The sequence below is a fragment of the Solemya pervernicosa gill symbiont genome (genome assembly GCF_002020875.1).
Classification (GTDB): domain Bacteria; phylum Pseudomonadota; class Gammaproteobacteria.
On record NZ_MPRL01000006.1, the window covers coordinates 1 to 57671 of the forward strand.

Here is a 57671-nt window from a genome sequence, read left to right on the forward strand (position 1 = left end):
GTCGTTCGCTCGCGCTCTCAACTACGAATATGCAGACGGCGTCGACTATCGCGGACTAACCGCCTTCGCTTCGCTATCCATGGCGGTCAGCGAAGGTGTTCACACTCTCACCTTGAGGCATTGGGCCGAAAGCAACGATCTACTGTGCTAAAGTACGGTGATAGTTAACATCCACACTGAAGTAGAAACAGACAAATATACAGTCAGGAATTTCCGATAAGATGCCGACCATCACCATAGATCAGCTCTCTGTACTCCTCGTCGAACCCTCTGGTACGCAGGAGAGAATTATTCGCGGCCACCTTAACGATTTCGGGATTCCACTCGAACGGATACAGACCGCTCAGAATGGTAGTAGTGCACTGCAGATGATGCGTGGCTCTCGCCCCGATCTCGCTATTAGCGCTATGTACCTGCCCGATATGACCGGCACCGATCTGGTCGAGGCGATTCACACCAGTGACGACCTGCATGAGATCGGCTACATCCTGATCTCCAGCGAGACCAATATCCGCGTACTGGAGCCGATTCGACAGGCCGGTGCCATCGCCATCCTACCCAAGCCCTATGTACCCGAGCAGCTGAAGACCGCGCTCTATACCACTCTCGACGTGCTCGAGCCCGAGCCACTCGATCTTGATGATCAGCAGCTGACCATTCTACTGGTTGACGACAGCCTCACCTCACGTCGACATATTCGTCGCATGCTCGAGGGACTGGGAGTGGATGTCATCGTCGAAGCAGAGAATGGTAATGAGGCGATGGGAATGATCAATGAGCAGTTCTTCGATGCGATTGTGACCGACTACAATATGCCTGAGATGGATGGCAAGGAGCTGATCGACCATATTCGTAACAGTAGCAGTCAACCCGGGGTACCGATCCTGATGATCACCAGCGAACAGGACAACAGTCGTCTCGCTGCTGTTGAGCAGGCAGGCGTCTCGGCCATCTGCGACAAACCCTTCGATCCAGAAACGATCAGAAGCTATCTGAAGAATGCGTTGATCTGATCTAACCGATCACACAACAAAAAAGGGGCCGCTAAGCGGCCCCTTTTTTATGCTGCTGAGATAGCCCGTTATTACTAGGCTTCAACTGCCTTCATGCTGAGACGGATACGGCCCTGCTTGTCGACCTCGAGGACCTTAACCTTGATCACATCACCCTCGGTGAGTTTGTCGCTAACCTTCTCGACACGCTCATTGGAGATCTGTGAGATGTGTACCAGTCCATCCTTACCAGGAAGGATGGTGACAAAGGCACCAAAATCCATCAGCTTGGCGACCTTACCCTCGTAGACCACACCGACTTCAACATCAGCGGTGAGCTGCTCGATGCGGCGACGCGCCTCTTTGGCGGCGTTGTTGTCACTCGAGGCAACCTTAACGGTGCCATCATCACTGAGATCGATAGAGGCACCGGTCTCTTCGGTCAGGGCGCGGATGGTTGCACCACCCTTACCGATAACGTCACGAATCTTGTCAGGGTTGATCTTGAAGGTGAGGTAGCGTGGTGCAAAGTCAGACATCTCTTCGCGAGCTGAACTGATCGCCTTGTTCATCTCGCCGAGGATATGGAGACGACCATCCTTCGCCTGTGCCAGCGCCTGCTCCATGATCTCCTGGGTGATACCCTCAATCTTGATATCCATCTGCAGCGCGGTAACACCGTCATTGGTTCCGGCCACCTTAAAATCCATATCGCCGAGGTGATCTTCGTCGCCAAGGATATCGGTCAGAACTGCAAAACCGTTCTCCTCTTTGATCAGACCCATCGCAACACCTGCAACCGGCGCCTTGAGCGGTACACCCGCATCCATCATCGCCAGTGAGCTACCACAGACACTTGCCATGGAGCTGGAGCCGTTCGACTCGGTGATCTCTGAGACAACACGTACGGTGTAGGGAAAGTCCTCAACCGAAGGCATCGCTGCCGCTACACCACGCTTGGCCAGACGACCGTGACCAATCTCACGACGCTTGGGGCTACCAACGCGACCGGTCTCACCGACTGAGTAGGGAGGGAAGTTGTAGTGTAGCAGGAAGTGCTCCTTACGCTCACCTTCGAGTGCATCGATGATCTGTGCATCGCGCTGGGTACCAAGGGTGGTCACAACCAGTGCCTGGGTCTCACCACGGGTGAAGAGTGCAGAACCGTGGGTACGCGGCAGTACACCGGTACGGATGGTGATCGGACGAACGGTCTTGGTATCACGACCATCGATACGCGGCTCACCTGCAATAACACGGCTTCGAACAATGCGCTTCTCGAGCTTACCAACCGCACCGCCAACCTCATCACTGCTGAAGTTTGCATCGTCACCAGCGCTCAGCTTCTCGGTGATCTCGCCGCGGATCTGGGTCAGACGATCGTAACGATCCATCTTCTCACTGATCTGGTAGGCCTCGGTCAGAGCCGCTTCACCCTCGGCAGCAACGGCATCAGCCAGAGTGCTATCGACCTCAGGTGCCTGCCACTCCCATGCGGGGGCATTTACCTCAGCGGCCATCTCCTTGATCGCTGCGATCACGCTCTGAGACTGCTCGTGGCCGTAGATGACCGAACCAAGCATGACGTCCTCAGGAAGCTCCTTCGCCTCAGACTCAACCATCAGCACAGCACTCTCGGTACCGGCAACGATCAGATCGAGCTGCGACTCAGCCAGCTCGCTCATATCAGGGTTAAGTACGTACTCACTGTTGATATAACCAACGCGGGCTGCACCAACAGGACCATTGAAAGGCATGCCCGAGATAGCCAGCGCGGCAGACGAACCGATCAGCGCTGGAATATCGGGATTGATCTCAGGGTCGAGAGAGATAACGGTCAAAATCACCTGAACTTCGTTAGTGAAGCCCTTAGGGAAGAGCGGGCGCAATGGACGGTCAATCAGTCGTGCAGTGAGCGTCTCGTTCTCGCTCGGGCGTCCTTCACGACGGAAGAAGCCACCTGGGATCTTACCCGCAGCGTAGGTCTTCTCCTGATAGTCGACGGTAAGCGGGAAGAAGTCGCGTCCCTCAATCGCCTTGCGCATGCCAACGGCGGTTGCTAGCACGACGGTATCGCCCATGCTAACCATAACCGCGCCACTTGCCTGACGTGCAATCTCGCCGGTTTCCAGAGTTACGCTGTGCTTACCGTACTGAAAGACTTTTTTGATTGAGGCCACAATCGCTCCCTATTTAAGGTTTGATGATTATTGTGATTATTGTCGACGCTTAGCGACGCAGACCGAGGCGACCGATCAGACTCTGATAACGCGACTGATCCTTACCCTTCACATAGTCGAGCAGTTTGCGGCGCTGGTTAACCAGACGCAGCAGACCCTGACGTGAGTGGTGGTCGTGCTTATGAGTGCTGAAGTGCTCGGTCAGGTAGTCGATGCGGGCCGAAATCAGTGCAACCTGCACTTCTGGCGAGCCGGTATCCGTTGGGGAGAGCTGATACTCCTTAACGATCTCGCTCTTCTGTTCAGCATTAATGGTCATCTATCTAAAACTCCTGAATCGATCAAAACAAAATATTTGAAAAAAGTTCGCGTATTCTACACGTTACATACCACCCCAAACAAGCAGGGCGGTGCATTTCTATGCCTGAATCAGCCTTTTGGGGGCGACTCGGCCATCATCCATCATCTCCCCGACACCGAGGAAGGTATTTTTACTGTTGTAGAGCCGTACACAACCGTCGCGAGGCGCCTTCGGCATCATCACCGGCTGCCCCTGCTTGATGTAGTAGGCAGCATCATCGTTGAGCATCAGGTCCGGCCAGTCGGCGATGGCACTCTCAATCGGCAGCAGCAGTTCATCGAGCACATGGTTACCCTGCTCGGCGGCTGCTTCAATCTGCTCCAGCGTCACCATCGAAACATCTTTGTAAGGCCCCACTTCAAGTCGTCTCAGCTCACTGACGTGGGCACCACAGCCGAGCACCTCTCCGATATCCTCAGCCAGAGTGCGCACATAGGTCCCCTTCGAGCAGCGCACATCGAGACGTAGTCGATCACCCTCAATCGAGAGAAAGGTCAGCTCATGAATGGTGACTGGGCGCGGCTCACGCTCCACCTCGATTCCCTCACGCGCAAGCTCATAGAGGCGTTTCCCCTGGTGTTTGAGGGCCGAAAACATCGGCGGCAACTGCATAATCTCGCCGCGGAACTGGCTCAGCACCGCCTCGATCTGCGGCTCATCGAGCTCAGGCACGGGGCGCGAATCAATAATCTCCCCCTCGCTATCGCCGGTTGAGCTCTTCTCACCCAATTTACACTCGACACGATAGAACTTGTCGGCATCGAGCAGGAAAGCGGAAAATTTTGTCGCCTCTCCCATGCAGAGCGGTAGCATGCCGCTGGCCAGTGGATCGAGACTACCGGTATGGCCCGCTTTGCGTGCTTTGAACAGACGCTTTACACGCTGCAGCGCATCATTGGAGGTAATACCCAGCGGCTTATCCAGCAGCAGCACACCATCTACTCTTCTGCCGAAATTACGTCGACGACCCATCTTGACCTCTGAAAGAATTAATTGAAGCTTGACTGTTAGCAGCTACGACTGGCCCGACTCATCTTCGTCGTCACCATCCTGCCGATCCGATGCACAGGCATCCTCAATCAGCTTGGAGAGGTGCATACCGCGCTCTACCGACTCGTCATAGATAAAGTGGAGCTGTGGCACGCTGCGCATCGCCATTTCCTGGCCGAGCGCATGACGCAGAAAACCTGCGGCACGATCGAGTGCTTTTTGCGTATCGGTAGCGGACTGCTGATCACCGAGTACGGTGAAGTAGACCTTGGCATGACCCAGATCGCGCGTCACTCGTACCGCCTGAATGGTGACCATTCCGACACGCGGATCCTTGACCTCATTGCGAATCAGCTCGGCCAGCTCACGCTGGATCTGTTCGCCAACGCGACGAGTTCTGGAAAACTCCTTGGGCATAGTAACGCTACTCAGTGAGTGGACAGGCAGCTGCGATAACAGCTGCTTGTCATGTACGACAGACTACAGGGTACGTGCAACTTCGGTCCGCTCGTAGCACTCGATCTGGTCACCCGCCTTGACGTCGTTGTAGTTCTTGACGCCGATACCACACTCGGTACCCGCTTTGACCTCATTCGCCTCATCCTTGAAACGACGCAGTGACTCAAGCTCACCTTCGTAGATAACCACGTTATCACGCAGTACACGGATAGGATTGCTGCGACGGACGGTGCCATCAACCACCAGACAACCGGCGATTGCACCCAGACTGGAAGAGCGGAACACATCCTTAACCTCAGCCAGACCGATAATCTCCTCTCTCACCTCAGGTGAAAGCATACCGCTCAGTGCACCCTTAACCTCATCAATCACATCGTAAATGACGCTGTAGTAGTGCAGATCGAGACCGGCATCACCAATGATTTGGCGTGCAGTGGCATCGGCGCGGACATTAAATCCGACGATGACCGCACTGGAGGCAACCGCCAGATTGGCATCCGATTCGGTAATACCACCGACACCGCTGGCGACGATCGAGACCTTCACCTCATCGGTGGAGAGCTTGAGCAGTGACTCACGCAGTGCCTCGACACTACCCTGTACATCGGCTTTGAGTACCAGATTGAGGCTATCGACCGTGCCCTCCTCCATCTGGGTAAACATATTCTCCAGCTTGGCCGCCTGCTGGCGTGCCAGACGCATATCACGCGTCTTGCCGTGACGGAACTCAGCCACCTCACGTGCCTTACGCTCATCAGGCAACACCTGCACATCGTCACCCGCATTCGGTGCACCGGAGAGGCCCAGAACCACGACAGGCATCGAAGGTCCCGCCTCTTCGATTTGATCACCATTCTCATCGAACATGGCACGTACACGACCGAACTCATGACCGGAGAGGATAATATCGCCACGTTTGAGCACACCCTCTTGCACCAGCAGCGTAGCCACCGGACCGCGCCCCTTATCAAGACTCGACTCAACCACAATGCCACGAGCTGGGCCTTCAGCAACTGCCTTCAGCTCCAGTACTTCGGCCTGCAATGAGATGGCATCGAGCAGTGCATCGACACCTTCACCGGTCTTGGCTGAAACGTGGGCGAACATGGTGTCACCACCCCAATCCTCGGGAATAACATCGTGCTGGGAAAGCTCGTTCTTGACCTTGTCCGGATCAGCCTCAGGTTTATCGATCTTGTTGACAGCGATAATCATCGGCACACCGGCTGCCTTTGAGTGCTGAATAGCCTCAATGGTCTGCGGCATCACACCATCGTCGGCACCAACTACCAGGATGACGATATCGGTAACCTTGGCACCACGGGCACGCATTGCGGTAAAGGCAGCGTGTCCTGGAGTATCGAGGAAGGAGATAACACCCTTGTCGGTCTCTACATGGTAGGCACCAATATGCTGGGTAATACCGCCCGCCTCTCCAGCCGTCACCTTAGTACGGCGGATATAGTCGAGCAGCGAGGTCTTACCATGGTCAACGTGACCCATAATGGTCACTACCGGCGGACGCTGCACCAGCTCACCCTCGTTCTGCGCCAGCTCGACCAGATTATCTTCAAGCGCATCGGCGTTAATCATGACCGGCGTATGACCCATCTCCTCGACAACAATCGTGGCGGTCTCCTGATCGAGAGGCTGATTGATGGTCACCATACTGCCCATCTTCATCATTACCTTGATCACTTCAGCGGCCTTAATCGACATCTTCTGTGCCAGTTCGGCAACAGTGAGCATCTCGGGGATCGCTATCTCACGCACTACCGGCGCGGTTGGCTTAGCGAACCCATGCTTGTCGGAAGACTCGATGGTGACCTGACGCTCACCGCGTTTCTTCTTGCGACGCCCCTGCTTACCAGCAGCAACGTGAATCTCTTTTCGACCATAACGAGTTGAGGCGTCTTTGGAGGGTGCAGCACGTTCACGACGTGGACGCTTATCATCCTTGGCCTTCTTCTCTTCAACCGGCGCAGCAGCCTTGCTCTTCTCCTGCTCTTTTTCAGCCGTGACTCGTGCTTCTTCTTCAGCCTTGGCGCGTACAGCCGCTTCTACGGCCTTCTTCGCTGCCTCCTCTTCAACACGACGCGCTTCCTCGGCCGCCAGACGTGCAGCCTCTTCAGCCTGCACGCGAGCCTCTTCTTGCTCGCGGGCCTTATCGGTCTCAGCGACATCGTCCACAGCACGATCTTCATCGTCGGCAGCCACTTCAGCACGTTTGACGTAGGTACGTTTCTTGCGAACCTCGACGGTAACCGTTGAGCCCTTGCTACCCTGTTTCAGCGCGCTGGTTGAGCGGCGTTTGAGTGTGATCTTGCTGGGACCACCCTCTTTACCCTTTGCGGAGACTGAACCGTGTTTGCCGCGCAGATAGACCAGCAGTTGGGATTTCTCCTCATCACTGATCGTCGCATCAGGATCGGTAATTGCGATCCCTGCCTCCTTGAGCTGTTCAAGAAGACGTTCAACAGGTGTGCCTACGACTTGTGCAAACTGTTTAACAGATACACTCGACATCGTTACTCCCCCGGGCCTCAGCCCTTCTGCTCGTCCGCAAACCAGGGTTCACGTGCTGTCATAATCAATTGCGCGGCTCGCTCTTCGTCGATATCTTCGATCTCTGCAAGCTCGTCGACAGACTGCTCAGCAAGGTCTTCCATGCTAATAATGCCGTGGCTTGCCAGTACGAAGGCGAGGTGCTGATCCATACCATCCATCTCGAGCAGATCCTGTGCCGGTTCGGCAGTATCGAGCTGCTCTTCACTAGAGATCGCGAGGGTGAGCAGCACATCACGGGCGCGGTTACGCAACTCCTTGACGATATCCTCATCAAACTCTTCAATCTCCATCAACTCACTGTCGGGAACGTAGGCGATCTCCTCAATGGTGGAGAAACCCTCCTGAGCGAGGATAGCTGCAACATCTTCATCAACATCGAGCTGCTCCATAAACTGCTGGACCAGTGCAACCACCTCAGACTCGCTCTTCTCTTCGGCCTGCTGCTCAGACATCACATTAAGATTCCAACCCGTCAACTCACTGGCGAGACGAACATTCTGACCCGCACGGCCAATCGCCTGTGAGAGCTGCTCCTCAGCTACTGCCACATCCATGCTGTGCGAATCTTCATCAACGACGATCGATACAACATCGGCTGGCGCCATCGCGTTGATCACAAATTGCGCTGCATTGTCGTTCCAGAGGATGATGTCGACACGCTCACCAGATAGTTCATTGGAGACAGCCTGCACACGTGAACCGCGCATGCCGACACAGGCTCCAACCGGATCGATACGCTGGTCGTAGGACTTAACCGCAATCTTGGCGCGCTGGCCTGGGTCACGGGCGGCACTATTGATCTCTATCGTGCCCTGCCCAACCTCCGGCACCTCAAGCTTAAACAGCTCAACAAGAAACTCAGGCATGGTGCGGGAGATAAAGAGCTGCGGACCACGCAACTCGCTACTGATCTCGTAGAAGTAACCGCGCAGACGATCACCGGGGCGAATTACCTCACGTGGAATGGTCTGCTCACGCGGGATGAAGGCTTCAACGTTGCCACCCAGATCGAGATAGACGTTGCCGCGCTCAACACGCTTGACGACACCATTGATCAGCTCGCCGATGCGATCCTGATAGGCCTCAACCACCTGTGCACGCTCAGCCTCACGAACCTTCTGTACGATGACCTGCTTGGCAGTCTGGGCACCGATACGCCCAAAGGGCACTGACTCCATCGGCTCTTCGATGTAGGCACCAATCTCGATACCGGGCTGTAGATCCTGGGCACGTGTGTAGAGCACCTGATGATCGGGAGACTCAAACTCTTCGGACTCATCGTCCATCACCTGCCAGCGACGGAAGGTCTCGTAGTCACCCGTTTCACGATCAATAACAACGTGCACATCGATGTTGCCACCGTGACGCTTCTTTGCCGCAGTCGCCAGGGCCACCTCAACAGCACCGAAAATGATGTCCTTCTCGACACCCTTCTCGTTTGATACAACATCAACAACCAGCAGTATCTCTTTGCTCATACCAAACTCCCGCCTCTACAGCGATTACAGTTTCGGCACTAAACGTGCCTGATCAATATCCGTGAACAACAGACTCACTTCCGTTCCACTCTCAAGTTTTAGAACAACCCCACCCTCACAGAGCTCTTTGAGATGCCCCTTGAAGTTTTTCTGGCCACCCATCGGCGCCGCCATGCGGATCTTCGCCTGATGGCCGAGGTATTTCTCAAAGTGCTGCTCTCTAAATAGAGGGCGATCCAGACCTGGCGATGAGACCTCGAGTGAATACTTACCTGGAACCGGATCCTCTACATCGAGTACACCGCTGACCTGATGACTCACCGCTGAGCAGTCATCGAGGTTGATACCGCCCTCTTTATCTATATATAGGCGCAGCACTCCGTGTACTCCACGCCCCTGAAACTCAATACCCAGCAGCTCATAGCCCATGGCTTCCACCACCGGATCGAGTAACGCCTGCAAATTCCACGGATCTTGGTTCATTCTGTTCCAGAAATAAAAAATGGGCCCAAGGCCCACCATAAAAAACTTAAATAGAGACAACACATTACAGCTTGTCATCTACAGGATGAACAATCTCACCCTTCTCATCACCCCGCCTGAATCACGGGTATAAAAAAGCCCCGAAATCGGGGCTATTGCATCTTGGTAGCTAGGACAGGTTGCGTGAAGATTTTAATCACACATCCTACTCGTCGGCCCAGCTTATGCTACCAAGGTGCTATCACAGCGGTCTGGCATCCGCATGTAAATTTAATGTGGTAGCGGGGGTAGGATTTGAACCTACGACCTTCGGGTTATGAGCCCGACGAGCTGCCAGACTGCTCCACCCCGCAACAGCGAAGCGAGAGTTTACATAGGCTCAGGTATCAATGCAAGAGGCTTATCGGGTTAATCTAAAAAAACTATACGATTCGACTAAACAAAGGCTGCGACACAGATTGCCATCAGCGCACCTGGGAAGATGCCCAGTCCCAGCACAGCAAGGCCGTTGATCGTCATCGCCACCTGAGTATCAGCAGGAGTGGTAATCGCCTGCTCATCTGTGGGCTTATCGAAGTAGATCAACTTAACGATGCGGATATAGTAGAAGGCACCGATAATAGAGAAGAAGACGGCAACACCGGCCAGCCAGACCATATCCTGGCGCACAATCGCATCAAGCACGGCCAGCTTGGCGTAGAAACCGACGGTTGGGGGTACGCCCGCCATAGAGAACATCAGGATCATCGCCATTAGCGCCAACCAGGGACTACGATCATTCAGCCCCTTAAAGTCTTCCAGGTTCTCCGCCTCAAAGCCCTTACGACTCAGCAGAATGATCATACCGAAACCACCCAACGCCATTAGTGCATAGGTGATCGCGTAGAACATCGATGCCGAGTAACCGGCTGCGGTACCGGCCAGCACACCTAGCAGGACAAAGCCTGCATGGGAGATTGCCGAGTAGGCGAGCATGCGTTTGATGTTGCTCTGGGCAATGGCAACCACATTACCCACGGCCAGTGAGAGCACGGCTAGAACAGTGAGCATATCGCCCCACTCCGCCTGCAGCCCACCCGAGGCCTCAGCCAGAAGACGAATAAACATGGCGAAGGCTGCCACCTTGGGCGCAGTACTGATATAGAGGGTAATTGCTGTTGGTGCGCCCTGATAGACATCGGGCAGCCACATATGGAATGGCACCGCACCGAGCTTGAAGGCTAGACCCACAACCACAAAGACCAGACCGAAGACCAGAATCATATCCTCGGACGACTGCCACGTTGCGTAGGCCGCAACCTCATTGATCTGCAGCGAACCTGAGGCACCGTAGAGCATTGAGATACCGTAGAGCAACATGCCGGATGCCAGCGCACCCAGCACAAAGTACTTCATCGCCGCCTCAGAGGCCTGCTTCGAGTCACGATCGAGGGCGACCATGGCGTAGAGCGACAGCGATAGTAGCTCCAGGCCAAGGTAGAGCGTCAGCATGCTGGCAGAAGAGATCATGATCATCATACCGAGCACACCAAACAGCCCAAGCACAAAGAACTCACCCTTGAGCAGATTACGCTGGCGCAGATAGTCACGCGAATAGAGGAAGACGCCGGCACTGACCAGCGCCACCGTCACCTTCAGTACATCGCTCATCGCATCACTGACCACACTGCCGTACATCGCCAGCGGTGCGCCCTTGCCGTGCATCAGATAGACCAGGATCGCACTGCCAACCAGTGTGGCCTGGCTGAGCAGATAGGTGATATCGCGCTGCTTATCGCTAAGAAATAGATCGACGATCAGGATCAGACAGGTCATGCCGAGTAGAAACATCTCGGGCATTACGGCCTGATAGTCTGCCAGCGTCAATGCGGATTGGATATTCATTACTCTCGATCCCGTCAGAATTTGCTAATGGTGATGTGCTGCAGCAGATTGTCGATGGTGGCGTGCATCACCTCGGTGACCGGTGCAGGCCACAGACCAAGCACCAGTACCGGTATCGCCAGCAGGGTCAACATTACGAACTCGCGTCGATTGATATCGGTCAGCTCAGCAACACCGTCACTCACCACCTCACCAAAGACCACTCGTTTTATCATCCACAGTGAGTAGGCGGCACCGAGAATCAGAGTGGTCGCCGCGATCACTGCGTACCAGAAGTTAGCCTTGATGCTGGCGAGGATAACCATGAACTCACCGACAAAACCCGATGTACCCGGCAGACCGGAGTTGGCCATAGCGAAAAAGACCATAAAGGCAGCAAATATCGGCATGGTATGGACCACACCACCGTAGTCCTTAATCTGCCGACTGTGCAAACGGTCGTACATTACACCGACACAGAGGAACAGCGCCCCGGAGATGAATCCATGCGAGATCATCTGCACCATGCCGCCTTCCATACCGAGTGCCGCACCCTGCAGGCTGCCACTCTTCTGCACAATGGCGAAGACGATAAAGAATCCGAGCGTGACAAAACCCATGTGTGCGATTGAGGAGTATGCGATCAGCTTCTTCATATCCTCCTGAACCAGTGCGACGAAGCCGATGTAGGCCACTGCCACCAGAGACATCAGGATAATCAACCAGTCGAGTTCACTACTCGCATCGGGAGTAATCGGCAATGAGAAGCGCAGAAAGCCGTAACCACCGATCTTAAGCATGATCGCCGCCAGGATCACCGAACCGCCAGTGGGCGCCTCAACGTGTGCATCCGGAAGCCAGGTGTGGACCGGCCACATTGGCACCTTCACTGCAAAGGCGAGCAGGAAGGCGATAAAGATCAGGATCTGCTCGGTTAGGCCGAGACGCAGGGTATGGAAATCGAGGATCTCGAAGCTGCCCGACAGGTAGTACATGTAGATCAAAGCGACCAGCATGAAGACCGAACCGAAGAAGGTATAGAGGAAGAACTTGATGGTGGCGTAGACACGACGCGGCCCACCCCAGACACCGATAATCAGGAACATCGGTACCAGCATCGCCTCCCAGAAGACGTAGAAGAGCACCGCGTCGAGTGCCGCGAAGACGCCGATCATCAAACCTTCCATAATCAGGAAAGCAGCCAAGTACTGGGCACGCTTGTACTCAATCACCTCCCAGGAGGCGATCACTACCAGAATAGTGATAAAGGTAGTGAGCAGAATCAGCGGCATCGAGATGCCATCAACACCCAGGTGGTAGTGGACGTTGAAGGCCGGAATCCACGACGACATCTCACTGAACTGCATCAGATGGGTCGAGCTGTCGAATCCGGTGTATAGCGGAATGCTGAGCAAGAAGGTCACCAGCGAGGTGATCAGCGCGATCGGGCGCGCTCCCCACGGATCGTTATCTCCCACAGCCAACACCAACAGACCACCCACGATGGGGGCCCAGATCAGCAGGCTAAGCAGCGGTAAATCAGCAAACATTCAGGCCTATCCTTATTCTTTAGCGAATCACAATCCAGGTCAGCAGGCCGAGGAAGCCGATGACCATGACAAATGCGTAGTGGTGTAGATAACCGGTCTGTACATGGCGAACCACGCCGGAGACCCAGCCTACCAATTTGGCAGAACCGTTCACGATCAGACCGTCGATCAGGGTTACATCACCCAGTTTCCAGAACAGCTTACCGATTCCTCGCGAACCACCGGCGAAGACCACCTCGTTGATACGATCGGCGTAGTACTTGTTATCGAGAATGGTGTAGAGCGGCTCAAAGCGTGCCTTGATCGCAGCTGGAATATCGGGGCGTTTCATGTAGAGGAACCATGCGGTTACCACACCACTCAATGCCAGCCAGAAGGCGGGACCCGAGAGGCCGTGAACAATGAAGCCCATTACGCCGTGGTAGTTGGCGCCCAACTGAGCCAAGACGTCGTGCTCAGCGGCCACCGTGATCGAGTCTTTGAAGAAGTCACCAAACAGCATCGGCCCGATAAAGATCGCACCGGCAACCACCGAGGGTATCGCCAGCAGGATCAACGGTACCGTGACCACCTTGGGCGTCTCATGCAGGTGGGCACGGGTGTGCTCATCCATACGCTCCTTGCCATGAAAGACCAGGAAGTACATACGGAAGCTGTAGAGCGCGGTGACAAAGACTCCGATCAGAACCGCCCAGTAGGCAAAGTCGGAGCCCGCAATCTCAGAGGCGTGTACCGCTTCGATAATCGCATCCTTGGAGAAGAATCCGGCAAAGCCCGGTGTACCGATCAAGGCCAGCGAACCGATCAAAGAGGTGATCCAGGTAATTGGCATGTACTTACGCAATCCACCCATCTGGCGCATATCCTGAACATGATGCATGGCGATAATAACCGAACCGGCACCGAGGAAGAGCAGCGCCTTGAAGAAGGCGTGAGTCATCAGATGAAAAACACCCGCAGCATAGGCCGAGGCACCGAGCGCTACAGTCATATAACCGAGCTGCGAGAGGGTTGAGTAGGCCACGACACGCTTGATGTCATTCTGTACCAGACCGAGGAAGCCCATAAACAGCGCGGTGATTGCACCAATCACCAGCACCACACTCAGTGCCGTCTCTGAGAGCTCATAGAGCGGTGACATACGCGCCACCATGAAGATACCGGCGGTAACCATGGTGGCGGCGTGGATCAGTGCGGAGATCGGGGTTGGACCCTCCATCGAATCGGGCAGCCAAACATGCAGTGGAACCTGTGCCGATTTACCCATCGCACCGATGAAGAGCAGGATGCAGATTACGGTCATCAACGACCAGCTGTTCTCCCCTATCAGACTCACCGTCATATCGGAGAGAGCTGGGGCTGCTGCAAACACCTCGGCGTAGTCGAGCGTATTGAAGAAGGCGAGCACCATACCGATACCGAGCAGGAAGCCGAAGTCACCGACGCGGTTGACCAGGAACGCCTTCAGGTTGGCATAGATCGCAGTCTCACGCACCGACCAGAAACCGATCAGCAGATAGGAGACCAGACCAACCGCCTCCCAACCGAAAAAGAGCTGCATGAAATTGTTCGCCATCACCAGCATCAGCATCGAGAAGGTGAAGAGCGAGATGTAGCTGAAGAAACGCTGATAGCTGTTGGTACCGGCGAGGCTGCCCTTCGGCCAGTTCTCCTCATCGTGACTCATATAGCCGATGGTGTAGATATGGACCATCAATGAGACGAAGGTGACTACGGTCATCATCATCGCGGTGAGGTGATCGATCAGGAAACCGACCTCAAAACGAATACCGTCACTCACCATCCAGGTATAGATAGACTCGTTGAAGACCGGCGCGCCATCAAAAACAACATCTTTAAAGACAATGACCGAAAGCAGGAATGAGACCGCCACACCACCACTGGTGGCCCAGTGGGCACCGGCACGCCCCACCTGTTTGGCGAAGAAACCGGCAATGATGGCACCGATCAGCGGTGCCAGCGGGATAGCTAGATAGAGCGCTTTCATTCCACTACCCCTTCAGCGAATCGATATCTTCGACATCGATACTTTGTCTGTTGCGGAACAGCAGCACCAGAATGGCCAGACCGATCGCGGCCTCGGCGGCTGCCACGGTAAGAATAAAGAAGACAAACACCTGACCGGCGAGTGTGTTCTCAGCACCTGCGGGATTGAAGTGCGAGAAGGCGATAAAGTTGATATTAACCGCCAACAGCATCAGTTCGATCGCCATCAGCAGCACAATCACATTCTTGCGATTGAGGAAGATACCGGCCACGCTGATCGAGAAGAGCACAGCGGCCAAAAGAAGGTAGTCAGACAGAGCAATCATAATCTTGTTGACGTTATCCCGTTAAAATTCCGTAGAGTTCCACATCGCGCCTTACTGGCGCTTCTCGGCCTGCATGCTGACCAGACGAACACGATCTTCACGCTTGACCATTACCTGCTCGGTGATGTTTTGATGTTTGGTACCAGGCCGACGACGCATGGTCAGTGCAATTGCAGCAACGATTGCCACCAGCAGCACGACCGCCGCAATCTCGAAGGCGTAGACGTATTGGGTATAGAGCAGTTCACCCAGCGCGTGGGTGTTGCTGTACTCAGCATCATGACGTACCGGTGGAGCCACACGATCACTACCAAAGCGGTAGTAAATCATCATGCTCATCTCTGCCAGCACCAGTAGCGCTACAACTGCACCCACCGGTAGATAGGCAGCAAACTGGGTACGTGACTCGGCCACATTGATATCGAGCATCATCACCACAAACAGAAATAGCACCATCACCGCGCCGACATAGACCAGCACCAGCGTGATCGCCAGAAACTCCGCCTCCAGCATCATCCACAGTGCCGAGCTTGAGAAGAAGGCAAGCACCAGATAGAGCGCCGCGTGAACCGGATTACGTGAGGTGACAACACGGATCGCCGCCATCAGCAGAACGGCCGCGAAGGTGTAGAACAAGAATTGTTCGAAACTCATAACTTTTCCCGTTACCTGTAGGGTGCGTCGGCCGCCTTGCAGGCCGCGATCTCATCTTCATGTTTATCACCAACCGCGAGCAGCTTATCCTTGGTCATAATCTGCTCACCGCGCTCCTCGAAGTGATATTCGAAGATATTGGTCTCAACAATTGCATCGACCGGACACGCCTCTTCACAGAAACCGCAGTAGATGCATTTAAACAGATCGATGTCGTAGCGACTGGTACGGCGTGAACCGTCCTCACGCTGCTCCGATTCGATGGTGATTGCCAGCGCCGGACAGACCGCCTCGCAGAGTTTGCAGGCGATGCAGCGCTCTTCGCCGTTGGCGTAGCGACGCTGGGCGTGCAGACCACGGAAACGGGGTGACATCGGGGTCTTCTCTTCGGGATAACGAATCGTGATCTTGCGAGCAAAGAAGTAACGCCCGGTCAGCACCAGCCCCTTCAGCAGCTCCCAGAGAAAGAGTCGATTTACATGGCTAAGCATTCTCATCACGCAATCCCCAGATCGAACCAGGGTCCGATATTAAAGGCGATGGCAGCACCCTCAACGAAGAGCCAGATAATGGTCAGCGGAATAAACACCTTCCAGCCGAGACGCATGATCTGGTCGTAGCGATAGCGCGGGAAGGTGGCGCGGAACCAGAGGAAGATGAACATAAAAATCGCCATCTTGGCGACAAACCAGTGAATACCGTGTCCCAGCAACAGACCGATGACCGGAATCGAAAAGGCCGACTCGGGCAGGATACCCTGCAACGGAGAGAGCCAGCCACCGAGGAACATGACCGCGGTTAGTGCTGCGATCAGAATCATGTTGGCATACTCAGCGAGGAAGAAGACCGCAAAGGCCATACCGGAGTACTCAACGTGGAAACCAGCCACGATCTCAGACTCACCCTCAGCCACGTCAAACGGTGCTCGGTTGGTCTCAGCCACACCGGCGATAAAGTAGATCACCATCAGCGGCATCAGCGGTAGCCAGTACCAGTGGAAGATACTGCCCTGCTGTGCCAGCACGATATCATTCAGATTAAGGCTACCGGCTGGCATCAACACACCGACCAGAGCAAAACCCATCGCGATCTCGTAGGCGACAATCTGCGCTGCTGTGCGCATGGTGCCGAGCAGTGCATATTTGGAGTTGGAGGCCCAGCCGGCAATGATGACGCCATAGACACCCACCGAGGTAAGTGCCAATACATAGAGCAGACCGGCATCAATATCAGCCAGCAGCATACCGTTATCAAATGGAATAACCGCCCACGCCGCCAGTGCCGGGGTAATCGAGAGTACCGGTGCCAGCAGGAAGAGGAAGCGATTCGACTTGGTCGGCAGGATGATCTCTTTGAACATCAGCTTTAGTGCATCGGCGATCGGCTGACCCCAGCCCCCCAGATAACCGAAGAAACCGACACGGTTGGGGCCCATACGTACCTGCATGTAGCTGATGACCTTACGCTCTGCCAGGGTGTAGTAGGCAACAAGCGCCATCAGTGGCAGCACAATGGCGACAATTTTCGCCAGAATCACGATCACGGTCTGCAGGTCTACGGGTACCGCCGACCAGATGCTCTGAAACATCTCCATTACGCCACCGCCCTGTTTGTTTGGTTCTTCAAAGGCGTCATAGCCGCTCCAGCTCTACCCGCCCCATCAGCGGTCCCAGTTTCTCACTGCCATCGACACCCGCCGGAATCCAGGCGGCTCCATCGGCGACACGATCACAAATCTCAAAGGCCATCTCTGCTGAGTACTCACCTTGCACAATCTTAACCCGCTCAGAACCATCCAGGCCCAGACGCGACGCCTCGTCGCTATTGATCTGTACCGCCAGATCACTTCCACTGGCAGTCTGCTGCAGTGCGATCGAACGACGCACCGTACTATCAATGGCGTAGATGGGCACCTCACCGACACGTACAAGACCACTACCAGCAAAGGCAGCATCGGCGGCGACCGGCTGCGTTAGTGCGTTGTCTGCAGTCACGCCGTTAACCTCGCCACCGAGCTGTTCACACACCTCGCTCGAGGAGATAAATTCAAAACCTTCAACGCCGATTAGGTTGCCAAGCACACGCAGCACCTTCCAGCCGGGACGTGCCTCGCCCGCCGGGGCGGTGACACCTTCAAAACTCTGCCAACGCCCTTCCGCGTTGACGTAGGTACCCGAGGTCTCGGCGAAGGATGCAATCGGCAGCAGCACATCGGCCACCGCCTTCAGCTCATCACTCGCAAAAGGCGTTGCGGCAACCACACACTCTGCCGCGTCGGTCGCTGCCAGCGCATCGGCACCACTCCAGCAGTCACGACCCGGCTCGACATTAAAGAGCAGATAACCCTTACGGGGCGACTCAATAACAGCACGGGCATCGAGACCTGTGGCCTCAACCACCTGACCACCTGCGGTGCGATGCGGTACGGCTCCAGCGAGCCAGCCACCAACACTGTTACCCGCCTCCGGAAGATAACCAAGCTTGGCACCGCTCTGCTCGGCAATTACTGCAGCCAGTGCACGCAGGGTTGAGAATTCGGGGTGCGCGGTCGCCAGATTACCGAGCAGCACTGTCGCCGACTCGGCCGCTTTAAGCTGTTTGGCAATCGCACGCTGCTCATCAGAGACGTTTGCTGAGGCGATCAGCTCTTTAACTGCTGCCGAGCCAGTCGCCTCCAGCGCCTTGGCAATACCAGCCAGTGCGGCAACCATCGAAGCGGGTTCGACAACAACCTTGGCACTGAGGTCAAAATTGAAATCGAAGTCGACCGGATTGACTGTACTCACATCTGCACCGGCCAGAGTCGCCTTACGCAGTCGGTGCGAGAAGATCGGCTGCTCCTTGCGGATGTTGCTGCCGATCAGCAGCGCCGCATTGAGCTGCTCAAGCTCTGCGATCGACTGACCCAACCAGGGGTAGACCGGTGCGGAGTTCTGATCACTAAAATCGCCCTGACGCAGACGGTGATCGATATTATTTGAACCGAGAGCGCGAGTAAGGCTAGCCGCCAGATAGAGCTCCTCAAGGGTCGCCATTGGAGAGATCAGAGTGGCAAACTGCTCACCTCCATCGCTCTCAACAACGTCCTTCAGACCCTTGGCGGCACGCTCTAGTGCGGTTTCCCAATCGCACTCGCGCCACTCGCCGCGCTCTTTGACCATCGGCTGTTTGAGGCGTTCTTCGCTGTTCACACCCTGGTAGCTGAAGCGATCACGATCGGAGATCCAGGTCTCATTGATCTCTTCGTTATCACAGGGAACAGCGCGCATCACACTTCCGTTGCGGGTATGGATATGGAGGTTGGAACCGGCGCTATCGTGCGGCGCAACGGTGGTGAACTGGCGCAGCTCCCAGGGGCGCGCCGTATAGCGTGATGGCTTGGCAGTCAGGGCGCCAACCGGACAGAGGTCGATGATATTGCCTGAGAGCTCAGAGGTCAGACTCTTCTCGATGTAGGTACCGATCTCGCTGAAATCACCACGACCCGTCATACCCATTTCGCGCACACCGGCAATCTCTGCGCCAAAGCGCACACAGCGGGTACAGTGGATGCAGCGGGTCATATCGGTCGCGATCAGTGGACCGATGTCTTTTTCAATAACAACACGCTTTGCTTCGCTGTAGCGCGCCACATCACCACCAAAACCAACGGCAACATCCTGCAGCTCACACTCACCACCCTGATCACAGATCGGGCAGTCGAGTGGATGGTTAATCAACAGGAACTCCATCGTCCCCTTCTGCGCCGAGAGTGCCTTGGGTGAGTGGGTGAAGACCTTCATCCCTTCCATTACCGGTGTGGCGCAGGCGGGCAGCGGCTTGGGCGCCTTCTCCACCTCGACCAGACACATACGGCAGTTGGCCGAAACCGACAATTTCTTGTGGTAACAGAAACGCGGTACGGTAATACCCGCCGCATCGGTAGCCTCGATCAGCACCGCACCCTTACGGGCCTGCAACGGCTGACCGTTAACCTCGATTGTGACCTGTTCTTCGCTCATCGCTCTCAGCTATCTCTCAAGCCCCACCGACCATGCACTTCTTATGGTCGATGTGGTACTGGAATTCGTCACGGTAGTGTTCAATAAAGCTCTCTACCGGCATCGCTGCGGCATCGCCCAGCGCACAGATGGTGTGTCCCTTGATCCGACCGGCCACATCTACCAGCATGTCGAGATCCTCGTTACGCCCCTGCCCCTGCTCGATACGGTGAATCACGCGCGATAACCAACCGGTGCCCTCACGACAGGGGGTACACTGACCGCACGATTCGTGGTGGTAGAAGTGGGAGAGATTCTCCAGCACCCTCACCATACAGGTGGTCTCATCCATCACGATCACCGCACCAGAGCCGAGCATCGAACCGACACGGGTGATGTCGTCGTAGTCCATGGTGACATCCATCATAATGTCACCCGGCACTACTGGTACCGATGAACCGCCTGGGATAACGGCCTTTAGTTTGTGACCGTTACGAACACCACCGGCCATCTCAAGCAACTCGGCAAACGGGGTGCCCATCGGCACCTCAAAGTTGCCGGGGTTGTTGACGTGTCCGCTGACGGAGAAGAGCTTCGAGCCGCCATTATTCGGTTTACCGATCTCAAGGAACCACTTACCGCCGTTACGCAGGATATCGGGTACCGAAGCGAGTGATTCAGTGTTGTTAATAGTGGTGGGTTTGCCAAACAGACCGAAGTTAGCCGGGAACGGCGGCTTAAAACGTGGCTGCCCCTTCTTACCCTCGATCGATTCGATCAGCGCGGTCTCTTCACCACAGATGTAGGCACCAGCGCCAAGATGCGAGTGGACCTGCATATCGACACCGGAGCCGAGGATATTCTCGCCCAGCAGACCGGCGGCACGCGCCTCTTCGATAGCCGCCTCGAAGCGCTCATAGGGCTCCCAGAATTCACCGCGAATATAGTTGTAACCAACGGTGGCTCCGATCACGTAACCGGCAATTGCCATACCTTCAATAACCGCATGGGGGTTATAGCGCAGGATATCGCGATCCTTACAGGTACCCGGCTCACCCTCATCGGAGTTACAGATGATGTACTTCTGACCTGGCGCTGAGCGGGGCATAAAGCTCCACTTCAGACCGGTCGGGAAACCCGCACCGCCACGACCACGCAGAGCCGACTGCTTCAGCTCCTCGATAATCTCTTCAGCGGGGGTTTTCTCTTCAAGAATCTTTTTATAGACCTCGTAACCGCCAGCGCTCTGATACGCCTCAAGTGTCCACGACTTGTCGAGATCTAGCGTTCGAAAACAGACTTCATTAGCCATAGCGCTACTCCAGTCCGTCCACGATCTGATCGAGCTTCTGCTCGGTCAGATTTTCATGGTAATCGGTTCCGATCTGCACAACTGGTGCGTTGGCACAGGCACCAAGACACTCAACCTCTTTGATCGAATATTTTCCATCGCCAGTCACTTCGCCGAGATCGATGCCAAACTTCGTCTTCAGACTCTCGATCAGCGCTTCCGAACCATTCAGCATGCAGGAGATGCTGTTACAGACGCAGATTTTGTGCTGGCCGACCGGCTTCATCTCATACATAGAGAAGAAGGTCGCCACCTCATAGACGGCAATCGCCGGCATACCAAGGTAGTCGGCGACGGCATCCATCAGTTCGGTGGTCAATGAACCGTCATTCTGATCCTGCACGATTCGCAGCGCAGCCATCACTGCAGCCTGACGCTGTTCGGCTGGATACTTGGCGATCCAGCGGTCGATATCGGCCACCGACTCGGCGCTCAGCAGATCACTGGCCTGTTGTTGGGCTTGCTGGCTCATCAGCGGTCAACCTCACCAAATACGATATCCTGGGTACCGATGATCGAAACGACATCGGAGAGCATGTGCCCCTTGACCATCTCATCGAGTGCTGAGAGGTGGGCAAAGCCCGGCGCACGAATCTTCAGACGGTAGGGTTTGTTGGCACCATCGGAGACGATGTAGACACCAAACTCACCCTTGGGATGCTCGACCGCGCCGTAACCTTCGCCTTCAGGCAGGGTGAAACCCTCAGTAAAGAGCTTGAAGTGGTGAATCAGTGCTTCCATATCACCCTTCATCGCCTCACGGCTTGGCGGTGCGATCTTATTATCCTGGGCAATAACCGGGCCCGGATTCTCACGCAACCAGCGCACACACTGACGAATAATGCGATTACTCTGACGCATCTCCTCGACGCGGACCAGATAACGGTCGTAGGTATCACCGGTGACACCGACGGGAATATCAAAATCGACCCGGTCATAGGCTGCGTAGGGCTGCTTCTTGCGCAGATCCCACTCGAAACCAGAACCTCGCAACATCGGGCCGGTAAAGCCTAGCTGCAACGCGCGCTCGGGCGAGACCACACCAATACCAACGGTGCGCTGTTTCCAGATACGGTTGTCAGTTAGCAGCGTCTCATACTCATCGACACAGCCGGGGAAGCGATTGGCAAAATCCTCGATAAAGTCGAGCAACGTGCCTTCACGAGCCTCGTTGAGACGCTTGGTATCGGCGTCGGTCCGTTTGCCCTGGGTAGAGTACTTCGGCATCGAATCGGGAAGGTCACGATAGACACCACCAGGACGATAGTAGGTCGCGTGCAGACGTGCGCCCGATACCGTCTCATAGACATCCATCAGATCCTCACGCTCACGGAAGGCGTAGAGAAACATCGTCATCGCACCGATATCGAGCGAGTGACCACCGATCCAGAGCAGATGATTAAGAATTCGGGTGATCTCATCAAACATGGTGCGAATGTAGAGGGCTCGCTCTGGCACCTCGATGCCGAGCAGCTTCTCCAACGCCAGCACGTAGCCATGTTCGTTACACATCATTGAGACGTAGTCGAGACGATCCATATAACCGATGCTCTGGTTATAGGGCTTGCTCTCGGCAAGCTTCTCGGTACCGCGATGCAGCAGGCCGATATGCGGGTCGGCACGCTCGATCACCTCACCATTCATCTCCAGCACCAGACGCAACACACCGTGCGCTGCAGGGTGCTGCGGACCAAAGTTGAGGGTAAAGTTATTAATTTCGGGCATAACTCTCTACTCGTCCCCGTCGCTCTGCGCTTCTTCCGCAACAACCTCTTCCACACCGTAGCGGTGGTCGTCACGAATCACACGTGGCACCAGCACTCGTGGCTCGATCGAGACCGGCTCGTAGATCACACGCTGCTGCTCAGGGTCGTAACGCATCTCGACATTGCCGGTCAACGGGAAGTCCTTGCGGAACGGGTGTCCGACAAAACCGTAATCGGTAAGCAGACGTCGCAGATCGGGATGGCCTTCAAAGATAATGCCATAGAGATCAAACGCCTCACGCTCAAACCAGCTAAGACCGTTCCAGACATCAACCAACGAATCGATCACCGGGAAGTCGCTGCTCTCGGCAAAGGCCCTGACACGCAGACGCCGATTGGTTGAGATAGAGAGCAGATGGAGCACTACGGCGTAACGCTGCGCGACCTCCTGATCGGGACCAAGCGACTCGACGCCACGACTAAAGCCGGCCTCACTGGCCGCCTCGCCCTGCCACTCATCCTGGCCGTAGGTGCTGTAGTCAACACCACAGAGATCGATAGCGATATCGAATTTAAGTTCAGCATGGTCGCGCAGGGTGCGGCAGCTCTCCTGCCAGTCGGCAGCGGCCACCTCGATGGTCACCTCACCAACATCGATCTTGCAATCGAGCAGCTTGTCGCCAAAACACGACTGCAGCGTCTCTACCAGATTGTCCAGGGATTCAGACATTCAATCGTCCTAACGTGCGATGGTATTGGTTCGTTTAATCTTGTTCTGCAGCTGAATAAAGCCGTAGAGCAGCGCTTCGGCGGTCGGTGGGCAACCGGGCACATAGATATCAACCGGTACGATTCGGTCACAGCCACGCACGACCGAGTAGGCGTAATGGTAATAACCGCCACCGTTGGCACAGGAGCCCATCGAGATCACCCAACGTGGCTCCGGCATCTGGTCGTAGACCTTACGCAGTGCAGGCGCCATCTTATTGGTCAGGGTACCGGCGACGATCATCAGATCGGACTGACGCGGGGTAGCGCGGAATATACCCGCACCAAAACGGTCGATGTCATAACGCGAAGCGGCGGCATGCATCATCTCTACCGCGCAACAAGCTAGACCGAAGGTCATCGGCCACATCGAACCGGTACGCGCCCAGTTGATCACCTTATCCGCGTTGGTGGTGATGAAACCCTTCTCGAGAATGCCTTCTACTCCCACTCCAGCGCTCCCTTTTTCCACTCATAGATAAAGCCGATCACCAGCACCAGCAGGAAGATCGCCATCGCCAACAGACCAAAGATACCGATCGAATCGATTGCGATCGCCCACGGAAAGAGGAAGGCGATCTCAAGATCGAAAATGATAAAGAGGATGGCAACCAGGTAGTAACGAACGTCAAACTTCATGCGCGAATCTTCAAACGCCTCGAAGCCACACTCATAGGGTGAATTTTTTGCGCTATCGGGACGGCGTGGGCCGAGAAGGAAACCGATGGCAATAGGTCCAACGCCGACGAGCATGCCGACGGCAAGGAAGATCAGGACTGGGAGATAGTTCTCCAGCATAAATTCCTCTACTCCACCAATGCTATTCTTATTAATACCACCTCACACAACTCTGCGGTGTCGTGTGGGTGCGCGATAAAGCGAACACGAAGTTTAGGACAGAATAGCGAGAGCTGTCAACTCAGTCCAGTTTTATTTGTTCTTAAATATCAACGAGATACATTACTTCTTAGGGTATAAAAAAACGGTATACCCATAAGGTGTACCGTTTTTATAAAGGTGGTGCGGATGGCCGGAGTCGAACCGGCACAGCTTGCGCTACTGCCCCCTCAAGACAGCGTGTCTACCAATTTCACCACATCCGCAATTTTGACTATCGATCCTGACAATCAGAGCTTCGGAACATCCGAAGCAGGTGCATCCTGCTGAGGAACTGCCGGCATATCGGCAGGTAGATCACTCTCACCTGACATCGTCTCACCAGAAACTGGCGCTACAACCTCAGTGACACTCTTTGGCTGCTCTCTATTTGCCGACATAATTGCCAAGGTAAGGCTAGCGGCAAAAAAGAGTGTTGCTAAAACGGCAGTCGCGCGGGTCAGGAAGTTACCCGATCCCTGCGAGCCAAATACCGTTGCCGATGCGCCACTACCAAATGCAGCACCGGCATCGGCGCCCTTGCCGTGCTGGATCAGGACCAGAACAACTAGGCCGATTGCGATCGCCACATGTGCCATAAGTAGTATTGTTTGCATCGGACTCTTCGCTCAGCTAACCGTTAACCGGCTGCTCGACAGATAGTAAGGAAATCTTCGGCCTTCAATGAAGCACCGCCAATCAGGCCGCCATCAATATCGGCCATAGAAAGTAGCTCCGCAGCATTACCTGCATTCATGCTACCACCGTAGAGAATCTGTACCTTCTCAGCCACATCCGCACTCTTCTCGGCGATGCGCTGACGGATAAAGGCGTGAACCTCCTGCGCCTGCTCCGGTGATGCGGTCTTACCGGTACCAATAGCCCAAACCGGCTCGTAGGCAACAACCGAATCGGCCAACGCCTCAATGCCTTCAAGCTCAACCACGGCATCAATCTGACGCGCAACCACATCATTGGTAATACCCTGCTCACGCTCTTCCAGGGTCTCACCAATACAGAAGATCGGCTTCAGGCCTGATGCACGTGCAGCGGCAAACTTCTTCGCGACCATCGCATCATCCTCACCGAAGAGGGTGCGACGCTCGGAGTGACCAACCGCCACGTAGGCACAGTTAAAATCGTTAATCATCGCAGCAGAGATCTCGCCGGTGAAGGCACCAGATGCTTCATTGCTCAGGTTCTGCGCACCCCACATGATCGGGCTGCCAGTGAGCTGCGACTCAACCTCGGCGATGTAGATAGCGGGTACGCAAACTGCAACCTCAGCCTCTTTCACATCGCCCATACCGGCCTTGATTCCATCCAGCAGAGCTTTGATGCTCTCTTTAGAACCATTCATCTTCCAGTTACCGGCAACCAGGGGTCGACGCATCGTATTCTCCAAAACAGTGCGAAAAATCAGGCGGCAATATTAGCGGCACCCGCCCGATAAATCAATTTCAATTATTAATCGTTATCAGGAGGCGGCTGCCTGCTCCACAACGGCCGCCAGACGACGTGCCAGACGCTCCACTTCGACAGCATCAACCCCTTCGACCATCACCCGCACCAGCGGCTCGGTCCCCGACGGACGCAGCAGCACCCTGCCCCGCTCCGCCAGCTCACTCTCAACTGCAGCGACCTCCTGCTGAACCGCTGTCGAGGCGCTGATATCGCCACCACCCTTAGTAGCCACATTGATCATGGTCTGCGGGTACTTGGTCATACGGCGTTTCAGCGCATGCAGCGTGGCATCGCTTGAGATCATTGCGGCAACTACCTGGAGTGCTGAGACGATACCATCCCCGGTGGTGGTGCGATCGAGACAGATGATGTGCCCTGAGGACTCGCCACCCAGACGCCACCCTTTATTGTTCAGCTGCTCGATCACATAACGATCACCCACCTTGGCACGCTCAAATCCGATACCGATCTCGAGAATTGCATGCTCAAGACCAAGGTTACTCATCAAGGTGCCAACCACCCCGCCCTGCAGACAGCCGGCACTCTCTTTGGAGGTTGCGATGACAAACAACAGCTCATCTCCATCAACCACCTCACCCATGTGATCAACCATCATCACCCGATCACCATCACCATCGAGCGCCACACCAATATCGGCCTTGTGCTCCAACACACTGGCGCGAAGCGCCTCCAGATCGGTCGCACCACATCCCTCGTTAATATTAAGCCCATTGGGTTCCGCACCAATCACCACCACCTCAGCACCCAGCTCATCAAAGACACTCGGGGCGATGTGATAGGTCGCACCGTGGGCACAGTCGACCACCACCTTGACCCCCTTCAGATTCATCTCTGCGGGCAGGGTGCTTTTACAGAACTCGATATAACGCCCCGCCGCATCGACCACCCGCTCCGCCTTACCGAGCTGTGCCGGTTCGGCCATGGTGATCTCACTCTCCAGCTCACGCTCAATCGCAAGCTCTACATCATCAGGCAGCTTGGTTCCGTTGGCAGAGAAAAACTTGATGCCGTTATCGTGATAGGGGTTATGCGAAGCGCTAATCACCACGCCTGCATCGGCGTGCAGAGTACGGGTCAGATAGGCAATCGCAGGGGTCGGCATCGGGCCGAGCAGACGGATATCGACACCCGCAGCAGAGAAACCCGCCTCCAGAGCCGACTCAAACATATAACCCGAGATACGGGTATCTTTCCCGATCAGCACCCGACCGTGACCACCCTCGGAGAGCACTCGGCCAGCTGCCCAGCCGAGCTTGAGTACAAACTCGGGAGTGATTGGAAACTCACCCACTCTTCCACGAATACCATCAGTGCCAAAAAATTTACGACTCAAAATTACTCACCCTTAAGGAGTATCTGTTATCAAACAGCGTTGACCACGGCCTCAGCCATACGCACTGCATCCACCGTTTCGCGAACATCGTGCACACGAAGAATCGAAGCGCCCTGCCAGGTCGCCAGGGTTGCCAACGCTACACTGCCAAACAGGCGATCATCGACGGGCTGATCAAGCACCGCCGCGATCATCGACTTGCGCGACATACCAGCCAGCAGCGGCACACCCAGCTCACACAGCTGTTTGAGCTGTTTAAGTAGACTCAAATTGTGCTCAAGCTTCTTGCCAAAACCAAAACCGGGATCGATTACGATCTTATCCTTACCGATACCCGCTAGCTGACAGGAGGCGATGCGCTTAGCAAGAAACGAGGCGACCTCTGTCACCACATCGTCATAACTCGGCTCATCTTGCATGGTGCGCGGCTCGCCCTGCATATGCATCAGACAGACCGGTACATTTAGATCAGCCGCCGTCTCAAGCGCACCGGGCCGACGCAGCGCATAGACATCATTGATCATACCCGCACCCGCGGCCACAGCAGCCCGCATCACCTCTGGCTTGCTGGTATCGACCGAGATCGGCACATCGACTGATACAGAGAGCACCTCGATCACCGGAATAACGCGAGCCAGCTCCTCTTCGAGCGTGACGTCAGGTGCACCGGGACGGGTCGACTCTCCGCCCACATCGATAATCGCCGCACCCTCTTCAACCATCTCCTGTGCATGAGTTATGGCACTTTCAGCAGCCAGAAAATCACCCCCGTCCGAGAAAGAGTCGGGTGTGACATTGAGAATACCCATCACCTGTGGACGATTGAGATTAAGCGGCTTTCCAGCGCAGTCGAGAATCATTTGGGGAGTATAAAGTGATCAGCTAACGGGAGACAGGTTTCAGGCTCAAAGAGGGCCTGTTACCTGCAACCTGTTACCCAAGAAAAAACCCGCAATCGCGGGTTTTTTCTCTAGTGCTGTCCGGCTGGACCACCGATCGGGTCGTTGCCTGATTTAGACGAATCGGTCTTTTCAGCCGGTCCACCCTCATCCGAATCTGACTCATCACTTGAGTCCCAATCCTGAGGGGGACGAGGATCTTTACCGTCCATGATGTCATCGATCTGATCTGAATCAATGGTCTCGTATTTAATCAACGCCTTGGCCATCACATGGAGCTTATCCATGTTCTCGTTGAGCATGGTATTTGCGCGCGCATAGTTATCATCAATGATGGAGTGAATCTCCTCATCAATCACATGTGCCGTCTCATCAGAGATGCTCTTGTGTTGAGTCACTGAGTGGCCGAGGAAGACTTCACCCTCATCTTCAGAGTAGGCAAGCGGTCCAAGTCGGTCAGAGAGGCCCCACTGGGTAACCATGTTGCGAGCGATCTCAGTGGCACGTTTGATATCGTTCTGCGCACCGGTGGTGACGTTCTCCTCACCGAAGATCAGCTCCTCGGCGATACGTCCACCGTAGAGCGTAGAGATCTGACTCTCAAGTCGCTCCTTACTGGCGCTATAACGATCCGCCTCAGGCAGAAACATCGTCACACCGAGGGCGCGGCCACGTGGAATAATCGTCACCTTGTAGACCGGATCGTGTGAGGGGACCAGACGACCAACGATGGCGTGACCCGCCTCGTGATAAGCAGTGAGATTCTTCTCCTCCTCGCTCATCACCATGGAGCGGCGTTCCGCACCCATCATGATCTTATCCTTGGCACGCTCGAAATCGTCCATTTCGACCAGACGCTTGTTGGCACGCGCGGCAAACAGTGCCGCTTCATTGGCTAGATTAGCGAGATCGGCACCGGAGAATCCAGGGGTACCACGAGCGATAATCGCAGGTTTAACGTTATCGTCGACCGGCAACTTGCGCATATGCACGCGCAGAATCTGTTCACGACCACGCACATCGGGCAGCGGTACCACCACCTGACGATCGAAACGGCCGGGACGCAGCAGCGCAGGATCGAGTACGTCGGGACGGTTGGTTGCAGCAATGACGATCACGCCCTCGTTGCCCTCAAAGCCATCCATCTCAACCAGCAGCTGGTTCAGGGTCTGCTCACGCTCATCGTGTCCACCACCGAGACCGGCACCGCGATGGCGACCGACCGCGTCGATCTCATCGATAAAGATAATGCAGGGGGCGTGTTTCTTCGCCTGCTCGAACATGTCGCGGACACGCGAGGCGCCGACACCGACAAACATCTCAACAAAATCGGAACCTGAAATGGTAAAAAACGGCACCTTTGCTTCACCAGCGATCGCCTTGGCCAGCAGTGTCTTACCGGTACCGGGGGAGCCAACCATCAATACGCCACGAGGAATCTTGCCACCGAGCTTCTGGAACTTACCGGGATCACGCAGGAATTCGACCAGCTCGCCGACCTCCTCCTTCGCCTCCTCAACGCCGGCCACATCACCGAAGTTAACCTTGACCTGATCCTCACCCAGCATGCGTGCCTTGCTCTTACCAAAGGACATTGCACCGCGACCACCGCCACCGCCCTGCATCTGGCGCATGAAGAAGATCCAGACACCGATCAGTAGCAGCATCGGGAACCAGGAGATAAAGATCTGCATCAGTACCGACTGCTGCTCGGGTGGCTGCGCCTCGATCATGACGTTATTGGCGAGCAAATCGCCGATCAGAGAACGGTTATCGGTCTCGGGACTGTAGGTCTTGATCCGCTCACCACCGATTGAACTACCCGTAATGGTGCGGCCTTCGATCAATACACTCTGGATACGCCCATCTTTCACATCATTAATAAATTGCGAATAGGGCAGCGGCTGTGCGTGCTGCTGAGTGGTGCTGAAATTATTAAACACCGACATCAGGATGATTGCGATAACCACCCAAAGGAGCACATTTTTTGCCATGTCGTTCAAACCTGTTTACCTCAGATATGATAGGGGTTTTATTACTGATCAGCGTGAAGCGCTTGATTGAATTAGAGTATAGGTCACTGGATTGGTTCTACCCTACTACAGTTTAAAGTTACGGGCCAAGGCGTAGACCTCACGCGAACGTGGGCGTGAAGCCTTCGGTTTACGCATCGTCACCTTGCCGAAAGCCGAACGAAGCGCCTTGAGATACTCATCAAAACCTTCACCCTGAAAAACCTTCACCAACATGGCCCCACCGGGAGATAACGTCTCTTTTGCCAATTCCAGAGTCAGCTCAGCCAGATACATCGCTCGCGGCTGATCAACCGCACTCATACCGCTGATATTGGGGGCCATATCTGACATTACAAGGTCAGCCTGCCCACCATCGAGTAGATCGATCAGCTGCTGGTGCGGCTCATCCTCGCGGAAGTCACCCTGTATAAAGGTAACATCGGCGAGCGAGTCCATCGGCAGAATATCGAGTGCAATCACCCGCCCCGTGTCTCCCAATATGCTGGCGGCGTACTGTGACCAGCCACCGGGAGCCGCGCCGAGATCGATCACCGTCATCCCCTGCTTCAGAATACGATCCTTCTCCTGAATCTCGATCAGCTTGTAGATCGCACGCGAGCGATAGCCATCCGCCTGCGAGCGTTTCACATACTCATCGTCGAAGTGCTCCTGCAGCCAACGTCCACTACTTTTACTACGTGCCATAACTTACCAACAGCTCTTTTCAGTGAAATGGGGTGCGATACAGGGTAAACTTGCCACCCTTTTTCGACCAGCACTACTTTACAGAGGTCTATACACCCGTGCCCCTCACCGATTCACAAAAACGCCATCTGCGAGGCCTCGGCCACTCTCTTAAACCACTCATCATCGTCGGCGATAAGGGCATCTCCGAGGGGCTGATTGAAGAGACCCGCAGCACCATCACCCATCACGAACTGATCAAGGTACGGGTCAACGCGATGGATCGGGAGTCGCGCGATGCGATGATCGCTACACTCTGTGAGGCGTGTAAGGCCGAACTGATCCAGCGAATTGGACATGTCGCCCTGCTATTCAAGCGCAACATCGACAAGCCTCGTATCGAGATCCCTGCCCGCTAGTCACCCCGTTTCACACTCACCACCCCGACGGCAACCAACACCGCGCCCGCCAGCGAGTTGAACAGAAACAGCAGTGAAGAGATGCCATGCAGCATCGCAAAGCGGCTCCCCTCCAAGCTCGTGGGCAGACCTGCCGCTCGCAGCTCCGCGACCTGCGGATGGAGAATAAATTCACTCACTGCCGCAGCAATCACCATCACCAGCAACAAGCCACAACGCCAACTACGCAAATAACCCCGCCCGACTCGATAGAGTGCGATGACAAGCAGCAGTGCGGCCACCACAAGACTCAGATAGGTTGTCAGGGTGAAGAGTTCACCGGCAAGAGTGCCGGCGAGGGCGCGATTCTCAAGAAGATTGAATAGCTGTGGAACGGCCAGATAACCAACACCCCAGAGCGCGCCAACCCAAAGGGTTAGTAACAATCGCTCAACAACCACAAAAACTCTATCCATGACCGGGGCTAGCAGGGGGATTAGATGTATTTGACCTCGAGGATCTCGAAGGTGCGAGTACCGCCGGGAACATCGACAGAGACCACATCACCCTCGCTCTTGCCGATCAGGGCACGGGCAATCGGTGAGTTGAGTGAAATCTGACCCGCCTTGATATCGGCTTCATCCTCACCAACGATCTGGTAGGTCACCTCTTCACCACTCTCCTCCTCTTCGAGGTCGATAGTGGTGCCAAAAATGACACGTCCATTGGCCGGCATTGTGGTGACATCAATCACCTGCGCATTGGAGAGCTTGCCATCAATATCCTTAATACGGCCTTCAATGAAGCTCTGCTGCTCACGCGCGGCGTGATACTCAGCATTCTCTTTCAGATCTCCGTGGGCACGCGCCTCGGCAATTGCCTCAACAACACGTGGACGCTGAACGCTTTTCAGATCCTGGAGCTCAGCCTGAAGTGCCTCAGCCCCACGTACAGTCATAGGTACCTTACCGCTCATACTGACAGCTCCTTATGCAGATCCTGCAGACGGTTAACATCGGCCTCGTCGCGACGTTTCATCGCGCGACAGGCAGCCTCACCACCTGCGATTGTTGTGAAGTAGGTGACCTTGTGCTGCAGCGCCGAGGCACGAATGCCGCGCGAATCGGCAATCGCCTGCTTTCCTTCAGTGGTATTGACGATGAAACTGATCTCATCGTTCTTGATCATATCGACGATGTGTGGACGGTCTTCGGTCACCTTATTCACCACACCGCACTCGATACCCGCCTCGTTCAAGGCTCGGGCGGTACCACGTGTGGCGACCACCTCGAAACCGAGCTCAGCCAAGGTTCCGGCGACACGTACGGCACCGCCCTTATCCGATTCACGCACACTGACAAAGGCACGACCACTGCTCGGCATGGTGACGCTAGCGCCAAGCTGCGCCTTATGGAACGCCTCACCAAAGCTACGACCGACACCCATGACCTCGCCAGTCGACTTCATCTCAGGGCCGAGGATCGGATCAACACCAGGGAACTTCACAAACGGGAAGACCGCCTCCTTGACCGAGTAGTAGTCGGGCACGATCTCTTCCGTTGCACCCTGCGCCTCAAGCGTAGTACCCGCCATACAGCGGGCCGCCACCTTGGCCAGCTGGCGACTGGTCGCCTTGGAGACAAAGGGAACGGTACGTGAGGCGCGAGGATTGACCTCTATCACGTAGACGTCATTGTCCTTGATCGCAAACTGAGTGTTCATCAGACCGATAACCTTCAGCTCTTTTGCCATCACCGTCACCTGACGGCGCAGCTCATCCTGAATCTCCGCCGACACACTGTAGGGTGGCAGTGAACAGGCTGAGTCACCGGAGTGAACACCCGCCTGTTCGATATGCTGCATGAGTCCGCCGATCAGTACCTGCTCTCCGTCACAGATGGCATCGACATCGAGCTCTACCGCATCATCGAGGAAACGATCGAGCAGCACTGGCGACTCATTGGAGACCTTCACCGCGTCACGCATATAGGTGCGCAGCTCAGACTCATTAAAGACGATCTCCATCGCACGACCACCCAGCACATAGGAGGGGCGCACCACCAGTGGGTAACCGATATCCTCGGCCAGACGTACCGCATCCTCAGGGTTACGTGCGGTGCGATTGGGCGGCTGGCGCAGACCGAGCTTGTCGATCATCTGCTGGAAGCGTTCACGGTCCTCAGCCAGATCGATCGAGTCGGGCGAGGTACCGATAATCGGTGCACCGGCGGCCTCGAGATCACGCGCCAGCTTCAGCGGTGTCTGACCACCGTACTGAACAATCACGCCTTTAGGCTTCTCGAGGTCGATCACCTCGAGTACATCCTCAAGCGTCAGCGGCTCGAAGTAGAGACGATCCGAGGTATCGTAGTCGGTAGAAACAGTCTCGGGATTACAGTTGACCATGATGGTCTCGTAACCATCCTCACGCATTGCCAGAGCCGCGTGTACGCAGCAGTAGTCGAACTCGATACCCTGGCCGATGCGGTTAGGACCGCCGCCGAGCACCATGATCTTCTCTTTATCAGAGGGATTCGCCTCGCACTCCTCCTCGTAGGTGGAGTACATGTAGGCAGTCGAGGTAGAGAACTCAGCGGCGCAGGTATCTACACGTTTATAGACCGGACGGATACCGAGTTCGCGGCGCAGCTTGCGCATCTCGCCTTCACGCAGACCAATCAGCTTGGCGAGACGACGATCGGCGAATCCCTTGCGTTTGAGCTTGAAGAGGAAAGGCTTATCGATACCTGAGACACCACGCTCACGCACCTCGGCCTCAAGCGTCACCAGCTCCTCCAGCTGTACCAGGAACCAGCGATCGATCTTGGTCAACTCAAACATCTTCTCCAGGTCGATCCCGGCACGGAAACCGTCAGCGACATACCAGAGGCGCTCGGGAGTGGGACGACGTAGCGCTTGATAGAGCGCATCCATCGCATCCTCCTGCTCCATGTCGAACATCTCATCAAAGCCATCGACACCGATTTCGAGACCGCGCAACGCCTTCTGGAACGACTCCTGCTGGCTACGACCAATTGCCATCACCTCACCCACCGATTTCATCTGTGTGGTCAGGGAGTTATCGGCCTGTGGGAACTTCTCGAAGGTGAAACGCGGAATCTTGGTCACGACGTAGTCGATAGTCGGCTCAAACGAGGCCGGGGTGGCACCACCGGTAATATCGTTCTGCAGTTCATCGAGCGTGTAACCGACCGCCAGCTTCGCCGCCACCTTGGCAATTGGGAAGCCGGTTGCCTTGGAGGCGAGCGCCGAGGAGCGCGACACACGTGGATTCATTTCGATAATGGTCATGCGACCGTTATCGGGATTGATTGCAAACTGGACGTTGGAGCCGCCGGTGTCGACACCGATCTCACGCAGTACCGCCAGTGAGGCGTCGCGCATGATCTGATACTCCTTGTCGGTCAGGGTCTGTGCCGGGGCAACGGTGATCGAGTCACCGGTGTGCACACCCATCGGATCGAAGTTCTCGATCGAGCAGATGATGATGCAGTTGTCCTTGTGGTCTCGTACCACCTCCATCTCATACTCTTTCCAGCCGAGGATCGACTCCTCAACCAGCAGCTCTTTGGTCGGCGAGAGATCAAGGCCTCGTTCGCAGATTTCGACGAACTCTTCCTTGTTATAGGCAATACCGCCACCGGAGCCACCCATGGTGAAGCTGGGACGGATAATGGTCGGGAAGCCGACCTGCGCCTGCACCTGCCACGCCTCTTCCATCGAGTGGGCAACCGCAGCCTTGGGCATGTCGAGACCGATCTTGGTCATCGCCTTGTGGAACTTGTCGCGATCCTCCGCCTTGTCGATCGCCTCCTTCTTCGCACCAATCATCTCGACGCCGTGCTGCTCCAGCACACCCTCGCGGGCCAGATCGAGCGCGCAGTTGAGTGCCGTCTGACCACCCATAGTCGGCAGCAGCACATCTGGCTTCTCTTTTTCGATGATCTTCGCCACCGCCTGCCAGTTGATCGGCTCGATGTAGGTGGCATCGGCCATCTCCGGGTCGGTCATAATGGTGGCTGGATTGGAGTTGACCAGAATAACGCGATAGCCCTCTTCGCGTAGCGCCTTACACGCCTGTGCGCCCGAGTAGTCGAACTCACACGCCTGGCCGATGACAATCGGCCCAGCGCCGATGATCAGGATGCTTTTGATGTCTGTACGTTTTGGCATGGCTTCTTTGTCTGATCATTTAGGTGGTGACTGCAGCGGATGAGCTCATCACCCGCCACGGCCACACACGGTTATTAACTATTGCTGCGCTGCTTCAATCAGCTCAATAAAGTGATCGAAGAGTGGTGCCACATCGTGTGGACCGGGACTCGCCTCGGGGTGCCCCTGGAAACTGAAGGCGGGTTTGTCGGTGCGATGTACACCCTGCAGACTGCCATCAAAGAGCGAACGATGGGTGGTACGCATGTTTGCTGGCAGACTCTTTTCATCGACCGCGAAGCCGTGATTCTGACTGCTGATCATCACCTCACCGCCCTCGACATCCTGCACCGGATGGTTGGCACCGTGGTGTCCAAACTTCATCTTCACCGTCTTTGCCCCACTGGCCAGGGAGAGCAGCTGATGACCGAGACAGATACCAAACACCGGTAGCTCGCCCTCAAGAATTTTGCTAATCGATTCGATCGCATAGGTACAGGGCTCTGGGTCGCCCGGGCCATTGGAGAGGAAGACGCCATCAGGATTGAGCTTCAGCACCTCTTCAGCAGGGGTCTGTGCCGGAACGACAGTGAGCCGGCAGCCACGATCGACCAGCATGCGTAGGATGTTGCGCTTTACGCCGAAATCGTAGGCGACGACATGATAGGGAAGCTTCTCTTCAATCGGGTGCGGCGCATCAGGCATGCCGTCGGCGAGTGTCCAGCTACCCTGCGCCCACTCGTAGGGCTGACCGGTGGTGACCTCTTTGGCGAGATCCATCCCCTTCAGACCGGGGAAGCCCTGCGCTGCGGCAACTGCAGCTGCCTCATCGATATTCTCACCAGCAATGATGCAACCATTCTGAGCCCCCTTGTCGCGCAGAATTCGGGTCAGCTTACGGGTATCGATATCGGCGATGGCAACGATGTTGTTGCGCGCCAAATAGGTGTCGAGTGACTCCTGGTTGCGAAAGTTACTGGCCAGTAGAGGCAGATCGCGAATCACCAGACCACTGACATGCAGCGCCGATGACTCTTCATCATCCTCATTGGTCCCGACATTGCCGATGTGTGGATAGGTCAGGGTAACAATCTGTTTTGAGTAGGAGGGATCGGTCAGAATCTCCTGATAACCGGTCATCGAGGTATTGAATACCACCTCGCCAACGGATTGCCCATTGATACCAATTGATTCCCCCCAGAACAGGGTGCCGTCTTCCAGGGCTAACAGGGCCGGTTGTCGCAAGATTACCTCCACTCAACGCGCGCAAAAAACGGGAAAAGCCACAAGGCTGCTCCCGCACGGTTAAATCTTTCAAGAATCCCGTTTCCGGGTGGGGCCGATTCTACTCAACCTGGGCCTCGCTGTCCATCCAAGGCGATGAGAAATGCGTCCAATTGGCGCGACTCCGGCAAGATGAAACACCGCGGGAGTATTCGCGGTGGTAATGGCCTGGATCGGGGCTGAGTTAGAGCCTGAAGCGGTCTACCAGCATATTGAGCTTGGCGGAGAGATCGATCAGCTCATTGCTGACCTCGGCATTCTGCCCGGAGAGCTGTGATGCCTGCTCGGCGAGCTGACTGATATTGACGATATTGCGATTGATATCTTCAGCCACCTTACTCTGCTCATCGGCAGCGATAGCGATCTGACTATTCATATCATTGATTCCCGAGACACCACCAGCAATCATCGCCAGCGACTCAGCGGCCGCTTCGACCTGCTCAGACTCCTTGGCTGCACAACCACGCGCCGTCTCCATCGCACTGACCGCCTCTCGAGCACCGAGCTGTAGCTCTTCGATCATCTGCTCGATCTCCTGGGTCGACTGGTGGGTACGAGTCGCCAGGGTTCTCACCTCATCGGCTACCACCGCAAATCCTCGCCCCTGCTCGCCTGCTCGTGCCGCCTCGATGGCAGCATTCAGCGCCAACAGGTTAGTCTGCTCGGCAATCCCTTTGATCACATCCAGGACCACCCCGACATTTTCACTCTTCTCATCGAGCTGCTTGATCACGGTAGAGGCCTGCTCCACATCGCTCATGAGAATATCGATACCACCGATCGCCTGAGTCACAACATAGGCACCCTTCTTCGCCTCCTGATCGGCATCCTTGGAGAGCTCGGCGGTCTGACCCGCATTGCGCGCCACCTCCTGCACGGTCGCCTCCATCTCATTCATCGCCGTGGCGACCATCTCAGTTCCCGTCTGCTGCTCTCGCACCGCGCCGGCACTCTGTTCTGAGGTCGAGCGAATACGATCAGCCACATCCGTCAATCCATGCGTGGTGTCACTCACCTCTTTCAGGCTGTCATGGAACTTGACTATCATGCCGTTGAAGGCGTCGGCCATCTCTCCAATCTCATCCCGCTTCTCAACCACAATCTGTTGACTCAGATCTGAATTCTGCTCAATGGATTGAATTGTGCCGCGTAATTTATTAATTGGCTTAGTGACCACTCGACCCAGCATGTAGACCATCAGCACAAGACCCGCTGCAAATAGCACAATCTGGATACCGCCTGAGCTAAGCAGACCATTAAAGATCTTGTTGTGCATCTCATCGAGCGAGTAGGAGACACGCACCGCACCGAGCACCGTACCCTCAGGAACTTGATGGCAGAGTAGACAATTGGTGCCACGATAATCGGCGCTGGCACGTAGCGGAGTAACAACGGTGAGGTAACTACCCTCTTCACCATCGACATCCTCTATTACCGCTTCACCGGCAAGTGCACGACGATCCAGTTCATCAACCGGCTTCTGATCCTCAAAGCCCGCACCGAAGAGTTTTGCGATCCCCTCACCACGAATGATGCGCGCCTCAAGCACATTGGGACGCTCAAGCAATTTTTTCTGCAGGATCTGGCGATTGGTCATGTTACCGGTCAGCATCATCGCATTAATGGTGTCGAAGTAGCTGTCGGCCATATCGGTGGTCTGTTGGGTAATAGCAGACTCGACCAGAGAGTGGGTACTTTTAAATGAGTGCCATAGAGATGCGATTAAAACCGTGACAAACACGGCCAGGAGCGTGAGGTTTATTTTTGCTGCGATCTTCATTATGGAATCCTCCGTCCCGATCTTTTTATGAGCAGACTTCCTGCCACACATGCTACGCCAAACTCCCAAGCAGACAAGCTCGGGAAAACCCACCCAGCCCCCCTCCTTACGCGACCACTCGACTTCACATCGCACAACCGAGATGAACCATTGACGTAATCACACCTAAGAAGACTATCGGAAATAAGCGACAAAGCTTTAACAAAAGCTTAAATATGGTTGATTTAAATCAACGTAAATTGATGCTAACGAAACAAAAAAGGACGACACCCTGAAGGTTTGCCGTCCTTATCAATGACATTAAATTAAACTACGATCAGTTGAGTTTAAAACGACCTATCGCACCTTCTAGACGTGAGAAGGCGGCAATCAGACGGTCACTGATCTGCAGATTTCGATCGGCCTCCTCCGAGGTCGCCTCCGAGATCAGTCCGATATTCTCAAGATTTTCATTCACCCCGCTGGTGAGCTGCATCTGCTCAGAGATCGCATCGGCAATTTGATTATTCATCTCGCGGATACCGACCACCTCACCGACGATCATGCCGAGCGCCTCAGCAGCACGTTCGACCTGCTCCTCCTCGGTCTTCGCCAGCTCGCGTGCACTATCGATAACACCAACGGCGTCACGGGCTCGTGACTGGAGATTATCGATCATCTCCTCGATCTCTTTGGTGGACTCGTGGGTTCGAGTGGCCAGCGTACGCACCTCATCAGCAACCACCGCAAAACCACGACCATGCTCACCGGCTCGCGCCGCTTCGATCGCCGCATTGAGTGCCAGCAGATTAGTCTGTTCAGCGATATTCTTGATCACATCCAGCACCACACCGATCTGTTCACTGTTGGTATCGAGAGACTGGATAACACCCGCCGCCTCTTCGACATTGTTCATCAGCGCATCAATACCCGCCAGCGCCTTGGTCGCAACTATAGCTCCACCCCGCGCCTCTTCATCGGCACCAGCTGAGGCCTCTGCCGTCTGTTTGGCATGATCTGCAATACCATTCACCGATGACTCCATCTCGCGCATAGTGCCTAGCGCGGCTTCGGTGCCGTTACGCTGCTCGGCAACCGCCTTGGCAGTATTTTCCGATGAAGCCGCGATCTCAGATGAGACAGCACGAAGCTCGTTCGTCGTCTCGTAGACCTGCGTCATACTCTCCTGAATCTGATCCATCATCTGGTTAAAGGCGTTACCCATCGCACCAAACTCATCGTTGGTACGCACCTCAAAACGCTGACTCAGATCAGAGTCTGTCGCCACCGCATCGATCGTCTTACGCAGCCTGCCGATCCGACTGGTCACAATCTTCGACATCATATAAATAATTAGAGCCAGCCCCACAACAAACAGCAGCAGACTGACGCCACCAATCACCATCAGGCTATCGCGAATCTGTCCGTGAATGTCCTCGAGCGAATAGCTCACACGTACCGCACCCAACACTGTTCCCTCAGGCACTATGTGACAGGTGAGACAGTTGGTGCCGCGATAATCCTTGCTGGCCAGAACCGGATTGATCACCGTCAGCAACTCACCACTCTCACTCATCTCAACGATCGATTCACCAGCCAGCGCACGACGATCAAGATCGTCCTGTGGCAGTTCATCGTCAAAACCGGGGCCGTAGATCTTAGAGACAGATTCGTGGCGAAGAATGCGACCCTCAGTGTAATTGGGGCGTTCCAACAATTTGTCCTGGAGGATTTTTCGATTGGCCATATTACCGGTCAGCATGAAGGCGTTGATCGAATCGAAGTAGGAGTCAGCTGCATCGCGTGTCTGCTGCAACACCACCTCTTCAACCAGCGACTGCTCACCGTCATAGACAAACCAGAGCGAGGTCGCGAAGACCATTAAAAAGACCCCGAGCAGCGCCAGATTAATCTTTGCAGAGATGCCGAGCTCTAACTTTCCCGCTGCCTTATTCATATTCTCACCAATCTAGTTGTTATATTTTAATTCGGTAGAACTATCGCGACACACTCCCATGTACGGGTTTGAAAACCGCGACCAGCCGGTTGCTCACCAGCTATAATGCACAATAATTAAAACTGTCCGGGGTGGACAGTTAACAAATCGACTTACTCAGCCAGACCAAGTACGTCCTGCATATCGAACTCTCCCTGAGAGTGTTGCATCACCCAGCCGGCTGCTCGTACAGCCCCCTTGGCGAAGGTCATGCGACTCGATGCCTTGTGGGTAATTTCGAGTCGTTCACCCAACGCGGCAAACAGCACGGTGTGTTCGCCAACAATATCACCCGCCCGAATGGTTTCAAAACCGATCGTCTTGCGCTCACGCTCACCGGTGATACCCTCGCGACCGTATACTGCACACTCTTTAAGATCGCGGCCCAGCGCATCGGCAACCACCTCACCCATGCGTAGCGCGGTCCCAGAGGGGGCATCAACCTTGTGACGATGGTGTGCCTCCACTATCTCGATATCGACATCATCGCCCAGGACTTGAGCGGCAATCTCAAGAAGCTTGAAGCTTAGATTGACGCCGACACTCATATTAGGGGCAAAAACGACCGCCACCTGCTCACCTGCCTCAGCGATTTTCTGTTTCTGCTCATCATCAAGACCGGTGGTTCCGATCACCACCCTCTTCCCTGCTTCCCGGCAGATTTCAAGGTTTGCCATCGTCACGGCTGGGCTGGTGAAATCGATCAACACATCGAAGTCATCAACCACAGCAGCCAGATCATCGACCAACTTCACACCGAGCGCACCAACACCGACCAGATTGCCCACATCGAGCCCCAGCAGTTCGCTACCGCTTCGCTCAGTAGCCGCACCGACACTCACACCTTCAGCCATCTGGCTCGCCTCAATCAGAATGCGTCCCATACGACCGGCAGCACCGGCAATTGCAACCCTGCTCATCTCTACACCTCGAATTCGATTATTAAATGCAGCCCACCGCTGCAGACCAGAAATTTCGTTATTGGAATAGCGACAGACAATAACAGATGGGGGTGGCTCGGGACCACCGCATAAAAAAGGGGCCGTTAGGCCCCTCTTTCACACTCTCTGTCACTACTACCAGCGACTAGGCGCCCAGATCGCCAAAGAACTTCTTCACCCCATCGAGCCAGGAGCTGGCACGCGGGTTGTGCTGTGCATCGCCACCGAGGCTCTGCTCAAAGCTCTGTAGGATATCGCGCTGCTCGGCCGACAGATTGACCGGCGTCTCAACCACTACGCGGCTGAGCAGATCACCGGTCACACCACCGCGCACCGACTTCACACCCTTCCCGCGCATACGGAACAGCTTGCCGGTCTGAGTGCCAGCTGGAATCTTCAGCTTGACCTTGCCATCAAGGGTCGGCACCTCAAGCTCTCCACCGAGTGCGGCGGTGACAAAACTGATCGGCACCTCGCAGTAGAGGTTGTTGTCATCACGGACAAAGATCGGATGATCCTTGATCCCGACCTGCACGTAGAGATCACCTGATGGACCACCGTTCTCTCCCGCCTCACCCTCACCGGAGAGACGAATCCGGTCGCCGTTATCGACACCTGCCGGCACCTTGACCGAGAGGGTCTTGTGCTCCTGCACACGACCGTGGCCATGACAGCTCTTACAGGGGTTGGAGATGATCACACCATTGCCGTGACAGGAGGGACAGGTCTGCTGCACAGAGAAGAATCCCTGCTGCATTCGCACCTGACCCTGACCACCACAGGTGGCGCAGGGGGTCGGCTTAGAGTCACCCTCACCGCCGCTACCACCACAGCTCTCGCACTTCACCATGGTTGGCACACGAATCTTCACCGTGGTGCCGTGTACTGCATCCTCAAGACTCAGCTCGAGGTTGTAACGTAGATCAGAACCGCGACGCACACTGCTGGTACCACGCCCACCCGGGCCACCACCGCCGAAGATGTCGCCGAAGATATCGCCAAAGATATCGCTGAAGTTACCGGCACCCGCGCCGCCACCGTAACCGGGTCCACCACCCATCGACTGATCGACACCGGCGTGACCAAACTGATCGTAAGCGGTGCGTTTCTGAGCATCGTTTAAGACCTCATACGCCTCTTTCGCTTCCTTAAATTTGGCTTCGGCTTCCTCATCATCGGGATTACGATCGGGATGATACTTCATCGCCAGACGACGATAGGCCTTCTTCAGCTCCGCTTCGCTGGCGTTTTTCGCCACGCCCAGCACTTCGTAGTAGTCACGTTTACTCATGGTGTTCCGGTCGCATCACTTTAAGTAGATCGATAACGCGTGGAGTCGTTGCCTCCAACACGCCGAAGGCGCGGAAGTCTAAACTCCCGCGCCCGCGTCTTTCCCCTGACCCAGCTGGGCGGGGGGCTACCATAACCTGATGGTTACTTATTGTCTTCCTTAACCTCTTCGAACTCGGCATCGACAACGTCATCATCCGCCTGTCCAGCATCACCCTCAGGCTGTGCAGCACCCTCGGCACCAGCGGCATCTGCAGCACCCTTCTCGGCGTAGAGTCGCTCAGCCATCTTGCCGGAGGCCTCGGTCAGCGCCTTGGTCTTGGCCTCGATCTCATCCTTGTCATCACCCTTCATCGCCTCTTCGAGCTCTTTGATAGCAGCCTCGATAGTATCCTTCTCGCCCGGCTCGAGCTTCTCGTCACCCAGCTCTTCCATCGACTTGCGGGTGGCATGGATCATCCCATCGGCCTGGTTACGCGCATCGACCAGTTCGTGGAACTTCTTATCCTCGTCGGCGTGTGCCTCAGCATCCTTGACCATACGATCGACTTCATCATCGGAGAGACCAGAAGAGGCCTTGATGATGATGTTCTGCTCTTTACCGGTACCCTTGTCCTTTGCCGAGACATTAAGAATGCCGTTGGCATCGATATCGAGGGCGACCTCGATCTGCGGTACGCCACGGGGTGCCGGTGGGATATCACTCAGATCAAAACGACCGAGTGACTTATTGGCACTCGCCATCTCACGCTCGCCCTGGAGTACGTGCACGGTAACCGCCGTCTGATTGTCATCAGCGGTAGAGAAGACCTGATTCGCCTTGGTCGGGATGGTGGTGTTTTTATCGATCAGCTTGGTCATCACGCCACCCATGGTCTCGATACCGAGACTCAGTGGGGTTACGTCGAGCAGCAGCACGTCCTTGACGTCACCGCCCAGAACACCACCCTGGATCGAGGCACCCATCGCAACCGCCTCATCGGGATTTACATCCTTACGCGGCTCCTTACCGAAGAACTCCTGTACCGCCTCCTGAACCTTAGGCATGCGGCTCTGACCACCAACCAGGATGACGTCATCGATATCGGAGACGTTCAGACCCGCATCCTTCAGTGCCACCTTACAAGGATCGATGGTACGTACGATCAGCTCTTCAACCAGCGACTCGAGCTTGGCACGGGTCACCTTGACGTTAAGATGTTTGGGACCTGAGGCATCAGCGGTGATGTAGGGTAGATTGACGTCGGTCTGGGCACTCGATGAGAGTTCGATCTTCGCCTTCTCCGCACCCTCTTTAAGACGCTGCAGTGCGAGTGGGTCATTGTGCAGATCGATACCGGTGTCCTTCTTGAACTCATCGGAGAGGTAGTCGATGAGACGCATATCGAAATCCTCACCACCGAGGAAGGTATCACCGTTGGTTGAGAGCACCTCGAACTGGTGCTCGCCATCGATATCGGCGATCTCGATGATCGAGATATCGAAGGTACCGCCACCGAGGTCGTAGACCGCGATCTTCACATCACCGCGCTTCTTGTCCATGCCGTAGGCAAGGGCCGCTGCGGTTGGCTCATTAATGATGCGCTTGACCTCAAGACCGGCAATCTTGCCCGCATCCTTGGTCGCCTGACGCTGTGAGTCGTTGAAGTAGGCAGGAACGGTAATGACCGCTTCGGTCACCTCTTCGCCAAGGAAATCCTCAGCGGTCTTCTTCATCTTCTGCAGCACCTTGGCTGAGATCTCGGGAGAGGCCATCTTGGTGCCCTTCGCCTCGACCCACGCATCACCGTTATCCGCCTTAACGATCTTGTAGGGGACCAGCTTGATATCTTTCTGTACCGCATCCTCTTCGAAGCGGCGACCGATCAGACGCTTGACTGCGTAGAAGGTGTCGGTCGGGTTAGTGACCGCCTGACGCTTGGCCGACTGACCAACCAGCACCTCATTGTCGTCGGTGTAGGCGACGATCGATGGTGTGGTGCGATCACCCTCACTATTTTCGATAACACGTGCCTTACCACCCTCCATCACTGCTACGCAGGAGTTGGTGGTTCCCAGATCGATACCGATAATCTTGCCCATGATCTCAATTCTCCACTTCAAACCGTCGTTTTGACGACGGGGATTTATTCAAATTCGTTAAAACTGCATTCTGCCCCTGAAGATGGGGTTACTCGTCCCGATTTCAAGCCTGCAGAGTGATATTAATTACTCAGCGGCCGCTTTAGAAACCACCACCCGTGCCGGACGGATCAGACGATCATTGAGGGTGTAGCCCTTCTGGAACACCGCCACCACCATGTTGGGCTCGACCTCGTCGGTCTCCTGCATGGTCATCGCCTGGTGATTATCCGGATCAAACCTCTCCCCCTCGGGATTAATCTCGGCGATACCGTGCTTCTCCATCGCAGAGAGCAGCTGTTTGAGGGTCATCTCACTCCCCTCGCGGAGGGTCTCAACCGTAGCGCCCTCATTGGCAGCCGCTGCCACACCCATCTCGAGGCTATCAACCACACTCAGCAGCTCGTTGGAAAACTTCTCCAGCGCGTACTTGTGGGCATTCTCCAACTCGCGCGCGGTGCGCTTGCGCAGATTATCCATCTCGGCACGCAGCTTCAGTGTCTCGTTCCAGTGCTCATCGGCCTTGGCGCGTGCATCTTCGAGCAGCACCGCCACATCTTCAACGGGAGCATCCCCCTGAACCGCCTCATCCTCGGCGGCCGACAGGACCTCCCCCTCAACAGCGCCACTCTCATCAGTTTGCGGCTCTTGCTGATTGTTATTACTCATCTTTATAAAACTCCAAACACATAATCTATTGCGGGTTATTAATTCGGTTCGCTGCTATATGGGGCTTATTCACGTGGATTCAAGGCGGCGCTGAGCAGCTTGGCGGTGACATCGACTATCGGGATCACCCGCTCATAGGCCATACGGGTCGGACCAATCACGCCCAGTACACCGACCCCTTGCCCCTCAATGTTATAGGGGGCAGTCACCACGCTGCACTCATCCAGCACGCTGTAACCCGACTCTTCGCCGATGAAGATCTGTACCCCATCGGCGTTAATACTGTGATCAAGCAGATGCAGGATCTCCTGCTTCTGACTGAACGCCTCAAACAGTCCACGCAGCTTCTCTACGCTGCTCATATCGCTCAGCCCCATCAGATTGGTCTCACCAGCAAGTAGAAAATCGTTGTCGTTACGTTCGGCATCAAACAGCTCACCCGCCGCATCGATCAGTGAGCGCATCACCTCATCCATATGTTCGCGCGCCGACTCCAGCTCAGCCACCATCAGCTCATGCAGCTGGCTTACGTCCTGACCGGCGAAGTGGCTACTCAGATAGTTGGCAAAACGACGCAGATTCTCGGCACTGTAGTCACGATCGACATGAATGATGCGGTTCTGTACCTCATGTTCGTTGACCACCAGAATCACCAGGATGCGACGATCGGAAAGCGGTAGAAACTCCACCTGACGCAGAATCGTCGTCTGCAGTCGTGGCATCGTCACCACCCCCGCCATCTGCGAAACACCGGAGAGCAGTGAAGAGGCCTTGTTGAGCAGCAACTCCTGACTATCGAGTTTGGGATCGAGCAGCTGCTGAAACTGGCCCAGCTCACGGGTATCGAGTTCACGCACCGTTAGCAGTGAATCGACAAACATGCGATAGCCCTGCACGGTAGGGATACGTCCTGCGGAGGTATGGGGGGAGCTGACCAGACCCAGCTCCTCCAGATCGGAGATCACATTGCGGATCGTGGCGGGACTCAGTTTCAGACCGATATCGCGCGCCAGGGTGCGGGAACCAACCGGGGTGCCCTCTTCTATATAGTGTTCAACCAACACCTTGAGCAGATGCTGGGCGCGCTCATTGAGCGCTATCGACACACCATTTTCCGTTTTTGTTTGACTCACTCGATTAATTTCCGGTGATGACCCCGTCCGACGCCGGCGAAATAGTAGCACTCTGACCTATCGAGTGCTAACGCCACTAAGGGTCTATCTATGGGCGCTGTTGGCGGCTTGCAATGGGCGTGATAACGTTGCCAAAAAAGCACAGGTGCAATAGATGTCCACCCCCTTCAAAACCATTGGTCTCATCGGAAAATTTGACGACCCGAGCATTGCAGGCACCCTGCACGCACTCAGCGAACACCTACTCGAACAGCGCCAGCAGCTGCTGCTCGATGAGAACACCGCCAAGCTACTGCCCGAGCTGAACCTCGAGAGCGCCAGCCGCGATGAGATCGGTCGTCGCTGCGAGCTGGCGATCGTGGTGGGCGGTGACGGCACCCTGCTCAACGCCGCCCGTAGCCTCTGCGAACATGAGATCGCCATTCTCGGCATCAATATGGGTCGGCTCGGTTTTCTGGTCGATGTCTCACCCGCTGAGATGGTGGCCCGCCTCGATGAGATCCTCGGCGGCAACTACCTCGACGAGGAGCGTTTCCTGCTTGAGATGTATGTCGAGGGTGTGGACGGCAGTTGCCGCCCCTTCAATGCACTTAACGATGTGGTGGTACACAACCCCGAGGTGGCGCGCATGATCGAGTTCTCCACCTACATCGACGGCAGCTTCGTCACCACCCAGCGGGCCGATGGTCTGATTGTCGCCACCCCGACCGGCTCAACCGCCTACGCCCTCTCCAGTGGCGGTCCGATCATGCACCCCTCACTCGACACGGTGGTGATGGTGCCGATCTGCCCACACACACTGAGCAATCGCCCACTGATGGTCAATGCCGCCAGCCGTATCGAAGTAGTGGTCAACGAGACCAGTAGCAGCCACTCGCAGGTAAGCTGTGATGGGCAGGTCACCGTCGATCTGAAGAGCGATGACCGCATCATTATTCAACGCAAAGAGAAGCGCCTGCACCTGATCCATCCGCAGGGTTACGACTACTTCGAGATCCTACGCGCCAAGCTCGGCTGGAATGAGCACCCCGGCAAACAGTGTCCGGAGGTTTAACCGATGCTGAGTCAGATCCAGATTCGCAACTTCGCCATCGTCGAACAGCTCGATCTTGAGCTGCAGGCGGGTATGACCGTACTGACCGGCGAAACCGGTGCCGGCAAGTCGATCCTGATCGACGCGCTGGGCCTGGTGCTGGGTGACCGCGCCGATAGCGGCATCGTCCGTCACGGCACCAAACGGGCCGAGATCGGCGTCACCTTTCAGGTCGACACCAACAGCGGCGCCGCCGAGTGGTTGGAAGAGAACGAACTCGACGATGAGGGTGAGTGCCATATCCGCCGAACCGTCAGCCACGAGGGTCGCTCCAAGGGTTACATCAATGGTCGCCCGGTGCCGGTGGCACAGCTCAAGGCGCTGGGTGAGATGCTGGTCGATATCCACGGCCAACACGCCCACCAGTCACTGGTTAAACGCGATATTCAGCGCCAACTGCTCGATGAGTTCGCCAACTACCCCAAGCTATTAAAACAGGTGAGCAGCCTCGCCGATGAGTGGCATACCCTGCATGAGGAGCACCAAGCGCTGCGTCAGGCCGCGGCTGATCGCGATTCGCGCCTCGAGCTGCTGCGCTACCAGGTCGAGGAGCTGGATGCACTGGCACTCAGCGCCGATGAGCTGCCAAAACTGGAAGAGGAGCACGCACGCCTCGCCCACGCCGGTGAGTTGATCGATGTCTGTCAGCGTCATCTCGATCTACTACGCGACAACGATGAGCAGACCCTGCTCTCTCAGCTAGGCACTCTGCTGCACGAGATGTCAGATCAACTCAGCATCGATGGCAATCTGTCAGAGAGTTTCGAGCTGCTCAACTCGGCACAGATCCAACTCCAGGAGGGGGCCGATGAACTGCGCCGCTACACCGATCGACTCGAACTCGATCCCGAGCGTCTGCAATATCTCGACGAACGCCTCAGCACCATCCACAACCTGTCACGCAAACACCACGTAGAGCCGCACCAGTTACCACCGCTCGCACAGCAGCTGAGTGATGAGCTGGCCAACATTGAGCAGGCCGATATTCGTCTCGATGAGATCGGTGCCGAGATTGAGGCGCTGCAGAATCGTTATATAAAGGCAGCCAAACAGCTGACCAAATCGCGCAGCAAGACTGCCAAACAGCTAGGCAAGGGGGTCAGTACGGCGATGGATGAGCTCGGCATGCAGGGCGGTATCTTTGAGATCGCACTGCAGTCGCACGAGAGTGAAAAACCCTCACCGCATGGCATGGAGCAGATCGATTTTCTCGTCACAGCCAATCCCGGTCAGCCGCCCAAGCCACTCAGCAAGGTCGCCTCGGGGGGTGAACTCTCGCGCATCAGTCTGGCGATTCAGGTCATCCTTGCCGATAGCGCCCACATCCCCACACTGATCTTCGATGAGGTCGACACTGGAATAGGTGGTGGTGTGGCCGAGACGGTGGGACGTAAGCTCAGAACCCTCGGTGAACAGCGCCAGGTGCTCTGTGTCACCCACCTACCACAGGTCGCCTCGCAGGGGCATCAACATCTGCAGGTCGCCAAACAGAGCGATGGTAAACAGACCGCCACCTCGATTCTGCCACTGGTCGAACAGGCACGAGTCGATGAGGTGGCACGGATGCTGGGCGGACTTGAGATAACTACCCAGACCCTGGCACACGCCGAAGAGATGATTAGTCAGGCGGGTTAGTTAGTAATCTCAACTGAAGCGGCAGCCCAATCGTTAGAGTCATCAACCGAATACGGTGAAATCCGGGGCGATAGGCCTCTGGATTTCACTTCGTTACATCTCGGCTACAGAATGACTAACCTTTTTTCTGGCAATCTGAACAGATGCCATGAATATAGAGGGCGTGGTCGGTCATCTGATAACCGGCCCGCTCAGCGATTTCTCGCTGCAGGTTCTCAATCGTCTCATCGACGAACTCATCAACCTTGCCACATTTCACACAGAGGATATGGTCGTGGTGGGTGCCCTGCTCCAGCTCATACATCGACTGGCCGCTCTCAAAGTGGTGGCGGGCAACAAGACCGGCGGTTTCAAACTGCGCCAACACCCGATAGACGGTAGCCAGCGCGATATCCTCGCCAGACTCATGCATCATCCGGTAGACCTCCTCTGCGGTCAGGTGCCGGTGCTCACTCGCCTCAAGCATATTGAGGATTTTTACCCGCGGCGCGGTGACCTTCAGTCCCGCACGTTTTAATTCTTCCGATTCCAAGCTACTGCTCCATTATTGTTATGTTCGTGCCATTGGTACCCGGCTTGGGTTATTATCGCGCCAGCTAAATCAACGAATCAACACAGGCGGACAAGCAAAGATGGGAAAGCTTCTCATTACGTTACTACTCAGCGCAACTCTTACCCTTAGTGGTTGTGTGGTACATAAAATCGACATCCAGCAGGGCAATGTGGTCAGCCAGGAGATGCTCGATAAACTCAAACCCGGCATGAGCAAACGTCAGGTTCGCTACGCGCTCGGCACCCCGTTGATTACCGACACCTTCCATCAGGACCGCTGGGACTACGTCTACAGCCTCAGCGAGGGCGGCAAACTGAAAGAGAAACGTCGTGTCTCACTCTTCTTCGAAGAGGAGAAGCTGAGCCGCATCGAGGGCGACATGCGCCCTAGTGCGAGCGAGTAACGTCTACTTCTCTGCGGGGGTCTCTCGAGCCCCCTTGGACATCTTCTTACCTGCTGCCGCACGCTGTTTGCGCACCTCTTTAGGATCAGCAATCAGCTTGCGGTAGATCTCAACCCGGTCACCCGCGCGCAGCGGGTTGGCAAGTTTTCCGAGCTTGCCAAACACACCCACCTTATTAACCGCCAGATCAATCTCCGGATAGCGCTGCAGCAGTCCCGAGCGCTCAATCGCGCCCTCCAGCGTACAGTCGACCTCCACCTCCAGGGTGACAATCACCTGCTCATCGGGCAGTGCATAGGCGACCTCAACCGGAATCTTTTCAACGTTTTCCATAGACATCCACCGCCCGCTTGCAGAAGGCATCGACCAGCGTATTGGCGATCTGGCTAAAGACCGTACCAAAGGCCATGCTCATTAATCTGTTTGAGAATTCAAAATCGAGATCGAGTGACACCTTGCACGCCTGCTCACTCAGCACCTCAAAGCGCCAGTAACCCTCAAGGCGCTTAAACGGCCCCTCAACCAGTCCCATTTCAATCATCTTGCCCTGCTGCAGTCGGTTACGGGTGGTGAACTTTTTCTGCACCGCCCCCTTGGCCACCTCGATACTCGCCTCGACCAGATCCTCATTACGTGAGAGAACCTCGGACGAGCGACACCAGGGAAGAAAGGCTGGATAGGCGTCGACATCATCAACCAGATCGAACATCTCTCTGGCAGAGTAATTTACCAATGCACTCTTATTTACTGTTGCCAACTGTTGTTACCCGATTGAGATGAGACCAATGGCGTTAAGGAAGACGATTGAGACCGCAACCGGCGTGACATAGCGGATCAGAACACGCCACACCTTAAAGAAGAAACCATCCTTCATTGCCAACTCGTCGAGGCTTGAGGCGCGACTCATCTGCCAGGCAGCAAAGAGTGCGATCAACAGTCCACCCAGCGGCAGCATGATATTAGAGGTGAGATAGTCGAGTAGATCAAAAATGGTCTTATCGGCGAAGGTCTCAAACATCGACAGCGGTTTCACCTCCGACCAGATATTAAAGGAGAAGACGGTGGCCAGACCGAGTAGCCAAGCGGTCATACCAGTCCAGCTCGCCGCCTTGATACGGTTCATGCCCATATTCTCCACCTGATAGGCCACCATCGGTTCAATCAGTGAAATGGCCGAGGACCAGGCAGCAAAGACCAGCAGCATAAAGAAGATCGACCCAAACAGTTCACCGCCCGGCATCTGACCAAAGGCGATTGGCAGGGTCTGGAAGATCAGCCCCGGACCAGCGCCCGGTTCCAGGCCATTGGCGAAGACGATTGGGAAAATCGCCATACCTGCCAACAGCGCTACCACCGTATCGGCGATGGCAATCATCACCGTGGTTTTTGCAATCGATGCCTTCTGCGGCAGGTAGGAGCCGTAGACCATGATCGCACCCATACCGAGGCTGAGGGTGAAGAAGGCGTGGCCCATCGCAATCAATACCCCGTCGGCGGTGATCTTGTCGAAGTTGGGGGTGAAGAGGAACTCCAACCCCTGTTGGAAGGCGCCGGTGTTCATCGCATACCCAACCAGGATGATCAGCAGGATAAAGAGCGCCGGCATCAGGTAACGCACCGCCTTCTCCAGACCACCCTTCACACCACGAGCGACCACCACCGTGGTCATCACCATAAAGATGGTGTGCCAGGTGATCAGCCGTTCGGGATCGGAGATCAGCGAGCTGAAAATACTACCGACACCATCTGCCGTTTGACCGGTAAAGACACCTGCTGCGGTCCGGAAGAAATAGGCCAGCGCCCAGCCAGCGATGACACTGTAATAGGAGAGGATCAGGAAACCAGCGGCGACACCGGCCCAGCCGAGGTACTTCCAGGCGCCGTTACGCCCCTCCTCCTCCGCTAGATGGCGCATGGTATTGATCGGGCTGCGACGACCGCGACGACCCAACATGATCTCCGCCATCATGGTCGGCACACCGATCACCGCAATACAGAGCAGATAGACCAGTACAAAGGCACCACCACCGTTCTCACCGGTGATGTAGGGGAATTTCCAGATGTTACCGAGACCGACCGCTGAACCCGTCGCCGCCAGTACAAAAACCCATCGTGATGACCACTGTCCGTGTATCGATTCGCGCTTCTCCACGGCTTCTCTCCAGCTCTTGTTATTAGATCCGCGCCATTATCGACCAATTGAGCGGACGTCTCAAGCCGCATTCGGGCGAAATCGCCATCCCCTTGCACCGCCGCATCCCCTATAATGTCGCGCCATGGCGAAGAAAAAACCAAAAAAGAAACCGGCGGACAGCGGCAGCACCATCGTGCTGAACAAAAAAGCACGGCACGACTACCATATCGAAGAGCGTTTTGAAGCGGGTCTCGCCCTTGAGGGGTGGGAGGTCAAAAGCCTGCGTGCGAACAAGGTGCAGCTAGCCGATAGTTATGTCTTTCTCAAAAAGGGCGAGGCATGGGTCTCCAACCTGCTCATTACGCCTCTACAGACCACCTCTACCCATATCACCCCCGAACCGACCCGCGTACGCAAGCTGCTACTGCATCGCCACGAGATCGACAAACTGATTGGCGAGGTTGAGCGCAAGGGATACACCCTGATCATCATGGCGCTCTACTGGAAGTATGGTCGAGCCAAGGCGGAGATCGGTGTCGCCAAGGGCAAACAGGCGCACGACAAACGCGCCGCGCAGAAAGATCGCGACTGGTCACGCGAAAAACAGCGCGTACTCAAACACGGCTAATCAGCCACTCAAACCCACTCAACTTGAATTGGGTCCGTCCGACCTCTATATCTAATCGCGTAGGGAGTGTGCTTCGGCTATACTCCCCACCGTTACCAATGGGGGCGACATGGCTTCGACGTGGGTCGCGAAACCTGAGGTGCATGCCGAGGTGCAGGATTCCTCGTAAATCCGTCTGCAAACTTTTAGTTGCCAACGACGACAACTACGCACTCGCAGCTTAAAAACCTGTAGATTGCCGTCTGACCGGGGCCGTGCTTGTGCGCCCGGGTTCTTCGGAACATTCAGGCGTCGACTCTCACAAGATCGTCATGACGTGCGTCCGGCGCTGATTGCCTAAAACTCTACCGGAATCGCTGTCAGTGGGCCCCGCCGACCGGGTTGCTGTCAGTTAAAATAATAGGCCGGATAAGCATGTAGAGCCGATGGCAGAGGGCTTGCGGACGCGGGTTCGATTCCCGCCGCCTCCACCAATCAAGGGTTTAGAGCAGACCACTCTAGACCACCTTATACCAAGTACTATCAACAACTTAACCAAATACTCTTTCTAGATCATCTGGTCTGGAAGGGGCTGTTTTGGCCTCTGTTTAGTCACAATTTAGTCACAACTTCCTTCGACCAGCTTGCGGTTTGCAAGAGCGATAATCGAGACGCCGTAAGCAAGTGGATGCCGCAAGGCGTGGCGCGAAGGCATCGGAGCGCCACGCCTTGCGGCATCCGCTTGTGTCGGTGTCAGCACCTAGTCTTGGCTACGAGGCTAAGAAGCATCAGGGCAGCCAGATGATCGACTGAATCAAGGCTGTTATCCCTTGCCAGCATTCCGAGGAAGTATGTGGCGGTAGGATTGTTTCGTTTGAAAACGACACGGGGGAAGTCGAGTGGCAAACCATTAAAAGGCTTGGCTTAGCGGGATCACATTCCAATAAGATCCATCTAAAAACACATGACAAAGATTTATTACTTGTCGAGGGTAATCCTGCGAAATTTCTTCAAGGGCACAATATTTTTGGTTCTGATGACTTAATTGGCCTTGGCTACGCCCTATATGACTCGATATGCAATGCACTAGGATTGGAACCTACTCAATCCGACAGTGGACTTCCCCTAACGCCGTAGACATCAGAGAAGCTTCCCAGCTCGGCCTTGAGACGCTCGAAGTCTATGGCCTCTACCGTTTCACCCTGTGCATTGGTGGTCTCGGTAAAGACACCGGGGAAGAGCTGCTTTAGCTCGTCTCTACGCTGCTCACTGATATCAAGCGACTCGCCACTCATCACTTCAGGTTGTTCATTTTCACTACTCATATTCATATTTTCCATCATTCTTGACTGAAGCCGTTTTAGGCAACTTCGGCTTCTTCATATTCACCCCAGCGAGATCATTCTATTCTTAGACACAAGAGTGCCATCGTTGAGCAAGCTGGAAAGCTGATTATCTATAATACTTTTTGCCTGTGCCGTGACTCGTTGAAAACCGAGCAAGCGGGTAGCACTGGAAACGGCATCTTCATCGCTTAGAGAAAATCCGCTTTCAACCGCCTTATGGAGTGCTACTCGGATCTCATCCGGCGCGACAAATTCAAATTTTTTCATTGTGGCATCAAGCTCTGAACGGTCACGAACGTCAGGCTCACTCATCTCAGGATGCCAGATAAAGTCCCCTTTTTGCGCAATTTTCTGTTCTCTCACGCCATGGTCAATTGCAGTTTGCACTGCTGTCTGGATACGACTACCTGAACGCTTCAATCCCGCGCCTTCCGTAACACGGCGGATCAGTTCAGTTTTATGAATAGGTGATTCCAGGTCTACCACCTGCAACAGTGAGGTCAACAGCTGAGTGGTGGGGAGTTCATGCAACTCCCTGTTACCCAGCGGTATATGTAACGCTGCACGTTTATATGGAATGGAGATATTGTGTGGCACATCCTCCCCCTGAGCGGACTTGTCTCGCTCAATTTTAGCAATCTCCGTTTTCGCCTTGGGCTTTGGTGGTTGTGCAGCAACCCCATTCCTGTAGTCCAGTTTCGCCTTGTCGATTGCGGCTAATGCTCGCTCAATCTCCTGCTCTGGATTGCGGTACCACTCGGTGCTCCAAATACGATGCAGTCGCCACCCTAGTCCCTCCAGCACCTCTTGGCGAAGTCTGTCGCGATCTCTGGCTGAACGGGAGCTATGATAGGTTGCCCCATCACACTCTATGCCCAGAATGTATCTTCCGGGGTTTTCCTGATCTTTTACTGCAAGATCGATAAAGAAACCTGCGGTGCCGACCTGTGGCTCCACCTCGATACCATTTTGTACCAGCGTCTTGATGACGGCCTCTTCAAAGGGAGAGTCTGGCTCCTTGCCTGTGCTGTAAGGTTGCTGAAGAACTCCGGTTTTGGCGTAAGCAAGAAAGTTCTTTAGCGCCACAACGCCACGGGCTTTGGTGCGATTGAGGTCAATGTCATCGCCGATAAAGTTAGAGAAAACATCCATTGCCAAGCGGGCACGTGAGATAAGTACGTTCAGGCGACGTTCTCCACCATCACGGTTTAGAGGGCCAAAGCTCATGGCCATGTAACCATCTGCTGTCTTGCCGTAACCAATACTAATGAAGATAACATCACGCTCATCACCCTGTACATTTTCCAGATTCTTTACAAAGAAGGGTTCACGCTCACCCTCATTAAAAAATGGCTCGCAGCTTGGCTCTGCACGGCGCAATAGTTCAAGTTGCAGTTCAATAGCATCACGCTGTGCCGTACTGAAGGCAACGACACCAAGTGTGAGATCCGGTTGTGTTTTAGCATGCTCCATTACGGCCTTCGCGACGGCCTTCGCCTCTTCTGGATTGGAGCGGGTTTTGCCTCGGTCGTATGCTGTCTCAGTCAGGTGGTGTAGCCTGAGACCACGCGCAGTAGGATTTGCTCCAGGGCTTGGGAACACTACAAGGCGACTATCGTAGAATTCGTAATTGGATACCGCAATGAGTGAGTCATGACGGCTACGGTAGTGCCAACGAAGCATCCGCTCTGGGGCACCTTTTCCGAGGAACAGGCTAAGGATGCTCTCCATATCTGCGACATTTTCGAAGTCATCTTCATCATCGCTCTCAACCAAACTGTCGAAGAAACTGGTAGGCGGCAGCTGCTTACTGTCACCAACCACCACCGTTTGACTACCGCGAATGATGGCACCAAAGGCATCCACAGGCTTGACCTGACTCGCCTCATCAAAGACAACCAAATCAAATTGAACAGAGCCCGGCGGCACATAGGTGGCTATAGACATTGGGCTCATCATGTATACGGGTTTAATAGCCTGAATAGCCCTGCCCGCCTCACTCATGAGCCTACGGATTGGCATGTGCTTGCGTTTCTTATTAATCTCTCGGTTGATGATGTGTAACTCACCGCCACCGCTTAGCTTTGGAAGAGACTTCCAATGTTTTGCGGCCAATCGCGCCTGATTGTGGCGGAATAACAGGTGATCAAGGCGTGTAAACTCATCCAGCATATGAGTGTGGTGCGTACGGTCAAACATCTTGATGCTAGGGGTCTCGACGTAAGCCTTTTCAACTAGACCATTATACCAACTGTAATCAAACAGCTTTAACAGGCTATTCTCACCGTGGGTCCAATCCTTAGACACGGACACAACAAAACCCAACCCTTTTTTTGATAATTCATCAGAAAGTTGATTAAACCTGACAAGGTGGAACAGGCTATCAATGCTTTTACGCCAGTAGGAAAGATAGTCGCTTTGTTTATCTAACGTGAGCCCCCAGTGTGCTTTTGTTCCCTCCTTCAAATTTAGCTGAAGAAGGTCGGCCACCTGCTCCATGGCATGCTGATGTTCTTGAAGCTGAGCCTCTACCCCATCAACCTTGCTTTTGATCTCATCAACCTTGGGGGAACCTGAAAGGAAATTCACAATGCCTTCAGGTACTACGCCATCCCCCACATCACGATAGAGTTTAACTACCCACTCTGTTAGCTTTTCCAATACATCCCAGTCGGACTCTGACTTCTTCCATTGTGCTCCAAACAGTGAGGCACCCAATTCAGATAACTGGTTATATTGCTTCTGGTGTTTTTGACTATCTAGAATAGTGTCGATCATCGAGATAGTTTCACCGACATCTTTATGTAGAGGTTTGCGACATAGACCCTGAAGTCTGGCCTTAGCTCGGCGGAAGTCTCCAGAAATGAAACGCCACCATTTAGGCCCCATGGTCACGTATTGTTGCCGCACATCGATAAGATCTTGCTGCCACACCTCGTCGATCACCCATTCATCAAAACGTTCATGAGCCTGACTCAATGCCTTGCCAGAAGAGATTAAGGATGCAAGTTCATCACGCCGCCCCTGCCACTCAGCTGATGAGAGGGCCAAGCCTTCCAAGTGAGGAGCCTCCATAGCTCTGCGAGCAGCACGACAAATTACTTCTACCTCTTCTCTATGCTCTGGAG

Annotated in this window: 51 protein-coding genes, 2 tRNA genes and 1 other RNA gene (1 of these 54 running past the window's edge); 8 read left to right on the forward strand and 46 right to left on the reverse strand. The window is 55.1% G+C overall.

The window, feature by feature from the left end:
- The first annotated feature begins 221 nt into the window (after nt 1-221).
- On the forward strand, nt 222-1013 hold the full coding sequence (locus BOW52_RS02440; protein ID WP_078482502.1) for a response regulator: 792 nt from the start codon (nt 222-224) through the stop codon (nt 1011-1013).
- Nucleotides 1014-1087: 74 nt separating this feature from the next.
- Here BOW52_RS02440 and pnp read toward each other — a convergent pair whose 3' ends face one another.
- The 29 genes from pnp to rlmE form a co-directional block, all read right to left on the reverse strand.
- Nucleotides 1088-3172 (reverse strand): polyribonucleotide nucleotidyltransferase, encoded by a 2085-nt coding sequence (gene pnp / locus BOW52_RS02445; protein ID WP_078482503.1) that lies wholly within the window; start codon nt 3170-3172, stop codon nt 1088-1090.
- Between the two features lie 49 nt (nt 3173-3221).
- Nucleotides 3222-3491, reverse strand: a complete 270-nt coding sequence (rpsO, locus tag BOW52_RS02450) for a 30S ribosomal protein S15 (protein ID WP_078482504.1) — start codon at nt 3489-3491, stop codon at nt 3222-3224.
- 99 nt (nt 3492-3590) lie between these two features.
- Nucleotides 3591-4505, reverse strand: coding sequence for a tRNA pseudouridine(55) synthase TruB (truB, locus tag BOW52_RS02455; RefSeq protein ID WP_078482505.1), 915 nt, complete (start codon nt 4503-4505; stop codon nt 3591-3593).
- Between the two features lie 42 nt (nt 4506-4547).
- Nucleotides 4548-4940, reverse strand: coding sequence for a 30S ribosome-binding factor RbfA (gene rbfA, locus BOW52_RS02460; protein WP_078482506.1), 393 nt, complete (start codon nt 4938-4940; stop codon nt 4548-4550).
- A gap of 63 nt (nt 4941-5003) precedes the next feature.
- On the reverse strand, nt 5004-7508 hold the full coding sequence (gene infB, locus BOW52_RS02465; protein WP_078482507.1) for a translation initiation factor IF-2: 2505 nt from the start codon (nt 7506-7508) through the stop codon (nt 5004-5006).
- Nucleotides 7509-7525: 17 nt separating this feature from the next.
- Nucleotides 7526-9028 (reverse strand): transcription termination factor NusA, encoded by a 1503-nt coding sequence (gene nusA, locus BOW52_RS02470; protein ID WP_078482508.1) that lies wholly within the window; start codon nt 9026-9028, stop codon nt 7526-7528.
- Between the two features lie 24 nt (nt 9029-9052).
- Nucleotides 9053-9511, reverse strand: a complete 459-nt coding sequence (gene rimP / locus BOW52_RS02475; RefSeq protein ID WP_078482509.1) for a ribosome maturation factor RimP — start codon at nt 9509-9511, stop codon at nt 9053-9055.
- Between the two features lie 276 nt (nt 9512-9787).
- Nucleotides 9788-9864, reverse strand: a tRNA-Met gene (locus BOW52_RS02480).
- 82 nt (nt 9865-9946) lie between these two features.
- Nucleotides 9947-11395 (reverse strand): NADH-quinone oxidoreductase subunit NuoN, encoded by a 1449-nt coding sequence (gene nuoN, locus BOW52_RS02485; RefSeq protein WP_078482510.1) that lies wholly within the window; start codon nt 11393-11395, stop codon nt 9947-9949.
- A 14-nt stretch (nt 11396-11409) separates the two neighbouring features.
- Nucleotides 11410-12924, reverse strand: a complete 1515-nt coding sequence (locus BOW52_RS02490; protein ID WP_078482511.1) for an NADH-quinone oxidoreductase subunit M — start codon at nt 12922-12924, stop codon at nt 11410-11412.
- 19 nt (nt 12925-12943) lie between these two features.
- The gene (nuoL, locus tag BOW52_RS02495; RefSeq protein ID WP_078482512.1) at nt 12944-14932 is read right to left on the reverse strand and encodes an NADH-quinone oxidoreductase subunit L; all 1989 of its coding nucleotides are present in this window, start codon (nt 14930-14932) and stop codon (nt 12944-12946) included.
- Between the two features lie 4 nt (nt 14933-14936).
- Nucleotides 14937-15257 (reverse strand): NADH-quinone oxidoreductase subunit NuoK, encoded by a 321-nt coding sequence (gene nuoK, locus BOW52_RS02500; protein ID WP_078482513.1) that lies wholly within the window; start codon nt 15255-15257, stop codon nt 14937-14939.
- Between the two features lie 51 nt (nt 15258-15308).
- Nucleotides 15309-15911 (reverse strand): NADH-quinone oxidoreductase subunit J, encoded by a 603-nt coding sequence (locus BOW52_RS02505; protein WP_078482514.1) that lies wholly within the window; start codon nt 15909-15911, stop codon nt 15309-15311.
- Between the two features lie 11 nt (nt 15912-15922).
- Nucleotides 15923-16408 (reverse strand): NADH-quinone oxidoreductase subunit NuoI, encoded by a 486-nt coding sequence (gene nuoI / locus BOW52_RS02510; protein ID WP_078482515.1) that lies wholly within the window; start codon nt 16406-16408, stop codon nt 15923-15925.
- Nucleotides 16408-17499 carry an NADH-quinone oxidoreductase subunit NuoH gene (gene nuoH, locus BOW52_RS02515; RefSeq protein WP_078482550.1) on the reverse strand — a complete coding sequence of 364 codons (1092 nt, stop codon included), beginning with the start codon at nt 17497-17499 and terminating at the stop codon, nt 16408-16410. The genes nuoI and nuoH overlap by 1 nt, the downstream gene beginning before the upstream one ends.
- 43 nt (nt 17500-17542) lie before the next feature.
- Nucleotides 17543-19912: an NADH-quinone oxidoreductase subunit NuoG gene (gene nuoG, locus BOW52_RS02520; protein WP_078482516.1), complete on the reverse strand. Its 2370-nt coding sequence runs from the start codon at nt 19910-19912 to the stop codon at nt 17543-17545.
- Between the two features lie 16 nt (nt 19913-19928).
- Complete coding sequence (gene nuoF / locus BOW52_RS02525) at nt 19929-21203, reverse strand: NADH-quinone oxidoreductase subunit NuoF (protein ID WP_078482517.1); 1275 nt, start codon at nt 21201-21203, stop codon at nt 19929-19931.
- Nucleotides 21204-21207: 4 nt separating this feature from the next.
- Nucleotides 21208-21714 (reverse strand): NADH-quinone oxidoreductase subunit NuoE, encoded by a 507-nt coding sequence (gene nuoE, locus BOW52_RS02530; RefSeq protein ID WP_078482518.1) that lies wholly within the window; start codon nt 21712-21714, stop codon nt 21208-21210.
- Nucleotides 21714-22967 (reverse strand): NADH-quinone oxidoreductase subunit D, encoded by a 1254-nt coding sequence (locus BOW52_RS02535; protein ID WP_078482519.1) that lies wholly within the window; start codon nt 22965-22967, stop codon nt 21714-21716. Before BOW52_RS02535 ends, nuoE begins: the two co-directional genes overlap by 1 nt.
- Nucleotides 22968-22973: 6 nt before the next feature.
- A complete protein-coding gene (locus BOW52_RS02540; protein WP_078482520.1) occupies nt 22974-23678 on the reverse strand; it encodes an NADH-quinone oxidoreductase subunit C in 705 nt (234 codons plus the stop codon).
- Nucleotides 23679-23687: 9 nt separating this feature from the next.
- Nucleotides 23688-24167, reverse strand: coding sequence for a NuoB/complex I 20 kDa subunit family protein (locus BOW52_RS02545; RefSeq protein WP_078482521.1), 480 nt, complete (start codon nt 24165-24167; stop codon nt 23688-23690).
- Nucleotides 24158-24514, reverse strand: a complete 357-nt coding sequence (locus BOW52_RS02550; RefSeq protein WP_078482522.1) for an NADH-quinone oxidoreductase subunit A — start codon at nt 24512-24514, stop codon at nt 24158-24160. Before BOW52_RS02550 ends, BOW52_RS02545 begins: the two co-directional genes overlap by 10 nt.
- A 220-nt stretch (nt 24515-24734) precedes the next feature.
- Nucleotides 24735-24819 (reverse strand) — tRNA-Leu (locus tag BOW52_RS02555).
- Nucleotides 24820-24843: 24 nt separating this feature from the next.
- The gene (gene secG / locus BOW52_RS02560) at nt 24844-25209 is read right to left on the reverse strand and encodes a preprotein translocase subunit SecG (RefSeq protein ID WP_078482523.1); all 366 of its coding nucleotides are present in this window, start codon (nt 25207-25209) and stop codon (nt 24844-24846) included.
- A gap of 23 nt (nt 25210-25232) precedes the next feature.
- Complete coding sequence (gene tpiA / locus BOW52_RS02565) at nt 25233-25985, reverse strand: triose-phosphate isomerase (RefSeq protein WP_078482524.1); 753 nt, start codon at nt 25983-25985, stop codon at nt 25233-25235.
- 84 nt (nt 25986-26069) lie between these two features.
- Nucleotides 26070-27410, reverse strand: a complete 1341-nt coding sequence (glmM, locus tag BOW52_RS02570; RefSeq protein ID WP_078482525.1) for a phosphoglucosamine mutase — start codon at nt 27408-27410, stop codon at nt 26070-26072.
- 29 nt (nt 27411-27439) lie between these two features.
- Nucleotides 27440-28270: a dihydropteroate synthase gene (gene folP / locus BOW52_RS02575; protein ID WP_078482526.1), complete on the reverse strand. Its 831-nt coding sequence runs from the start codon at nt 28268-28270 to the stop codon at nt 27440-27442.
- Between the two features lie 110 nt (nt 28271-28380).
- Complete coding sequence (ftsH, locus tag BOW52_RS02580) at nt 28381-30303, reverse strand: ATP-dependent zinc metalloprotease FtsH (RefSeq protein ID WP_172840079.1); 1923 nt, start codon at nt 30301-30303, stop codon at nt 28381-28383.
- A 105-nt stretch (nt 30304-30408) separates the two neighbouring features.
- Entirely contained in the window at nt 30409-31029 is a 621-nt protein-coding gene (rlmE, locus tag BOW52_RS02585) for a 23S rRNA (uridine(2552)-2'-O)-methyltransferase RlmE (protein ID WP_078482528.1), read from the reverse strand.
- Nucleotides 31030-31079: 50 nt separating this feature from the next.
- Between rlmE and yhbY the strand changes: the two genes are divergently transcribed.
- Nucleotides 31080-31427 carry a ribosome assembly RNA-binding protein YhbY gene (gene yhbY, locus BOW52_RS02590; protein WP_174673069.1) on the forward strand — a complete coding sequence of 116 codons (348 nt, stop codon included), beginning with the start codon at nt 31080-31082 and terminating at the stop codon, nt 31425-31427.
- Here the strand turns inward: yhbY and BOW52_RS02595 are convergent.
- The 11 genes from BOW52_RS02595 to hrcA all read right to left on the reverse strand — a co-directional run bounded on the left by BOW52_RS02595 (nt 31424) and on the right by hrcA (nt 46772).
- Complete coding sequence (locus tag BOW52_RS02595; RefSeq protein WP_078482530.1) at nt 31424-31882, reverse strand: DUF4149 domain-containing protein; 459 nt, start codon at nt 31880-31882, stop codon at nt 31424-31426. The two genes, yhbY and BOW52_RS02595, sit on opposite strands and share 4 nt — an antisense overlap.
- Nucleotides 31883-31902: 20 nt before the next feature.
- Entirely contained in the window at nt 31903-32382 is a 480-nt protein-coding gene (greA, locus tag BOW52_RS02600; protein WP_078482531.1) for a transcription elongation factor GreA, read from the reverse strand.
- On the reverse strand, nt 32379-35600 hold the full coding sequence (gene carB, locus BOW52_RS02605) for a carbamoyl-phosphate synthase large subunit (protein WP_078482532.1): 3222 nt from the start codon (nt 35598-35600) through the stop codon (nt 32379-32381). The genes greA and carB overlap by 4 nt, the downstream gene beginning before the upstream one ends.
- 78 nt (nt 35601-35678) lie before the next feature.
- Complete coding sequence (carA, locus tag BOW52_RS02610) at nt 35679-36824, reverse strand: glutamine-hydrolyzing carbamoyl-phosphate synthase small subunit (protein WP_078482551.1); 1146 nt, start codon at nt 36822-36824, stop codon at nt 35679-35681.
- Nucleotides 36825-37047: 223 nt separating this feature from the next.
- Entirely contained in the window at nt 37048-38643 is a 1596-nt protein-coding gene (locus tag BOW52_RS02615; protein WP_078482533.1) for a methyl-accepting chemotaxis protein, read from the reverse strand.
- Between the two features lie 316 nt (nt 38644-38959).
- Nucleotides 38960-40579, reverse strand: coding sequence for a methyl-accepting chemotaxis protein (locus BOW52_RS02620; protein WP_078482534.1), 1620 nt, complete (start codon nt 40577-40579; stop codon nt 38960-38962).
- 152 nt (nt 40580-40731) lie between these two features.
- Nucleotides 40732-41538, reverse strand: a complete 807-nt coding sequence (gene dapB / locus BOW52_RS02625) for a 4-hydroxy-tetrahydrodipicolinate reductase (protein ID WP_078482535.1) — start codon at nt 41536-41538, stop codon at nt 40732-40734.
- 166 nt (nt 41539-41704) lie between these two features.
- Nucleotides 41705-42850, reverse strand: a complete 1146-nt coding sequence (gene dnaJ / locus BOW52_RS02630) for a molecular chaperone DnaJ (protein ID WP_078482536.1) — start codon at nt 42848-42850, stop codon at nt 41705-41707.
- A 143-nt stretch (nt 42851-42993) separates the two neighbouring features.
- Complete coding sequence (gene dnaK, locus BOW52_RS02635) at nt 42994-44931, reverse strand: molecular chaperone DnaK (RefSeq protein ID WP_078482537.1); 1938 nt, start codon at nt 44929-44931, stop codon at nt 42994-42996.
- Between the two features lie 126 nt (nt 44932-45057).
- Nucleotides 45058-45639: a nucleotide exchange factor GrpE gene (gene grpE, locus BOW52_RS02640; RefSeq protein ID WP_078482538.1), complete on the reverse strand. Its 582-nt coding sequence runs from the start codon at nt 45637-45639 to the stop codon at nt 45058-45060.
- 65 nt (nt 45640-45704) lie between these two features.
- Nucleotides 45705-46772, reverse strand: a complete 1068-nt coding sequence (gene hrcA / locus BOW52_RS02645; protein WP_236725616.1) for a heat-inducible transcriptional repressor HrcA — start codon at nt 46770-46772, stop codon at nt 45705-45707.
- A gap of 154 nt (nt 46773-46926) precedes the next feature.
- Between hrcA and BOW52_RS02650 the strand changes: the two genes are divergently transcribed.
- Together BOW52_RS02650 and recN are read left to right on the forward strand one after the other, a co-directional pair.
- Nucleotides 46927-47826 carry an NAD(+) kinase gene (locus BOW52_RS02650; protein ID WP_078482540.1) on the forward strand — a complete coding sequence of 300 codons (900 nt, stop codon included), beginning with the start codon at nt 46927-46929 and terminating at the stop codon, nt 47824-47826.
- Nucleotides 47827-47829: 3 nt separating this feature from the next.
- Nucleotides 47830-49500, forward strand: coding sequence for a DNA repair protein RecN (gene recN / locus BOW52_RS02655; protein ID WP_078482541.1), 1671 nt, complete (start codon nt 47830-47832; stop codon nt 49498-49500).
- A 115-nt stretch (nt 49501-49615) separates the two neighbouring features.
- Here recN and fur read toward each other — a convergent pair whose 3' ends face one another.
- Nucleotides 49616-50032, reverse strand: a complete 417-nt coding sequence (gene fur, locus BOW52_RS02660) for a ferric iron uptake transcriptional regulator (protein ID WP_078482542.1) — start codon at nt 50030-50032, stop codon at nt 49616-49618.
- A gap of 100 nt (nt 50033-50132) precedes the next feature.
- Here fur and BOW52_RS02665 point away from each other — a divergent pair, with 100 nt between their 5' ends.
- The gene (locus BOW52_RS02665) at nt 50133-50456 is read left to right on the forward strand and encodes an outer membrane protein assembly factor BamE (protein WP_078482543.1); all 324 of its coding nucleotides are present in this window, start codon (nt 50133-50135) and stop codon (nt 50454-50456) included.
- Nucleotides 50457-50459: 3 nt separating this feature from the next.
- Here the strand turns inward: BOW52_RS02665 and BOW52_RS02670 are convergent, their stop codons facing one another.
- The 3 genes from BOW52_RS02670 to BOW52_RS02680 are packed head-to-tail and all read right to left on the reverse strand — an operon-like array spanning nt 50460 to nt 52608.
- Nucleotides 50460-50789, reverse strand: coding sequence for an RnfH family protein (locus tag BOW52_RS02670; protein WP_078482544.1), 330 nt, complete (start codon nt 50787-50789; stop codon nt 50460-50462).
- The gene (locus BOW52_RS02675) at nt 50776-51213 is read right to left on the reverse strand and encodes a type II toxin-antitoxin system RatA family toxin (protein WP_078482545.1); all 438 of its coding nucleotides are present in this window, start codon (nt 51211-51213) and stop codon (nt 50776-50778) included. Before BOW52_RS02675 ends, BOW52_RS02670 begins: the two co-directional genes overlap by 14 nt.
- A gap of 6 nt (nt 51214-51219) precedes the next feature.
- Nucleotides 51220-52608, reverse strand: coding sequence for a sodium-dependent transporter (locus tag BOW52_RS02680; protein ID WP_078482546.1), 1389 nt, complete (start codon nt 52606-52608; stop codon nt 51220-51222).
- A 124-nt stretch (nt 52609-52732) separates the two neighbouring features.
- On the opposite strand from BOW52_RS02680, the gene smpB reads away from it, so the two are divergent.
- The 3 genes from smpB to BOW52_RS17980 all read left to right on the forward strand — a co-directional run bounded on the left by smpB (nt 52733) and on the right by BOW52_RS17980 (nt 54334).
- Nucleotides 52733-53218: an SsrA-binding protein SmpB gene (gene smpB, locus BOW52_RS02685; protein ID WP_078482547.1), complete on the forward strand. Its 486-nt coding sequence runs from the start codon at nt 52733-52735 to the stop codon at nt 53216-53218.
- A 100-nt stretch (nt 53219-53318) separates the two neighbouring features.
- Nucleotides 53319-53691, forward strand: a transfer-messenger RNA (tmRNA) gene (gene ssrA / locus BOW52_RS02690).
- 331 nt (nt 53692-54022) lie between these two features.
- Nucleotides 54023-54334, forward strand: a complete 312-nt coding sequence (locus BOW52_RS17980) for a phage/plasmid replication protein, II/X family (protein ID WP_408021561.1) — start codon at nt 54023-54025, stop codon at nt 54332-54334.
- On the opposite strand, the gene BOW52_RS02700 is transcribed toward BOW52_RS17980, so the two are convergent.
- Nucleotides 54301-54522 carry a hypothetical protein gene (locus tag BOW52_RS02700; RefSeq protein ID WP_135621952.1) on the reverse strand — a complete coding sequence of 74 codons (222 nt, stop codon included), beginning with the start codon at nt 54520-54522 and terminating at the stop codon, nt 54301-54303. The two genes, BOW52_RS17980 and BOW52_RS02700, sit on opposite strands and share 34 nt — an antisense overlap.
- A gap of 60 nt (nt 54523-54582) precedes the next feature.
- Nucleotides 54583-57671: the 3' portion of a DUF3320 domain-containing protein gene (locus tag BOW52_RS02705; RefSeq protein WP_078482549.1), read on the reverse strand. 1645 nt of this gene lie beyond the right edge of the window; 3089 of the gene's 4734 nt are visible here — the last part of the coding sequence; the start codon falls outside the window, past its right edge — the gene reads right to left on this strand; the stop codon is at nt 54583-54585.

What these genes read in the sequence shown, in the direction of transcription:
- nuoL (WP_078482512.1), bottom strand. Translation starts at nt 14,932, where the DNA reads ATGAAAGCGCTCTATCTAGCTATCCCGCTGGCACCGCTGATCGGTGCC.
- nuoN (WP_078482510.1), bottom strand. Translation starts at nt 11,395, where the DNA reads ATGAATATCCAATCCGCATTGACGCTGGCAGACTATCAGGCCGTAATG.
- BOW52_RS02700 (WP_135621952.1), bottom strand. Translation starts at nt 54,522, where the DNA reads ATGAGTAGTGAAAATGAACAACCTGAAGTGATGAGTGGCGAGTCGCTT.
- nuoH (WP_078482550.1), bottom strand. Translation starts at nt 17,499, where the DNA reads ATGTTTCAGAGCATCTGGTCGGCGGTACCCGTAGACCTGCAGACCGTG.
- BOW52_RS02505 (WP_078482514.1), bottom strand. Translation starts at nt 15,911, where the DNA reads ATGAGTTTCGAACAATTCTTGTTCTACACCTTCGCGGCCGTTCTGCTG.
- dnaK (WP_078482537.1), bottom strand. Translation starts at nt 44,931, where the DNA reads ATGGGCAAGATTATCGGTATCGATCTGGGAACCACCAACTCCTGCGTA.
- tpiA (WP_078482524.1), bottom strand. Translation starts at nt 25,985, where the DNA reads ATGCGTCGACCCCTGGTTGCCGGTAACTGGAAGATGAATGGTTCTAAA.
- greA (WP_078482531.1), bottom strand. Translation starts at nt 32,382, where the DNA reads ATGAGCGGTAAGGTACCTATGACTGTACGTGGGGCTGAGGCACTTCAG.
- dapB (WP_078482535.1), bottom strand. Translation starts at nt 41,538, where the DNA reads ATGAGCAGGGTTGCAATTGCCGGTGCTGCCGGTCGTATGGGACGCATT.
- nuoK (WP_078482513.1), bottom strand. Translation starts at nt 15,257, where the DNA reads ATGATTGCTCTGTCTGACTACCTTCTTTTGGCCGCTGTGCTCTTCTCG.
- BOW52_RS02595 (WP_078482530.1), bottom strand. Translation starts at nt 31,882, where the DNA reads ATGGATAGAGTTTTTGTGGTTGTTGAGCGATTGTTACTAACCCTTTGG.
- BOW52_RS02440 (WP_078482502.1), top strand. Translation starts at nt 222, where the DNA reads ATGCCGACCATCACCATAGATCAGCTCTCTGTACTCCTCGTCGAACCC.
- BOW52_RS02490 (WP_078482511.1), bottom strand. Translation starts at nt 12,924, where the DNA reads ATGTTTGCTGATTTACCGCTGCTTAGCCTGCTGATCTGGGCCCCCATC.
- recN (WP_078482541.1), top strand. Translation starts at nt 47,830, where the DNA reads ATGCTGAGTCAGATCCAGATTCGCAACTTCGCCATCGTCGAACAGCTC.
- rbfA (WP_078482506.1), bottom strand. Translation starts at nt 4,940, where the DNA reads ATGCCCAAGGAGTTTTCCAGAACTCGTCGCGTTGGCGAACAGATCCAG.
- nuoE (WP_078482518.1), bottom strand. Translation starts at nt 21,714, where the DNA reads ATGAGCCAGCAAGCCCAACAACAGGCCAGTGATCTGCTGAGCGCCGAG.
- grpE (WP_078482538.1), bottom strand. Translation starts at nt 45,639, where the DNA reads ATGAGTAATAACAATCAGCAAGAGCCGCAAACTGATGAGAGTGGCGCT.
- folP (WP_078482526.1), bottom strand. Translation starts at nt 28,270, where the DNA reads ATGATTCTCGACTGCGCTGGAAAGCCGCTTAATCTCAATCGTCCACAG.
- BOW52_RS02665 (WP_078482543.1), top strand. Translation starts at nt 50,133, where the DNA reads ATGGGAAAGCTTCTCATTACGTTACTACTCAGCGCAACTCTTACCCTT.
- nuoG (WP_078482516.1), bottom strand. Translation starts at nt 19,912, where the DNA reads ATGAGCGAAGAACAGGTCACAATCGAGGTTAACGGTCAGCCGTTGCAG.
- infB (WP_078482507.1), bottom strand. Translation starts at nt 7,508, where the DNA reads ATGTCGAGTGTATCTGTTAAACAGTTTGCACAAGTCGTAGGCACACCT.
- dnaJ (WP_078482536.1), bottom strand. Translation starts at nt 42,850, where the DNA reads ATGAGTAAACGTGACTACTACGAAGTGCTGGGCGTGGCGAAAAACGCC.
- carB (WP_078482532.1), bottom strand. Translation starts at nt 35,600, where the DNA reads ATGCCAAAACGTACAGACATCAAAAGCATCCTGATCATCGGCGCTGGG.
- BOW52_RS02550 (WP_078482522.1), bottom strand. Translation starts at nt 24,514, where the DNA reads ATGCTGGAGAACTATCTCCCAGTCCTGATCTTCCTTGCCGTCGGCATG.
- nusA (WP_078482508.1), bottom strand. Translation starts at nt 9,028, where the DNA reads ATGAGCAAAGAGATACTGCTGGTTGTTGATGTTGTATCAAACGAGAAG.
- rlmE (WP_078482528.1), bottom strand. Translation starts at nt 31,029, where the DNA reads ATGGCACGTAGTAAAAGTAGTGGACGTTGGCTGCAGGAGCACTTCGAC.
- nuoF (WP_078482517.1), bottom strand. Translation starts at nt 21,203, where the DNA reads ATGGCTAATGAAGTCTGTTTTCGAACGCTAGATCTCGACAAGTCGTGG.
- ftsH (WP_172840079.1), bottom strand. Translation starts at nt 30,303, where the DNA reads ATGGCAAAAAATGTGCTCCTTTGGGTGGTTATCGCAATCATCCTGATG.
- BOW52_RS02620 (WP_078482534.1), bottom strand. Translation starts at nt 40,579, where the DNA reads ATGAATAAGGCAGCGGGAAAGTTAGAGCTCGGCATCTCTGCAAAGATT.
- secG (WP_078482523.1), bottom strand. Translation starts at nt 25,209, where the DNA reads ATGCAAACAATACTACTTATGGCACATGTGGCGATCGCAATCGGCCTA.
- BOW52_RS02650 (WP_078482540.1), top strand. Translation starts at nt 46,927, where the DNA reads ATGTCCACCCCCTTCAAAACCATTGGTCTCATCGGAAAATTTGACGAC.
- smpB (WP_078482547.1), top strand. Translation starts at nt 52,733, where the DNA reads ATGGCGAAGAAAAAACCAAAAAAGAAACCGGCGGACAGCGGCAGCACC.
- BOW52_RS02535 (WP_078482519.1), bottom strand. Translation starts at nt 22,967, where the DNA reads ATGCCCGAAATTAATAACTTTACCCTCAACTTTGGTCCGCAGCACCCT.
- BOW52_RS02615 (WP_078482533.1), bottom strand. Translation starts at nt 38,643, where the DNA reads ATGAAGATCGCAGCAAAAATAAACCTCACGCTCCTGGCCGTGTTTGTC.
- BOW52_RS02540 (WP_078482520.1), bottom strand. Translation starts at nt 23,678, where the DNA reads ATGTCTGAATCCCTGGACAATCTGGTAGAGACGCTGCAGTCGTGTTTT.
- truB (WP_078482505.1), bottom strand. Translation starts at nt 4,505, where the DNA reads ATGGGTCGTCGACGTAATTTCGGCAGAAGAGTAGATGGTGTGCTGCTG.
- rpsO (WP_078482504.1), bottom strand. Translation starts at nt 3,491, where the DNA reads ATGACCATTAATGCTGAACAGAAGAGCGAGATCGTTAAGGAGTATCAG.
- BOW52_RS02670 (WP_078482544.1), bottom strand. Translation starts at nt 50,789, where the DNA reads ATGGAAAACGTTGAAAAGATTCCGGTTGAGGTCGCCTATGCACTGCCC.
- nuoI (WP_078482515.1), bottom strand. Translation starts at nt 16,408, where the DNA reads ATGAGAATGCTTAGCCATGTAAATCGACTCTTTCTCTGGGAGCTGCTG.
- rimP (WP_078482509.1), bottom strand. Translation starts at nt 9,511, where the DNA reads ATGAACCAAGATCCGTGGAATTTGCAGGCGTTACTCGATCCGGTGGTG.